Origin of the sequence: Bradyrhizobium sp. SPXBL-04 (assembly GCF_051853035.1) — a bacterium.
GTDB lineage: Bacteria > Pseudomonadota > Alphaproteobacteria > Rhizobiales > Xanthobacteraceae > Bradyrhizobium > Bradyrhizobium zhanjiangense.
In genome coordinates this window covers 1,472,763-1,529,318 of record NZ_CP182472.1, presented here as the reverse complement: position 1 = coordinate 1,529,318, position 56,556 = coordinate 1,472,763, and the positions used below count along the sequence as shown (strand labels likewise).

The following is a 56,556-nucleotide window of genomic DNA, read 5'->3' as shown; positions in this document are numbered from 1 at the left end:
AAGCCTGCGCTTGAGGGCACTGATGATGCCGCTGGTCATCGATTGATCGAGCCCGAAGGGATTGCCGATCGCGAAGGCGGATTGCCCGACTTTCAGGTCGCTCGAACTGCCGAGCGCCACCGGCGGAGGGAGTTCGCGCACGCTTCGGATTCGCAGGACCGCAAGATCGTAATTGGGGGCCGTGCCGATAAGGTCCACCTGGGCCACCTCTCCCGACGCAAAGCGCACGGCGATCTCGCCGCCATTGGCCACGACATGATTGTTCGTCACGAGGTGCCCCTCGCGGTCCCAGACGAATCCCGTGCCGGAAGCGCCGCCCTGGCCTTCCTCACCCATGAGAGGATTGGACGCCGATCTCGCCGCCACCTGGACAACCGAAGGAGACACGCGCTCGAAGATGTCGATCGTGGCCGTTTCGGCCTCGGACAGCGGCCCGCGCTGTTCGACGGCTCGCGCAGTGGGAGTGGTCCATGGCGCATGCTGGATTTTCGCAGCAGTAATTACGAGCAGCAGAGCGGCAAGAGCTGCCGCGGCAATTCCGTATCGACGATTCATGGCGATCACCGCGGTGTGTGCTGAAAGCAGTGTTCGGAATGCACATGCATGAGATGGCGGACCTCGCTCACGCAGCAACGTCGCAAGCGGCTGGAAGTTTCCTGATCAAGGCAGATAGGGAACGGCTTTGCTTTCGGCAGGGCGTCCGAGGACATATTGCCGCGTGACAATCGGCTATGCCAACTCCCGCAACGCCGCTTCCACGATCCTGCGCTGCTCGGCCGTCAGCGCGGCCTGCGGCGGGATGGGATCGCCGACGTCGTAGCCCTGGATCGAAAGACCGGCCTTGATGCAGGCGGCGAGGTTGAAGCGGGCGAAGGCCTCGTTGATCCGCCACAGCCGGCGCTGCAGCACCATCGCCTCGTCCCAGCGGCAAGCCTTGCAGAGGTCGTAGAGCGCGACGCTCTGGCGCGGGATAATGCAGGCAGGTCCCGCCATCCAGCCGAGCCCGCCGATCAGCATCACCGCGGCCGGAATGTGGGCGGAGGCTGAGAACACGCGCAAGCCATCGCCGCAGCGGTTCATGATCGAGAGCAGCCGTCCGGTGTTGGTCGAGGCGTCCTTGATGTAGCCGATGCGCGGATGCGCGGCGAGGCGCGCGATGACATCGAGGGTGAGATCGGAGCGCTGAAATTGCGGATTGGTGTAGATGACGACGGGGATGTCCACGGCATCGGCGATGGCGCGGAAATAGGATTCGACCTGCGCATCGGCGAGTGGGAAGTAGGCCTCCAAAATCGCCAGGATGCCGTCTGCACCGAGCTTCTGGCACGCTTTCGCCTGCGCCACCGCATCCGCCGTCGAGGTGGAGGCGACACCCGCGACAACAGGCACGCGGCGGTTGGCCGCCTCGATCGTGGTCTGCACGATCGCCATGCGCTGAGCGGCGTTGAGATAGGCGAACTCGCCGGTCGAACCGAGCGGCGTCAACCCGTGCACGCCGGCGCCGATCAGATCGTCGCAGAGCTTTGCGAGCACGTTCGTCCGCACCGCGCCGTCGACATCAACGGGTGAGACCAGATAAGGGAAGACGCCGTGGAATTCGGACATGTCGGGGGAAGCTCCGGAAGGCTGGCTGGCACCCGACGGGTATTACCAATGCCCGCCCCGGCGATCAAACCTTGAGCAAGCGCACGCGCGTACCCCAGGGATCGATCGCCTCCAGGCCGTCGGCGAGCGTGGTGACCTTCACGCCGCCCTTGCGCAGGCGCTCTTCCTGCGCGGCAAGCAGCTCCTGCTTTTCCATGACCAGCGAAAACCAGGCGAGCCCCGTGGCCTGATCGTCGCGTTGGCCGGCGCCCTGGCTTTGCCAGACGTTCATCCCGAGGTGGTGGTGGTAGCGGCCCGACGACAGGAACGCAGCGCCATTGCGGCGGCGGGTCGGGTCGAGGCCGACGGTGCCGTGATAGAAGCTCTCGGCCTGCGCGAGATCGCCGACGCGCAGATGCATGTGACCGATACGCATTCCGTCCGGCGCTCTGGCATAATCGGCCACGCGCGTGTTGGTCAGCGACAAGAGATCGGGGATGTTGAGCTCGTCGGTCGCCATCTTCACGCTGCCCTCACTCCATTGCCATTGCGAGGGATCGCGGTCGGCATAGACCTCGATGCCGTTGCCTTCTGGGTCGTCGAGATAGACGGATTCGCTGACGAGGTGATCGGCAAAGCCCGACAGCGGCACGCGATGCGCGGCCGCATGCACCAGCCAGCGCGCCAGATCCTTCCGCGTCGGCATCAGGAAGGCGGTGTGGTAGAGGCCGGCGGCGTTGCGCGGCTCGATGGCTGCTTCGGGACGGGCTTCCAGGACCAGCAGTGTGATGCCGGCCGTGCCGAGCTTCGCGCCAGCCGCCGAGCGCTCCATCACGGTGAGCCCGATCACATCGCGGTAATAGTCAGCGACCTTGTCGAGGTCCTTGACTCGGAGCGTCACCATGCCGACCCGCATCGGCGTGCGGCTGGCATAGGTCGGCCCGCCGCCCTGTGCATTCCCCTCGGCGCGCACCGCGGCTGCGGCCGCCATTGCGAGCGAGGTCGCGTCGGCAAGTTGAAGCAGGGTGCGGCGGGTGAGATCGAGGGTCATCAGTCAGGGCTCGCGGAAATGGTTGAGGCCGTACGGCGCAATGTCAGGCCGATTGCTACACGTTCCCGTGAGCGGCTCCCAATCACATGTTCGTCGGCCGGCGCTGCGGAGGCCCGGCCGTCCCATATGTCCTGGCCACCCGGCCAGTTTCGCAAATGCCTGTGACGTCCCAGATTGAGGACAGCTATAGGAGCCTGCCATGACCGACCCCACTCCTCTGTCTTCCCTGTCGTCCGCGCTCGCGGACGTGGTGGCGCGCACCGCGCCGTCCGTCCTCTCCGTGCATTCGCATCGCTCCCGCGCGACCGGCTTCGTCTGGAAGCCTGGTCTGATCGTCACCGCCGACGAGGCCCTGGCCGACGAGGGCTCGGTCGAGATCAGCCTTCCCGACGGCAGCCGAGTGGCCGCCACGGTCGCCGGCCGCGACCATACGACCGATATAGCGCTGCTGCGCATCGATGCCGCCATTGCCCCGGTCAAGCTGACCACAGCAGTCCCTGCGCTAGGAACGCTGTCGATCGTCGTCGCAACCAACCGCGATACGCCGAGTGCGGCGCTCGGGATGGTATCGGCGTCGGGCAAAAGTTGGCGCAGCCTGCGCGGCGGCGACATCGATGCGCGGATCGAGCTCGACGTCCGCCTGCGCGGTAGCCAGCAGGGTGGCCTTGCCCTCGATGCATCGGGTGACGCCTTCGGCATGGCCGTGCTCGGACCGCGGCGGGTGCTGGTGATACCGACGGCGACGATCGAGCGCGTCGCGCCCCAGCTCGAGGCGCGCGGCCGCATCGCGCGCGGTTATCTCGGTCTCGGGCTCCAGCCGGTGCGGCTCGACGACGGGATCGGCGCGATGGTGATGAATGTCGACAAAGCCGGGCCTTCGGCCGCGGCTGGCATCCGCCAGGGCGACGTGATCGTGGCGGTGAACGACCAGAAACTGTCCGGCGTGCGCGCGCTGTCGCGGACGCTGGGACCTTCGAGCGTCGGCACGGTGGTCGATATCGCGGCGCGCCGCGGTGGCGAACCGGTCAGCTTCAAGGTCACAATCGGCGAGAGGCCAGAGGCGTGAGCGAGGACAACGCGCCGGAGGTCGTGCTCGCCCTGGAGATCGACGACCCTGCCCTCGCCGATCGCCTGGCCAAGCTGCTCGGCAACGTCGCCGGACTTCGCCTCGCCGCGCCTGGCGAAGCCGCCGCGGCAACGGTTGTCGCCCGCGATCCGCGCATCATGCCCGGCGACATCGCGCTGACTCAGCGCGAGCTCGACGTGCTGGCGCTGATGGCCGAGGGATCCTCCAACAAGATGATCGCGCGCCAGCTCGGTATTTCCGTGCATACCGTGAAATTTCATGTCGGCTCGCTGCTCGACAAGCTGGATGCCACCGGCCGCACCGACGCGGTCGCGCATGCGGCTCGCCGCGGCGTGATCGAGCTCTGATGCCGTCCGATTCACGTCGCTGATGCCGCCTTGAAGCTGAGCCGGACGGTGAGGCCCGGCACATTGTCGTGCAGCGCGATCTCGGCGCCATGGAGGCGCGCGACCGCAGCGACGAGACTGAGGCCGAGGCCATTGCCCGGCGTATAGCGGCTCTGTTCGAGCCGATAAAAGCGCTTGAACACGTGATCGCGCTCCTCGGTGGGAATGCCCGGACCGTCGTCCGCAATCGCGATCACCGCGCAGCCATCGGCGCTGCGGCAGGTGACGGTCACCTGCCCGCCCTTGCGGCCGTGCTTGATCGCGTTGTCGACGAGATTGGCGATGGCATCGAACAAGAGGTCGCGGTCGCCGGTCACCGGCACCTCGCGGTCGCTGGCGAGGCTTAGCTTTGTAGCAACCTGCTCGGCCGCGGCATCGTAGAGCTCGACGACCTCACCGGCGATCTCGGCGAGGTCGAGCGCGCGGAAGGCGCCGGTGCGGGCGCGGGTCTCGATCTCCGAGATCCGCGTAATGGAGGCGAACATGCCGAGCACGGCGTCGAGATCGGCGATGGTGTCGCCGATCAGGGCCGCGTCCGCCTCGCTGTTGCGCGGGGCGTGATAGGCCTTCTCCAGCCGGCCACGCATGCGCGTCAGGGGAGTGCGCAGATCGTGGGCGACGTTGTCGCTGACCTGCTTGACCTCGCCCATCAGCGTCTCGATGCGGTCGAGCATCTGGTTGAGGTTTTCCGCGACGCGGTCCCATTCGTCGTTGCTGCCACGCAAGGGAATGCGCTGGTCGAGGCCGGCGAGCATGATGGCGCGGCTGGTGGCGTTGATCTGCTCGATCCGCCCGACCGTGCGCCGTGTCACCAGCACCGCCGCGAGCCCGGCGAGCACCAGAAGCAGCACGGCGACCGCGGCCATCGCGAGCTCGATCATGCCGGTGAAGCCGTCATGATCGCCGACGGTGCCGAGCCGGCTCTGCACATAGGCGAGCGTGCCGAAATAGACATAGGCCATGATGGCCGCGACGATCAGCCCGAACGCGCCGATCGCGATCAGCGCCAGACGGAAGGTCGAGGAGCGGAGCGTCTTAGCCAGGAGCACGGAGGCAATATCCGATGCCGCGGATGGTGTGGATCAGCGGATAGTCCTGGGCATCGTCGACCTTGCGGCGGACCCGTCCGACATAGACGTCGATGATGTTGGTGGAGGGATCGAAATGCAGGTCCCAGACGTGCTGGAGCAGCATCGCGCGGGAGACGACGCGGCCTTCGTTACGGACGAGATATTCGAGCAGTTGAAACTCGCGCGGCAGCAGCGGGATCTTGCGGCCGCGGCGGCTGGCACTGCGCGCGATCAGATCGATGGCGAGATCGCCGACCCGAATCAGCGTTTCCTTGGCAATGGTCTCGCTGCGGCGGCCGAGCGCCTCCAGCCGTGCGAGCAGCTCGACGAACGAGAACGGCTTGACGAGATAATCGTCGCCGCCGGCGCGCAGGCCACGCACGCGATCGTCCACCTCGCCGAGCGCGGAGATGATCAGGAACGGCGCGGCAATGCCGTCGTCGCGCAGCTGCCGCATCACGGTGATGCCGTCGATGTCGGGCAGCATGCGGTCGATCGTGATCACGGCATAATCGCGCGCGGCGCCATGGCTCAGGGCCTCGCGCCCGTTAGCTGCGAGATCGACCTCGTAACCGGAGGTCGTCAGTTCCTCGACGAGCTGGCCTGCGGTTTCCGGATCGTCCTCGACGACCAGGATGCGGCGGTGACCTCCGGTCATGACGAACTCCGCGCGACGATCGCCACCAGACTATCCCGTCCCGGGGCTGAGCGGAACCGCCCGGTGGCGACCGCGACAATGGTGCGGTACGGCGATGCTAGTACCAATCGTACCCGCACACATTGACCCAGTGCCAGCCATAGGGCGTCCATCTCCTGCGCCAGCAGCCGTCGTCGTAATAGTTGGCATAGACGAACGGCGCGCCGATGAAGGCGAAGCGGTGGAAGCGATGATGCCGGAAGAAGAAGGCATGCCGGCCAATGAAGGGCCTGCCGTGGAATGCCGTGCCGGCAAACCGCGGGCCGAAGGCGGCGCGGGTCGCGAGCGGCGCACCGGCAAAGCGCGGCCCGATCGCCGCGTGAGCGGCCATCGGGGAACCGGCGAAGCGGGCGCCACCGAAATGAGCTCCGCCCATGCCGCCCACTCGCATGCCCCCGCCCATACCGCCGACATGCATGCCACCGCCCATGCCGCCGGCGTGCATGCCGCCACCACCGAAATGCCCGCCGCCAAAGCCGCCATGGCCGCCACCGCCAAAACCGCCGCGCGCGAGCGCGGGCGCCGCGGCCGCCAGCGTCGCAGCCACTGCCGCTGCGACGAGCCCTGTGAGAAGCTTGTTCTTCATCGGAAGATCCTCCTTGCAGTGCAGCGCTAGTCCCGCTGCACGAGGAGGATCAGGAGAAGCGAATGCGCTGTAACCATCAACTTACAAATGCGCCAGATTCTGACGCGGGTGTCAGGGAGGCGGCGCTCTGTCACTCCCTCTCCCCGTTCTTACGGGGAGAGGGAGGGGTGAGGGGTGCTTCGGCAAATTCGATTTGAGTTATGAGCCGGATATCCGACGAGTCGGATGGATTCCCGTCTCGGCACCATAGTGCCCTGCCCCTCACCCGGATCGCTGACGCGATCCGACCTCTCCCCGCAAAGGGCGGGGAGAGGTTAGGAATCACACCCGCTTGCCGCCGCTCTTCTCGGCTGCACGCCGCAACGCCTCCGCAAGCGCGCCCCCGCCGGAGGATTCCTGCTTGCGCGGCGCCGACGAGGTCATGCGTGCGCTGTTGCGCGAATTGTTGTCGCGCTGCATGCCGGGCGCGTCCTTCTTGGCGCCGACCTCGTCATCCAGCCGCAGCGTCAGCGAGATGCGCTTGCGGGCGACCTCGAAGTCCAGCACCTTCACCTTGACGATGTCGCCGGGCTTCACCACCTCGCGCGGATCCTTGATGTAATTCTTCGACATCGCCGAGATGTGCACGAGGCCGTCCTGGTGCACGCCGATGTCGACGAAGGCGCCGAAGGCGGCGACGTTGGTCACGGTGCCCTCGAGGATCATGCCCTTCTTGAGATCCTTGATCTCCTCGACGCCTTCCTTGAACACCGCGGCCTTGAACGCCGGGCGCGGGTCGCGGCCGGGCTTTTCGAGCTCGCGCAGGATGTCGGTGACGGTCGGCAGGCCGAAGGTCTCGTCGACGAAATCCTTCGGCTTGAGCGTGCGCACGATCTCGCTGCTGCCGATCAGCGCCTTGATGTCGCTCTTGGTTGCCGCGAGAATCCGGCGCACCACCGGATAGGCTTCCGGATGCACGCCGGAGGCGTCGAGCGGATCCTCGCCGCCGAGGATGCGCAGGAAGCCCGCGCACTGCTCGAATGCCTTCGGCCCGAGCCGCGGCACGTCCTTGAGCGCCTTGCGCGATTTGAACGGGCCGTTGGCGTCGCGGTGCGCCACGATGCTCTGCGCAAGGCCTGCGCCGACGCCCGACACGCGCGCCAGCAGCGGCGCGGAGGCGGTGTTGACGTCGACCCCGACCGCGTTCACGCAGTCTTCAACCACGGCATCGAGCGATTTGGCGAGCTTGGCCTGGCCGAGGTCGTGCTGATACTGGCCGACGCCGATCGCCTTGGGCTCGATCTTGACCAGCTCGGCGAGCGGATCCTGGAGCCGCCGCGCGATCGAGACCGCGCCGCGCAGGGTGACGTCGAGGCCCGGCAATTCCTCCGAGGCGAAAGCCGAGGCCGAATAGACCGAGGCGCCGGCTTCCGAGACCACGATCTTGGTCATCTTCAGTTCGGGAAGGCCCTTGACGAGATCGGTCGCGAGCTTGTCGGTCTCGCGCGAGGCGGTGCCGTTGCCGATCGCGATCAGCTCGACGCGATGCTTCAGCGCAAGCCTGCCAAGGGTCGCCAGCGACTCGTTCCATTGCCGCTGCGGCTCGTGCGGATAGATCGCGGTGGTGTCGACCACCTTGCCGGTGGCGTCGATAACGGCGACCTTGACGCCGGTGCGATAGCCGGGATCGAGCCCCATGGTGACGCGGGTGCCGGCTGGCGCCGCCAGCAAGAGATCGCGCAAATTCGAGGCGAACACGCGCACGGCCTCGGTCTCGGCCGAGTTCCACAGCCGCATGCGCAGGTCGATGTTGAGATGGACCTGGATTTTTGTGCGCCAAGCCCAGCGCACGGTGTCGATCAGCCAGCGGTCGCCGAGGCGCTTGAGATCGGCAATGCCGAACCGCTTCATGATCTTCAGTTCGTAGGCACTGGGCACACCGGGCGGCGGCGCCTCGGCCTCGGCCTGAATTTGCAGGTCGAGGATCTCTTCCTTCTCGCCGCGGAACATCGCGAGGATGCGGTGCGAGGGCAGCTTCGTCAGCGGCTCGGAGAAATCGAAATAGTCGGCGAACTTCTCGCCCTCGGTCTTCTTGCCGTCGCGCACCTTGGAGGCCATGCGCGCATTGGTCCACATCTCCTCGCGCAGCGCGCCGATCAGGTCGGCGTCCTCGTCGAAGCGCTCGACCAGGATGGCGCGGGCGCCGTCGAGAGCGGCAGCGGCATCGGCAACGCCCTTCTCGGCGTTGATGAAGGCTTCGGCTACGACCTTGGGATCATTGCCAGGCTCCGCCACCAGTTGATTGGCGAGCGGCTCGAGGCCGGCTTCCTTGGCGATCTCGGCCTTGGTGCGGCGCTTCGGCTTGAACGGCAGATAGATGTCTTCGAGGCGTGCCTTGCTGTCGGCGGCGAGAATGCTGGCTTCGAGAGCCGCGTCGAGCTTGCCCTGCTCGCGGACCGATTCGAGGATGGCCTTGCGGCGGTCTTCGAGCTCACGCAGGTAAACCAGGCGCTCCTCCAGGGTGCGCAATTGCGCGTCGTCGAGCGCACCGGTCGCTTCCTTGCGGTAGCGGGCGATGAAGGGAACCGTGGCGCCGCCGTCGAGCAGCGTCACCGCCGCCTCGACCTGCTCGGCGCGAACCCCAAGCTCCTGCGCAATTTTCTGGTTGATATTTGCCACGCGAATCCCTCTATCCAAGCACGCGACGCAGGGGCGAACCACCGGCCACGGGACGCCGCTTATGAACCAACCGGGGTTGATTCATCAAGGTGTGGCGGATGGCCGTCGACAGAGGATTTTTTGTTGAACCGATGCGATCTCGCCACAATCGTTGGGAGGACGACGTGTTCGTGCTGTGCTCTCGTGTCCCGGACGCGCTGCAGCGCGCAAGCGATGCGGCGCTGAGCCGGGGCACGAGAGCGGAGTGCGGCGCCCGCTCTCTCCACGCCGTCATTGCGAGGAGCTCGCGACAAAATTGCAGAGCAATTTTGCGCTGATGCGACGAAGCAATCCAGAATCCCACCGCGGGGAGACTCTGGATTGCTTCGCGGAGCCTGTCATCGCGCCGCGCTTCGCGCGGACCCGGTGGCTCGCAATGACGGAGCGAGGGACATGCTCCATTGAGCCCGCGGGCTACGGTGTCCGGCGGCGGGCCGGTTGCAGCGATCGCGCGACTGTCGGATTGATACAGCCGGCAGCTCTGCGTCCCCGACCTCTCCGCCCCACGCAACCCTGCCCCTCGCGCCAGCTCGGTTGATTCACGCGGTTCCTTGCGAAAGGAAGGTGACGCCGCATCAAAGGGATTTGACTACATGACTTTGCCGATGAGCTGGAGTGAATGGGCGCAGCACGACGGCGTGGCGCTGGCCGCCCGCGTCCGCAACGGCGAGCTGACCGCGAAGGAACTGGCGCGGCAGGCCGCGGCGGGCGTCGCCAAGGTCAATCCGGCGCTGTCGGGCGTGGTCGAGCTGTTCGATGACGTGATCGCCGATCCCGCCAAGGACGGCGCCAACCTCTCCGGCCCGTTCGCCGGCCTGCCCTTCCTGATGAAGGATCTGGGACCGACCATGAAGGGCCGGCTGCAGGAGATGGGCTCGCTCCTGATGCGCGGCAATCGCGCGGCCGCCGACACCTTCCTGACCGGCAAATTCCGCCAGGCTGGCCTCAACCTGATCGGACGCACCACGACGCCGGAATTCGGCGTGTGCAGCTCGGCCGATAATCCCGCCGTCTATGTCACGCGCAATCCCTGGAATACCGACTACACCACCTGCGGCTCGTCGGCCGGCAGCGCCGCGATGGTCGCGGCCGGCGTAGTGCCCATCGCGCATGCAACCGACGGCGGCGGTTCGATCCGCATTCCCGCCGGCGTCAACGGCAATATCGGATTGAAAGTCTCGCGCGGCGTGTTCTCGCTCGCCCCGCACATGTCCGATCTCACTGGCCTCGTCTCGATCCAGGGCTGCCAGTCGCGCTCGGTGCGCGACACCGCCGCCTTCGTCGATCACGCAAGGGGACCGGCGCCCGGCGAGTTTATGCCGTTCTGGACCACGGCGCAGCCCTATTGCGAGATGATCAAGCGCGATCCGACCAAGCTCCGGATCGCGCTGTCGCACACCTGGGGCGACTACACCGCGACGCCGCACATCGCGGCTGAGCTGGAGAAGGCGGGCCGCTTCCTCGAAGGCCTCGGCCATCACGTCGACTACGCCCTGCCCGGACTCGACTTCCGCGGCGCGTTCGCGGCGCAGACTACCTGCTACATCTCCAACTTTGCGGTAGTGATCTCCAACATGCTGGCCGCGCGCGGGCTAACGACGCCGCCGGAAGATCTGATCGAGCCCATGAACATCCGCATCTGGGAAGCCGGGCGGCACACGAGCTTCGCCGAGCGCGCGAAGATGCAAGGCGTGTTCAACACGACCTCCCGCGGCTTCGGCGCCTTCTTCGAGCAGTGGGACGTGATCCTGACGCCGGTCACCGCGCTGCCGACGCCGAAGGTCGGCACCAAGGAATATCTCACGATCTCCGACAATCCCGATGTGCTCGACTGGTTCGGCAATCTCTGGCGCAATTTCGCCTTCACGCCGCTCGCCAATCTCTGCGGCATGCCGGCGATCTCGATGCCGATGGCGACCCACGAGCACGGCCTGCCGCTCGGCATCCAGGCGATAGCGAAGCAGGCCAATGACGGCCTCTTGCTGCAACTCGCCGCCCAGATCGAGCGCGCGCTCGACGGCAAGTGGAACGGCGGCAAGACCGCGAAGGTGCATGTGACCAAGGCGTGAGCTGCCGCCGCACGTTGCTCTAGCGCTTGTCCTCGCCAGAATTTCGCACAATGGCCTTGTCCACGCGCCAACGCGATACGCCCTGCTCGGCGAGCAAGCGCGCCGCCGGGCTTCGTGTCTCCGGAAAGAGGGCGACGAGCGCATTGGTGCCCGTCACGGCAGGATTGCCGACCTCCTGCGCATGCAGTGCGGCGCGGCGGTCGACGCGCCGGAACGCAACGGTTGGCGCCGCTGTTCCCGTCTCGATCACAGTGTGTGCGAGCTCCTTGTCGAGATAGTCTGTGAGGTTTTGCCTGAGCACGCCGAGATCGGCGTTGCAGGCCTGCAAGATAGGTGCGGCATCACCGTCTTCGGTCAACGCCAGCAACAGGTGCTCCAGCGTTGCGAACTGATGGCGGCGCTGATCGGCGAGGGCCGGCGCTCGGCGTCGCGTCGCAGCATAGGCCGCGCCAAATGGGCGAGACGACACGTCCAGCAACCCGTCGATCTTCTCCAGCCGCTTCACGGGATCGAGCAGGGCCAGCAGCTCGTACTTGTCCTTGATCGGCAGCTTCATGCGCATCGCCATCGTGTCCGCTATGCGGCCGACGTCGTGCGTCTGATCGAAGAACAACCAGATATCCGGCACCAGCAAGCCGTGGGTGGCTGCGTAATCCTCGAAACGCTGGATGGCCCGGCGGATCAGTTCGGGCGAATCGACGGGCGCCCCTTCGGGCAATTCGGATGCCTCGGACCGATTAACCGCTCGATTGCGCAGCGAAGCTGCGCAGCGCGACGCGGCGGAGGACACGCGTCAGGACCCTGATCGATCCGTCCTGGAGCCGTTCGAGTTCGACCAATTGAACCAGCACGCCGATCTCACAGAGGTCGGCAAATTGCGGCTCATCGACGGTCGCATCGCGCTGGATCGCGCAGACCATCTCGCGCTCGCCCTCGAACGCATGGTTGAGCGCGAGCACGGTGTTCTCGCGGCCGACGAACAACGGAAAGGTTGCGCCCGGAAACGGCACGAAATCGCGCAACGGGACCGCCGGATAGACCGCAGTCGAGCTGATGGGCCTTGCGATCGGCACGAGCGTGTCGCGACGCCCGGTCTGAAGCATTGCCGACAACGTATTCCAGTCTGCAACGCCCAGCATCCTCGACACCAGCTCGAGGCTTTCGCTGTGACTGATGGTGACGGCCTTGTGTGGTCAGGGATTCGCGCAGGGTCCGCGCCCTTGGCATCGCGAAAATCGCGCATCGGTTCGTCCTCTGCATGAGCGATCCAGATATATCAGGCGGTTGCATTGCTGACCCGGACGCTCGGGCAAAGGGGAGGCCAATGAAGGCTTGATACGTTCACCATTCCACAGAGGGTGCAACCGGCAGGTCGTATCAACCTGCACGGAAGGTGGCGCAAAGATAAATCGCTGTCAATTGCGATCTCAATTCTTCACCGCGGGGATCTCTTCCGTCGGTGGCTGCTGCTGCCCCTGCTTGTACATCGCCAGCGCCTTGTCGAGCGCTTCGCGCAGCGCCAGCGCTGCGGCCACGCTGCAACGCAGGTGCGCGGTCTGGACCACGTCGACCCTGACGGCGGCGCCGACCGGCATCAGCAGGTTTGCGGCGAGCTCGATCTGGATCGCGCCGTTGTGGTGGCCGAAGCAGGAGGCGCCGTCGAAATAGATGATCGGCGCCCGCTCCGAGCTGGAGGTCGAAATGGTGACGGGCCCCTGGGCGGTCGAGGGTGTTTCGGGGTCGGTCATGGGCGCTCCTTGCGGCTAGTCGAACGAACGAAGCACCCACCATCGTCGCTTCGGCCCGCCCTGTCGAGGCCAAACCGCCCACGGCAGACCGGCGGCGCCTATTCGGCGGTTTTGCGCGGCGCCCGGCGCTGGTCTAGAACGTCGTCATGTCCGCTCTACCTACCACGCTCCCCTTCGAGGAACTCGCCGAGGCCATCCAGGGCCGGCGTTCCGACTATGGCCATATCAGCGGCCTCCAGCTTGACCGCTTCGCGCCCGCCGAGGCCTGGTCCAGCCTGCCCTACCGTCCCGTCTTCGTCGGCGACACCGAGACCGGCGTTCTGCATGGCGGTGTCGTCACCGCGATGCTGGACGAGAGCTGCGGCATGGCAGTGCAGCTCGCGCTCGACGGTACGCGCGCGATCGCGACGCTCGACCTGCGTATCGACTATCAGAAGCCGGCGACGCCGTGCCTCGACATCAAGGCGCATTCGGTCTGCTATCGCACCACGCGCTCGATCGCCTTCGTTCGCTCTACCGCCTATCAGGAGTCCGAGGACGATCCGGTCGCGACCGCGACGGCCTGCTTCATGATCGGCGCCAATCGCACCAATATGCTCGCCGACCGCCGGATGGATGCGCGCAGCATCCCGACGCTGGAGGCGCCGGAGGATCCGGCTGGTCCGTTCGCAAATAGCCCGTTCGCGCGCTGCCTCGGCATTCGCGTCAACGACGACGGCACGCTGACGATGCCGTTCTCGCCGAAGATCATCGGCAATCCGATCCTGCCCGCGATCCATGGCGGCATGACCGGCGCCTTCCTGGAGACCACCGCGATCGTCGGGGTGGCGCGCGAGCTCGGCACTGCGGCGCCGCCCAAACCGATCGGCCTCACCGTCAACTATCTGCGCTCCGGCCGTGCGCTCGACACCTTTGCCAACGTCTCGATCGTGAAGCAGGGCCGCCGCATCGTGGCCTTTGAGGCGCGGGCCTGGCAGGACGATGCGAACAAGCCGATCGCCACGGCCTTCGGTCATTTCATGTTGCGGCCGACGCCTGGAAGTGACGAGGAATAGGCGTATTTTACTTGACGGGCGGGGCGCAGGACACAACGATAGCGCGTTCCCGGCGAGAGGTATTGATTTGCGGCACCCGCTCGACATCATCGCCATGTTCGCCGCACTCTGGCTGCTGGCATCGATGGTGCTCGACGCGTTGACGCCGAAGGAGCTGACGGCGGTGATGATCGCCATTGCGATCGGGCCCGCCATCGTCGTCACCGCTGTGTTCTACTACCTGCGCTGCCCGCGCACGGATTTTGCGGTGATGTTCGCGGCGCTCTGGCTGATCTCGGACATCGCGATCGCCTTCATCTCGCCGAAGGAGTTGCCGCATTTCCTGATCATGCTCGGCTTCGTGCCGGCGCTGCTGATCGGCATCGTGCTGCACTGGCAGCGCTTCCAGCGCCGCCACGAGCGGATGCCCGCGCCCTCGATGAAGCGGGGCTAGCGCGATTCCCACCTCTCCCTTCGGGAGAGGTGGAGAGCCATCTCAGGCATATTCAGCGCGGCAACAGATTCGTCTTCGCGAGGTCGAGCACCTCGTCGCCGCGGCCGTTCATCACGGCGCGCAGCACCCACAGACTAAAGCCCTTGATCTGCTCGGGCGTGATGGTCGGCGGCATCGACAGCTCCTGCTTGGCGGTGACGACGTCGAGCAGCGCCGGCCCGTTATGAGCCAGAACCTCCTTCATCGCGCCCGGGAGTTCGCCCGGGTCCTCGACGCGCTTCGCAAAGACGCCCATCGCACGCGCCATCGCCGCGAAATCAGGGTTCTCCAGATCGACATTGGTGTCGACGAAGCCCGCGGCCTTCATCTCCAGCGCGACGAAGCCGAGCACGCCGTTGTTGAACACGATCACCTTCACCGGCAGCTTCATCTGCGTCAGCGTGATCAGGTCGCCCATCAGCATGGTGAAGCCGCCGTCGCCCGACAGCGAGATCACCTGGCGGCCGGGCTGTGCAGCCTGCGCGCCGATCGCCTGCGGCATGGCGTTGGCCATCGAGCCGTGCACGAAGGAGCCGATCAGACGGCGGCGGCCGTTCATGTCGAGATAGCGCGCGGCCCACACCGTAGGCGTGCCGACGTCGGCGGTGAACACGGCATCGTCGGTCGCATGGTCGCTGATGACTTTTGCCAGATATTGCGGATGGATCGGCTTGGCTCCCGGCGTGCCCCTGGCGAGCTGGTCGAGCCCCTCGCGCGCCTTCTTATAGTGCGCGATGGCATCGTCGAGATGCTTGCGCTGCGTCTTTGTCTTGAGCAGCGGCAGCAGCTCCTCGATGGTGAGCTTGACGTCGCCGACGAGCCCGAGATCGATCTTGCAGCGCCGTCCCAGATTTTCCGGCCTGATGTCGATCTGTGCGATCTGGCAGTCGGTCGGGAAAAACTGCTTGTAGGGGAAATCTGTGCCGAGCATCACCAGCGCGTCGCAGGCGTGCATCGCCGCGTAACCAGAGGAGAAGCCGATGAAGCCGGTCATGCCGACGTCGTAGGGGTTGTCGTGTTCGACATGCTCCTTGCCGCCGAGCGCATGCACGATTGGGCTCTTTAGGGTCTCCGCAAGCTGCATCAGCGGCGCGTGCGCGCCGGCGCAGCCACGGCCGCAGAACAAGGTGATGCGTTCGGCACCATTCAGGCGATCCGCAAGCGCCTTCAGCTCATCGGCCTGCGGCACGACCTTCGGCGCTGCCAGCGCAAGCCCGCGCGTCGTCGACAGCGCGCGCTTCGGCGGGCTGCGGAAAGCGACATCGCCGGGCATGGCGACGACGGCGACACCGCGAAGGCCTACCGCCGCACGGATCGCATTCTCCAGCACGTAAGGAAGCTGGCTCGGATCGGAGACCAACTCGCAATAATGGCTGCACTCGCGGAACAGGTTTTGCGGATGCGTTTCCTGGAAATAGCCGCCGCCGATCTCGGCTGAGGGGATCTGCGCCGCGATTGCCAGCATAGGAACGCGGCTGCGATGCGCGTCGAACAGGCCGTTGATCAGATGCAGATTGCCGGGGCCGCAGGAGCCGGCACACACCGCAAGGCTGCCCGTCATCTCGGCTTCGCCGGCGGCGGCGAAAGCCGCAACCTCTTCGTGCCGGACATGGATCCATTCGATCGTGCCGCGACGGCGCAGCGCCTCGGTAAATGCGTTCAGGCTGTCGCCGACGATGCCGTAGATGCGCTTGACGCCGGCCTGTTCGAGCGTTGCCACGAACAGATCGGCCACATTATTGATCGCCATGTCGGTCTCCTGCTTCAGCCAATCACATGCACATGATGTGCAGGCATCGATTGCGATGCCGTGAGGCACAATAAGCTATGACACGATTGCGGCGTATCTGTTCCGGCTCAATCTTTCACAATCGCCCGATCGTAGGCTGTGATCGTCGCGTTCGCGCGCGCCGCGACATCGGCGGCCGACATGCCGGGCTTGTACAGGCTGGAGCCGAGCCCGAACGCCGTCACGCCGCCCTCGATGTACTCGGCAAAATTCTGATCGGAGACACCGCCGACGGCGGCGATCATCACGCCGGCCGGCAGCACGGCGCGGATCGCCGCAATGCCGGACGCGCCGAGCACGCTCGCCGGAAAGAACTTCAGGCTCGAGGCGCCGCAGCGCGCCGCCAGCAGTGCCTCGGTCGGCGAGAACACGCCCGGCATCGTCACCATGCCGTGCTGGTGCGCGCGCGCCAGCACCTCGGTGTCGACATTCGGCGAAACCATTAGCTTGCCACCAACGTCGTTGAGACGATCGACATCCTGAGCCGTCAGCACCGTGCCGGCGCCGATCAGCACGCCGGCCGGCGCGAGCTTCACGGCGGTGCCGATCGAGCGGAACGGATCGGGCGAGTTCAGCGGGATCTCGATCGCGGTCATGCCGGCCTCGATCAGCACGCCGACGATCGCCCCGGCTTCCTCAGGCTTGACGCCGCGCAGGATCGCGACCAGCGGACGCTTCATCGGCGGAAAGGGAACGCTCATCTCAAGAGTCCTTCTTCTAGTTCGTCCAGATCGCCGCAGCCGCCATCGACAGGCCGCGGCGGACGGCTTCATCGGCATCGATCGGCTGCACGGTGACCGACAGTGCGTCGAAAGCCAGCCGGTATAGCGTTGCAAGGCGACCCGATGCGAGCAACATGACGCCTGCTTTCGGCACGTTACCGGAGAGCCCTGCCGCCAGCTCGACGCCGATCAACGTGCCCGACAGCGTTTCGCGCGCTGCGGCCGGCGTGCCGCCGAACAAGAGCTGCCGCGACCGCGCGGTGAACAGAAGATTGGCGGCGAAGGCCGGCGCCTTGAACGCAGCAATCACCGCCGCCTTGAAGCTTGCGACATCCTCGGCGTCATCGGCGCCGGCGACCGCGAGCGACAGGATGGTCTCGCGCGACACCGCGCTGAAGAGCTCGCCGGTCATGAACGTCGAAAAGTGCTCGACAATGCCATCCTTCACGCGGACCCATTTCGAATGCGTGCCGGGCATGCAGACCAGGGCCTCGCCGGCGGCATCGAGGCCGAGCGCACCGAGCAATTGCGTCTCCTCGCCGCGCATGACGTCCGGCGCGTTTGCATCGCGCTGCGCGATGCCCGGCAGGATGCGGATATCGCGCGCCTCGCCCGGCACAAGCGCGGCTTGTTTCAGGATGGCAGCAAGTGGCGCCGGCGTGTCGACATAGCCGGCCTCGACCCAACCCGTTTTGGCGCCGGCCATGCCGCAGACGAGAACCGGCAGATGATCCGGAGCTTCGACCGCCGCAAGATGCGAATGCAGCACGGCGGGAAAACCGGTCTTGGCCGCAGCCAGCATGCCCTCGCCGCTGCGGCGCTCCGCCAGCACCTGGCCGGCACGGTCGATCAGCCAGAGCCGGAAGCTGCTGGTGCCCCAGTCCACTGCGACATAGGCGGGTTCGGTCATCTCAATTCTCGTCCTCGTCTCACGGCCAAGACGCCGTCTCGCGACAATGAGACAGCGCCTTGCAAATTCGTCCCGGGATATCGGCTATTGCCGCCGTAAACCAGCCTTTTCTCGCAGGTCTGCGGCGCCGCCCGCGCTGGCACACCGCTTGCTGAAGCGTTCCCACTCACGTCCGTGAACCGCGCAACAAGACGCGTCAACATCAGATGAGGAAACCATGGAGATCGGTTATTTCACGATGCCTTCGCATCCGCCGGAGTGCGGCCTGAAGGAAGGGAACGACTGGGACTTGCAGGTCATGCGCTGGCTCGACGAGCTCGGCTATCAGGAAGCCTGGGTCGGCGAGCACCACACCGCGCCCTGGGAACCCAACCCCACGCCGGACCTCCTGATCGCGCAGGCGCTGATGCAGACCAAGAAGCTTCGCATCGGACCCGGCGGCTTCCTCTTGCCCTATCACCACCCGGCCGAGCTCGCCAACCGCGTCGCGATGCTGGACCATCTCTCCGAGGGCCGGCTCAATTTCGGCGTCGCGGCAAGCGGCCTGCCGAGCGACTGGGCGATGTTCAACGTCGACGGCATGAGCGGGCAGAACCGAGACATGACTCGCGAAGCGCTGGAGATCATCCTGAAGCTGTGGACTGAACCTGCGCCCTTCACCCATAAGGGCAAGTTCTGGACGGTGACCAAGCCGGACACAATGTTCGACTTCCTCAAGCCCCACATCAAGCCGCTGCAGGCGCCGCATCCGCCGATCGGCGTCGCCGGGCTCTCCAAGAATTCGGACACCTTGAAGCTCGCCGGCGAGCGCGGCTTCATCCCGATGAGCCTCAACCTCAACCCGGCCTATGTCTCGAGCCATTGGGATTCGGTCGAGATCGGCGCCGCCAAGACCGGACGCAAACCGAACCGGCAGGACTGGCGGCTGGTGCGCGAGGTGTTCGTCGCCGACACCGATGAGGAGGCCTGGAAGCTCTCGACCGGCGACATGATGGGCCAGATGATGCACGAGTACTTCCTGCCGCTGCTCGGCCATTTCGGCTTCAAGGACTATCTCAAGCACGCGCCCGACGTGCCCGATAGCGACGTCACGGTCGAATATTGCGCCAAGCGGAACTGGATCGTCGGCTCGCCCGCGACTGTCGCCGAAAAGATCGAGAAGATCTACGACGAGGTCGGCGGCTTCGGCGTGCTGCTGGTGTTCGGCTTCGACTACAAGCACAAGGCGGAAGCCTGGCACCACTCGCTGTCACTGCTGAAGAACGAGGTGATGCCGCGCCTGGCGCATCTCGGCTCCGCGAAGAAGGCAGCTTGACCTGCAGCGGGTGCGGCGCGATCGTGCCGCACCCGCATCATTTCGGAGATTTCCGCGTGACGGTCGACGCCAAGGATTTCAAGCAGGCGATGCGCCAATGCGCCGGCGCGGTCGCGCTGGTGACTGTCGGCGCCGAGCACGGCAAGCGCACCGGACTGACCGTGACCTCGGCCTGCTCGCTCTCCGACAGTCCGCCCTCGCTGATCGTCTGCGTCAACCACAACGCCAGCGCGCATGGGCGCATCCGCGAGGAAGGCGCTTTTGCGATCAACTTCCTGCACGAGGATCACGCCCTGCTGGCGCTGACCTTCAGCGGCCAGAAAGGCGTCAACGGCGACGACCGCTTCGCTTTCGGACAATGGACGCGCGGCGAGACCGGCGCGCCGGTGCTGACAGACGCGGTCGCGGCATTCGATTGCGTGCTGGCCCACGAGTTCGAAACCAAGACGCATTCGATCTTCGTCGGCGAGGTGCGCGGCGTGTCGCACGCAGCGACGGCTACGCCGCTGGTCTATTTGCGAAGCAGCTTTCATACACCCCACGAAATCCGCGAGACAGTTACAGTCGGCGACCTCGATTCGCGGCATCTGAGCTGGACGGATTTTTCGTAAGGGCGCTGCCCTCTTCCCTTTTCCCCTTGTGGGAGAAGGTGGCGCGAAGCGCCGGATGAGGGGTATCTATCCGCGTATTGAAACGAGAATTGGACTCGTGGCGAGAGAGCCCTCACACATCTCGCCGCTGCGCGGCGAGCCACCCTCTCCCACAAGGGGAGAGGGGAAGAAAGAGCGCCGCATCGCAAACTGTTAGCTGCCTACTGCGCAGTCTCGATCTTCAGCTGCTTGATCTTGCGATACAGCGTGGCGCGGCTGAGCTTCAGCGCGCGTGCTGTCTCGGTCACGCGGCCGCCGTGCTTGCGTAACGCCTCGACGATCGTGGCGCGCTCGGCCGCTTCGAGATTCGGCTCCGTCCTTCCGAACGGCGGCAAATCGAGATCGGCATCGGTGATGACACCGTCTTCCGCCGTGCAGCCGGCGAGCCGCAGCACGTGGCGGAGCTGGCGCATGTTGCCGGGGAACGGATAGGCCACGAGATGTGACCAGGCCTCCTCCGCGAGGCGGCAGTTCGGCGCCTCCTCGCGCGCGATCTGGCGGATGACGTCGTCGCGGTCGGCGCGCTCGCGCAAGGCCGGCAATCGCACCTCCATGCCGCGCAGGCGGAAATAGAGATCGGCGCGGAAGCCTCCCTCCTCGGCCATGCGGCCGAGATCGCGATGCGTGGCGCTGATCAGGCGGATGTCGACGGCGACAGGCTTGAGCGCGCCGAGCGGCCAGACCTCGTGGTTTTCCAAAACGCGCAACAGCCGCGTCTGGAGCGCAATCGGCATATCGCCGATCTCGTCAAGGAACAGCGTGCCGCCATCGGCCTGCACGATCAGGCCCTTCGAGCCCTCGCGCCGCGCGCCGGTGAAGGCGCCGGCCTCGTAGCCGAACAGCTCGGCGTCGATCAGGCTTTCCGGCATCGCCGCGCAGTTCAGCGCGACATAGTTGTTGCGCGCGCGGTTGCTCGCGGCGTGAATGGCGCGCGCGAACACGTCCTTGCCGACGCCGGTCTCGCCATGCAGCAGCACCGGCAGATTGTGGTCGCCGATGCGCCTCAGCCGTTTCACGCTTCTGATCAGGCCGGGATCGCGGCCGGCGAGCCGATGCAACGCGTCGAAGCGATCGACGGGCCCATCGCGGGGCGGCGCAAGCGGGCGCGTGGAAGACCTTGCGCGCAGCGGCGGCGCGACACGGCCCCGGCCCAAGGCACGGCCGTCGGCACGGCGCAGCTCGACTACATCATCCGCGCCACGCGCGCCCTGACGGTCGACCTCGATGTAGCGCGACAGATCGATGCCGGATGCGATCAGACCGTCGGTCAGACCGAGCAGTGCGCGCGCCGTACGGCAGGCGCCGACGATGCGCCGATCGTCGTCATAGGCGATCAGCCCGCGACCGCCGTCGCCCGGCACGCGCGCGACCCAGGCCTGGCGGAAATGATCGCGGAAGATCGCATCCTCGATGCGGCGCGTCGCCTCCATCGTGACGGCGAGTGCAAGCTGATGCGCGGTGCGGCTGAGATCGCTGCGGCACGAGGTGATGTTCACTGCACCCGCGATGCGGCCGGTGGAATCGAACAGCGGCGCCACCGCACAGGAGAAGATGCCCCATTGCTCGCGAAAATGTTCGTCGCGATGCACCAGGATCGGTTTCTCTTCCGCGAGCGCGGTGCCGAGCCCGTTGGTACCCTCGAAGCTTTCCGAGAAATTCGAGCCGGTATAGACCCCCCAGTGCAGGAAGATGTCGGCATCGGCGGCGCCGGGCAGCCAGCTGAGCAGGGCTGTTGCGCTGGGGTCCGCCAGATTGACGCAATAGCCGGCCTCGCGCAGGACCCGCGCGAGGTCTTCGAGCTCCGGCGTCGCGAGCCGGATCAGCTGCTCCATCGGTTCGGCGGCATGCCGGATTTCGGCTTCGGTCAGCGTCTGGGGCGGTCCGCGGCGGGCGGGATCGAGCTTGTGATTGACCAGGCAGCGCCGCCAGGAATTGGCAATCCGCGAAGAGGCATCGACGTCGGCCACGTGATTGGCGACGGACAAGACACGGGCGACATGGTTCGAGGCCGAAAGGCTGGCCATCGCGGACGTCTCCACCCTGTATTATTGTGCAAAGTCTGGCACCGCAGGCGGGGAAGTCAATCGGGAACCGGGAACGCACGCGGCGCAGTCAAAATTGCTGCACCGCCCTCACCACGTATCGATGCACGGCCGTTTCTTGCCCGTTCGCGCCGGCGGCTGCGGCACCGAGCGCAAACCCGCCATGATCCAGCGCCGCGTCTCGGCGGGGTCGATGACGTTGTCGATCTCGAACGCCGAGGCGATCGAGACCGCCTTGCCGTTGGCGTAGAGTTCGGCGACCTTGTTGCGGTAGTAGGTCTCACGCTCCTCGGGATCGGCGATCGCCTCCATCTCCTTGCGGAAGCCGAGGCGGACATAACCCTCCAGCCCCATGCCACCGAACTCGCCGGTCGGCCAGGCCGCGGTGAAGAACGAGGCGTGGAAGCCGCCGCCGATCATCGACTGCGCCCCGAGCCCGTAGCCTTTGCGCAGCACGATGCCGAACAGCGGCACGGTGAGGCTCGCGCCCGTCACGAACATGCGTGAGACGTGACGCACGATCGCGGTCTTCTCCGCTTCCGGCCCGACCATGAAGCCAGGCGTGTCGCAGAGCGAGACGACGGGTAAGTCGAAGGCGTCGCAGAGCTGGAGAAAGCGCGCGGCCTTGTCGCCGGCGTCGGCATCGATCGCGCCACCGAGATGGCGCGGATTGTTGGCGATCAGGCCGAACGGCTTGCCTTCGATGCGGATCAGCGCGGTGATCATGCCGACGCCGTAGTCGCGGCGCAGCTCCAGCACGGAGTCCTTGTCGGCGACGAGATCGATCACGCTGCGGATGTCGTAGACGCGAAGACGGTTCTCAGGGATCGCGCGGCGGAGCAGGCGCTGGTCGGCAGCCTGCCACTCCGACACCGCGCCCTGGAAATAAGACAGATATTTTTGCGCGACGCGCGTCGCCTCTTCCTCGTCCTCGACCAGGATGTCGATGACGCCGTTCGGCGACTGGAACGAGACCGGACCGACCTCGGCCGGATGATAGACGCCGAGCCCGCCGCCCTCGATCATGGCGGGGCCGCCCATGCCGATCGAGGCGTTCTTGGTGGCGATGATGACGTCGCAGCAGCCGAGCATCGCGGCATTGCCGGCGAAGCAATAGCCGGAAACGACGCCGACGACAGGCACGAGGCCGGACAGCCTTGCGAACTGCACGAAGGACGGGCCGTCGAGGCCGGTCATGCCGAGCCGGTCCGTATCGCCGGGCCGGCCCCCGCCGCCCTCGGCGTAAAACACCAAGGGCACACGCCAGTCTTCCGCCAGCGTCAGCATTCGGTCGATCTTCTTGTGGTTCATGTGGCCTTGCGTGCCCGCGAGCACGGTGTAGTCGTAGGCCACGACGATGCAGCGCCCGCCTTCGGCGCCGAACTTTTCGGCGTTGACTGTCGCAACGCCCATGACGAGGCCGTCGGCCGGCGTGTTCTTGATGAGGTCGTCCAGCTTGCGCCGGCGGCGCTGCGCCGCGATCGCAAGACTGCCGTACTCCATGAACGAGCCTTCGTCGACGAGCTGCGCGACGTTCTCTCGCGCGGTGCGCTGGTTGGTGTTGCGGCGGCGCTCGACCGAGGCCGGGCGGTTCTCGTCGAGCGTATTGGCCTGGCGCGCGATCAGCTCGGCGAGATCAGGGCGAATGTGATCGAGATCGATATCGGCTTCCGCCGCCGCGCTGTCAGCTGCGACGTCGAGCGGCTCGAGATATAGGATCGGCTCGCCATGCAGCAGCGTGACGCCGTCGCCGGCAACGAGCTTCATGACGCGGCCGCCCTGTTCGGCCATGACCAGATGCTCCATCTTCATGGACTCGATCACGGCAAGCTGCTGGCCGGGGCGGACGATCTCGCCCTCCTCCACCTGGATTGTGACGATGGTTCCCTGCAAGGGCGCCGCGATCATCACCGCACCTTCAGGCACGACTTGCGCGACATGCGCCTCGGTGCCGTGAGCGCTGCTTCGCTCGGTTGCAGCAAAATAGAGCGGCTTGGCGGCGCCATCGGCGGCTTCGACGAGCTTTTCGATGTTGCGATCGATGAAATCGGTCGCGATGCGGTTGGTCCTGAAATCGGGATGCGCCAGCACGGCCTGGAGGAAGGCGATGTTGGTGACGACGCCGTCGATCCGGAACTCGCGCAGGACGCGCGAAGCTTTTGCGACCACGTCGTGCCAGGCCGCGCTCGGCGTGTGCACAATGACCTTGGCCAGCAGCGAGTCGAACGCCGCGCTGGTCTTATAGCCGGCATAGCCAAAGCTATCGACGCGGACGCCGGGTCCTGACGGCGGCTCGAACACGGCGAGCACACCACCGGTCGGATGCGTCGCCCCGGTTTCGTCCAGCGTCTCCATGTTGACACGAAGCTGCATGGCATGGCCGCGCGGCTTCGGAATATCCCCCTGCGCAAAGCCGATCAAGGCGAGTGTCGCACCCGCGGCGACCGCGAGCTGGGCGCGAACAAGGTCGAGGCCGAGCACCGCTTCCGTGACGGTGTGCTCGACCTGAAGCCGCGGATTGGCCTCGATGAAGGCAAAACTGTCGTCGGCGCTGCCATCGACCAGGAACTCAAACGTGCCGAGATTGTCGTAAGAGGCGGCCGCAGCGAGCTGCTTCGCCGCCTCGATGATGCGGCCGCGCAAGCCATCGCTCAGCGACGGGCTCGGCGCCACCTCGACCAGCTTCTGGTGCCGCCGCTGGATGGTGCATTCGCGCTCCCAAAGATGGGAGATCGCGCCATGGCGGTCGCCGATGATCTGCACCTCGACGTGGCGCGCCTGCCGGATCAGCCGCTCGGCATAGACGCCGTCGAAGCCGAACGCCGCCTTGGCCTCGGACTGGCAGCGCGCATAGGCTTCCGCGAGATCGGACGCGTTCTCCACCACGCGCATGCCGCGGCCGCCACCGCCAGCCATCGCCTTGATCACGACCGCCGCCTTGGCGCCGAGCGAGGTGAAGAACGCGGCGATCTCCTCCAGCGAGGACGGCCCGCTGGTGCCGGCGATGATGGGGACGCCGCAGCGCTTTGCCAGTTGCCGCGCGGCGACCTTGTCGCCGAACAATTCCAGCGCCGCAGGTTTCGGCCCGACGAAAACGATACCGGCATCGCTGCAAGCCTTGGCGAACGCGGCGTTCTCGCTGAGGAAGCCGTAGCCGGGATGCACGGCATCGCAGCCGGCGGCTTTGGCCGCCTTCACCACGGCGTCGATGTCGAGATAGGCCCGCGCACCGCGGCCGGGAATTTCGACCGCCTCGTCGGCAACACGCACATGCAGCGCCAGCGCATCGTCGGCGGGATGGATCGCAACCGTCGCGATGCCGGCGTCGGCCGCCGCGCGCGCGATGCGGATGGCGATCTCGCCGCGGTTGGCGATCAGGAGCTTCTTGAACGACATGCAACGCTCTCCATGCCCGCGAGGCCAGGCGCGGGTCGGCAGGTTCGATGATCCTGCTTCTTCACTTTAACCGCAGCCGTCAAGAGCGAGAAGACCGGTCGCGATGACCGCTCCCGCAGGCCGGAATTTCGATCCGCAACGCGCGCCGTGACGAGGCGAATAATCCACGTCACGGCAGACAGATCGGCGACGATCAGGCCGCCCGCACGCCCGCAACGAAGGCGCCGACCTCGTCTTCGAGCGATTGCAGCTTCTGCGTCAGCCGGCCGCTCGATTGCAGCACGAGGCCGGCAGCCTGGCCGGTTTCGGCCGTGGCATCGGTGACGCCGGAGATGTTCTGCGAGACCTGATCCGTGCCGGAGGCCGCCTCCTGCACGTTGCGCGCGATCGCCTGGGTCGCGGCGCCCTGCTCCTCGACCGCGGCGGCGATCGACGAGGAGATCTCGTTGACCTCCATGATGGTGGCACGGATGCTCTCGATGTTGCCGACGACCTCGTTGGTCTCGGCCTGGATCGCGGTGATCTGCGCACCGATCTCGTCGGTCGCCTTCGCGGTCTGGCTCGCCAGCGATTTCACTTCGCTCGCGACCACCGCAAAGCCCTTGCCGGCTTCGCCGGCCCGCGCCGCCTCGATGGTGGCGTTGAGCGCGAGCAAATTGGTCTGCGAGGCGATCTGGTTGATGAGATCGATGACCTCGCCGATCTTGTGCGCTGCCGCGGCCAGCCCCTGCACGGTGTCGTTGGTGCGCTGACCGTCGGCGGCGGCCTTGTCCGCCACGCTGGCCGCCTGCGCCACGCGCTGGCTGATTTCGGTGATCGAGGACGACAGCTCGCCGGCGGCGGAGGCGACCGTCTGCACGTTGCTCGAGGCCTGCTGGCAGGCGGTGGCGACGAAGCTTGCGCGGTCGGTCGCCTTGTTCGCGGTCTCCGACATGCCCTGCGCGGCCTGCTGCATCGCGCGCGCCTCGTTGAAGACGTCGCGGACGACGGCCTGAACGCTTGCCTCGAACTTGCCGGCAAGATCGGCCATCGCCCTGCGCTTCTCGTCGTCGGCCTTCTGCTTCAGCTCCTGCTGCTCGGCATGCATCCGGCTGACCGCCGACGCATTGTCCTTGAATACGGCGAGCGCCTTGGCGAGCCCGCCAACCTCGTCGCGGCGATCGGTGTAGGGCACGTCGAACGCGCTATCGCCGGCGGCGAGCCGCTCGGTCAGCGCGGTGATCCTGGCCAGCGGCCGGGTGACGCTTCGCCCGATCAGGAAGGAGGCGCCGAGAACCAGGACCAGCACAGCGAGGCATATATAGCCGAACGTCATCGCATTCTGGCGGAAGACAGCGTCGACGTCGTCGAGATAGATGCCTGTGCCGATGATCCAGCCCCAGGGCGCAAAGCCCTTCACATAGGAGATTTTCCCGACCGGCTGGTCGAAACCGGGCTTCGGCCAGAGGTAGCCGTAGAAGCCCGCGCCCTGCTTGTTGACGACGTCAACGAAGCCCATGAACAGCGCGTTGCCGGCGGGGTCCTTCATCCCGGAGAGGTCCTTGCCGTCGAGTTCGGGCTTGATCGGGTGCATGACCATTTTGGGGGCCATGTCGTTGATCCAGAAATACTCGACCTTGTCGTAGCGCAGGCTCTTGATTTCAGCCATTGCACCGGCCTGAGCCTGCGCGCGCGAGAGTTTTCCTTCGCTCTCGAGCTTCTGGTAGTGCGCCAGGATGCCGTAGCCGACGTCGACCATGTGCTGCGTCTTGGCCTGGCGGTCGGCGATCATCTGCGCGCGCAGGGTCGACAGCGCGATCGGCGCCAGCACGACCATGCCGAGGAGGCTGATGCCGACAATCAGGACCACCTTGAAACTGATGCGGGAGAAAATCATCGGTGCTCGCAAGAATTGGAAGGGCTGATATGTCTGTTTATCCCGTTCCCCTTAGCAAAGCTTTAAGCATTGGATTCCCCAGAGCCCCCTAGAACTGCGTGAGGATGGGGCGCCATTCATCCGGCGGCCACCTGCGGCCTCGATCCCCCGCCGTCGTGGACGTCGCTGGAGAGGGTTGGAATGCGTCGACGCTTCCCTGCATTGGAATAGTTCGAGACAAGGCCGGAGACAGGCTCTTTAGATCTAGAAGACCTCGATATCGCCCCTCCGAGCGTTGACTTGCAGAGGGCTCTGGCAGAACGATCGGCGCAGATCATCAACGCCCACCGTGGCGTGAGCGCAGCCGAAAGCCGGAGCCTCAATGCATCAATCGACATACACCGGGTCCCTCGACCTTCCCTCGCTGGGCGCGGCGGAGCGGCTCTTCATCTGGGGATTTCGGGCCAAGGCACGCAGCGGAGGCGCGGTCCCGACCGCAGCCGATATCAAGCAGGTGTACGACCATTTTCGCGTGGGCGATGCCGTACCCTCGCTGGAATCCATCATCGAGATCTTCGCGTGCACGGCGCATACGGCGATCGAAGTGCACTGCCCCACCTGTCCGCGCATGTCCGACAGCGAGCACGGAATCCTGCGGGCGATTGCCGCGGCCCAGCAGGAACGCATCGACGTCGCACGCGAACAGTTCGAATGCTGGCTGCCGCCGGTCGGGGCCGATTGGGCGCTGGCGCCGGTGTGCGGGCTTGCAACGATCTTCCGCATGGCGGGTCTCATTCTGCCCGACCGGCACGTCCGCTCATTCGAGCATGATCGGACGATGGCCATGAAAAGCTGGTTTGTGGGCAGTCCCACGCTGCACTGATGGGATCGTCGATGATGCAGGACGCGAGCGGCTCCGTGCCAGTCCCGGAGGCGGGCCAATCGCGGCTCTGTCCGCTCCAGGCCGTACTTTCGACGCCACGAAACCTCGAGAGCTACGATCAGTTTTCGCGCGTCGCGCTGTCGTTGTTCCGCTTCATCGGGGCAGCCTATGCGACCGGCGCATCCGATTGCTGGGAAGCAGCCTATCGCTTCGCCGACGAGACTCCTGATATTGCCGACAGCGCATTGCTGGTGGCGCGGGCTGCCGCGCTCGTCAGGATCCTGCGCAGCGACCGGCCATGCGAGCTGTGCTTCATGCCGCCGTCCTGCCGGCGGCTGTCGAAGGACGAGACGGAGCTGATGCGGTTGCTCGCCGTCGCCCGCCGCAAGCAACCGGGCGAGCTCGAGTCCATCGTTTGCCAGTTCGTCGGCTCCGGCAAGGAGGATGCCGCAACACGCGCGGTCAACGCGCTTGCGCTGTGCTGACACTTTGACGGGTTCTAGTCGCATCCGCAGCAGCCTTGCGGTATCAACATCGCCGTGGAGGGGCGGAGCTCGACGCCTTCCATGAAACCTCCAGACGATCCCAGCACCATCACCGCTGGGATCGTCGTTTCTCGCATGTCCACCCAAAGCGCGATGAGATTAGGATGAATCGTCATCGCGCTTTAGGTTGTTGTTTGAGCATGATCTTTCGGAAAACCGCTGCGCACTTTTCCGGGTCATGCTTTAGCCGCCCTTCTTGCCCAGCACGAGGTCGATCGTGTGGGCGGCGATCTTGCGCAATTGCGGCTCGTCGCCGAACGCGCGTTCGAGCACGGCGAGTCCACGCGTCATCGTGACGATGTGTAGGGCTGCGGTGGCGGGGTTGCCACTGAACTCGCCACGTTCGGCGCCGGCCAACAACGTGTCCTGGACCAGAGCAGTGATGCGCGAGACAAGGCTTGCAAAAGCCTGACGCGCCTCTTCATCCAGCCCTTCGCCTTCGGCCGCGCCGAGCTCCATCAAGCCACGCGTGGTCGGACATCCCCGCGGCGGAGAGCCCGAGCGGAAATTGCTGATGGTCAGGTCGAAGAACGCGGTGAGGCTTTTGCGCAATGAGCCCGCGCCGAGCGCCTTTTGCAGGGCGACGAGATAATCGCCCGAATAGCGCTCATAGGCCTGGAGGAACAGCGCCTCCTTGCTGCCGAACGCATTGTAGAGGCTGCCGCGCTGGACGCCGGCGTCACGCGCGATGTCCGACAGCGACGTGCCGCGCACACCCTTGCGCCAGAACTGGTCGAACGCGATGCGCAGGACGTCGTCGTGGTTGAACTCGCGCGGTCTCAAATGGCGATCCTCCTGGACTGCCCGGTCCTGAATGAACCGGCAATATTTGACACGTCGTCAACAATGTGTTTTTTGACACTATGTCAAAAACAGATCGAGGTCGATTGCCAGCTTCGTCCCTGGACCGGCCCGCAAGCAGGTGGTCGCGCCGGAAAGCAAAAAGGGAATCCCGATGCCTCTGCTCCACATCTCGATGCGCGCCGGCAAGCCGGAAGCCTACCGGCAGGCGATCCTCGACGGCCTCTACCGCGCCATGCGCGAGGCGCTGAACGTGCCCGAGGGCGACCAATTCATGACCATCAGTGAGCTCGAGCCCGCGAACTTCCGCTGCGGCAACGCCTACGGCGTCGAGCGCAGCGACGATGCCGTGCTGATCCAGATCACGGTGTTCGCCTCGCGCACCGCCGAGCAGAAGGCGGCACTGTATCGCCGGATCGCGGATGTGCTCGGCGAAAATCCCGGCATCCGCCCCGAGGACGTTTTCGTGAACGTGCTCGATGCGCCCAAAGAGAACTGGTCCGTCGGAAACGGAATCGCGCAGTTTGCGTGAGGCGGCTACAGCTTCAGCTCCCAACGCACGCCTCCATGATCCCATCAAGTTCAGCGCGCGAGAGCACCCCGAGCTCGGCGATGAAGACGATCCGCGTCCGCGGCACGCCCGGCGCCGGCGCATCGGCCGACGCCAGCGTGGCGCGGCCGGCGGCAAACTGAAACACCACGTGGCGGCCGGGCTGCTCGACGCTCTCGAACAGGCCCTTTGCGCGCGCGAGCTTTGGCGCAAGGCGGCTGATGGCCTGCTGCAAGCGGGGCAACGAGATGGGCTGGTCCGATGTCCAGCTCAGCGTCTCGAAGCGCTCTTCCGCCGGCCGTCGCGGCGCCACCTCGCGCGGGGCGGGCGCGCGATCGACATTCGCGGGAAACAGCAACGCGGACGGAAGCTCGCCGTGGGTCGCATCGACCACCACGGCAGGGACGCGCTGGGCGCGGATCGCCTCGCGCATCCGTAGCCCCGCGCCCTCGTTCGCCAGATCCAGCTTGCTCAGCGCCACGATATCGGCGACCCGCAGCTGCGACCGCTGGAGCGCATCCTCCAGGGCCGCCGGCGGCGCCGTCGCATCCAGCACGCAGAGCACGGTTTCGAGCGGCGCTTCGCGCAGGATCACCGGGTCCATGAGATTGCGCACGATGTCGGCGGGATCGGCGACGCCGCTGGTTTCGATGACGATGTAGTCGGGCTTGGGATCACGCCGCAGCAGCGTCGAGAGCGTGCGCAAGAGATCGCCTTCGAGCGAGCAGCAGATGCAGCCATTGGCGAGGCTGACCACGCCGTCGCTGGCGCCCGCGATCAGCTCCGCATCAATATTGATCGCGCCGAAATCGTTGACCACGGCGGCGATGCGTCGCCCCTCCGCATGCGCCAGCAGATGGTTCACGACCGTGGTCTTGCCGGCCCCCAGAAAGCCCGTCACCAGGAGGATGGGGACCGGCATGATCAGCTCCCGACGACGGGTCGGCGCACGGGGCGGCCGGGCCGCGCCGCCACGTCAAGCACGCCGTCACTGATCAGCACCTGGCCGCTGACGATCAGATGCCGCACGCCCTCGGAGGGACGGTTCATCGCCGTGAAGGTCGCGCGGTCCGAGAGTTTCTCGTAATCGAACACGACGATGTCGGCATCGGCGCCCCTATCGAGCCGGCCCTTGGCGCGCATCGCGGGCGTGCTCTGCGACAAAATCTCTGCGGGAATCAGCGCGCATTTGCGCACGCCTTCGAGCAGCGACACGGTCTTGCGCTCGCGCACCCATTCGCGGATGAACTTTGTGAAGCAGCCCGCCGAGCGCGGATGCGAGGTGGCATCATTCGGCAGCGGCCAGGCATCGCCGGTGTAGGTCGAGCCGTCGGGCAGCGTCCACGGCATCGCGTCGGACGCGATCGCACCGCCGGGATAGAGCACCGACATGTCGAGTAGGTCGCGGTGATGCGCGTTGTTCTCGGTGTCAAGGATGTGCCAGAGCACCAGCGAGGACGGCTCTTCGGCCTGCGCCTTGAGCAGCTCCTCGCGGTCGCGGAAGCGATGGCCGTCGGTCACCCGCTGCACCGAATCGTAGCCGGTGCCGTTGCGCTCGATGAATTCGGGATCGCTGAAGAAGGCGGCGGCCAGCACGGTCGAGCCCGTGCCGTAAGGATAAGCCTCGACCGTGATCGGCAGGCCCTGCGCCTGCGCCTTCTCGACCAGCACGCGGCAGCGCTCGATGTCGGTCTTGCTCGACGAATTGAAATGGCAGATGTGCATATGCGCGCCGGTGGCGCCGGCATAGCCGATCAGGCGGATATAGGCTTCCGCCGCGCTCTCAGGGTCGATGCGCGACATGAAGGCGACGTGGGTGAAGGTCGGCACGTCCTTTGCGGCGGCGAGCTGGCAGACCGCGGTGAGCTCCTGCACGCCGGCGCCCGGAGCGTAGGCGTTCAAAATGCCGATGCCGATGCCGCCTTCATTGAGGCCACGCGAAAGGCGCTCGAGGATGCCGGCGACCTCCGCATCGGTCGCGACGTTCTCGATCCAGCGGCGGTCGCGCATGGCATTGCCGAACGCTTCCAGCGAACTCTCCGCATTGGAGCCCGTCATCGCGCCGATGCGCGCAAACGCCCAGTTGGCGGCGGCGCCGTAGTTCAGCACCCGTCCCTTCCTGGCCTGGCGCTCATACCAGGATGCGACCGGCAGCACCCCGGCCTCGAGATCGAGCGTCGTCGTCACGCCGTCGAACGCCTGCATGCGGTCGGCCGGGAGCGACTGGCCATGCGCGTGCAGATCGATAAAGCCGGGCGCGACCACAAGGCCGGTGGCGTCGATCGCCCGCTCGGCGCCGCCGAGCGAGGAGCCGACTGCGGCGATCTTGCCGTCCACCACCGCCACATCGCCGATGGCGTCCATTCCGCTGGCGGGATCCACCACCCGGCCGCCAGAGATCACCAAGCCGCTCATATCAAAACTCCTCCGCGCTGATATCGCATCAAGGCAGATTCCGGGGGCAACGACCACCTCCACTGCGGCCGATGCATCATGCTCACACGGAAGATCATTTGGCAGGCAGACCGCAGACGCGCGTTCGCAGCCTCGCGGCATGTTTTGCCCGAGCTGTGCTCTTCTCTTCGCACCCTAAGAAAGGGCGCAGGGAAGGCCGGGCGCCGGCTGGCACCCATAAGACCCCTGCGCTGAACGAATGCACACGCAATGCACAGGGGAGACACAGGGCAGCCGAAACCAGGCCTTCCCTGCGCGATGGTTTGACGGCCTATGCCGCGCTCTCCCGGGAGCCGAGTTCCTTCTGGCCTCCCTCACCTCCGCGAAATGCACGGCAGCGCGCCGGTTGGCGCGATGACGCCTTCGCAAAGGCTTGACCGTAGCAACGACGGCCAGGACCACACGTCTATATTTTGGCATTCGGTGAAACACGCCGAAACTACAAAAACCCTTTTTCACTCGGACGACGGAATTAGTCGCAGCGGCGCTCCCTGCGCGTAACCATGCGGCCATCACGTTCGACCGTGACAGTCTCTGTGCGGCAGCGCTGTCTTGGGCCGACGGTAACGCCTCCTGGACCGACGCCAACTGTGGTGTCGCGGTCGTACCGGTCACGGTCCCTGTAATCACGGTCCCTGTAGTAGCGGTCCTCGCGGTCCCGTCCGATCTGAACATCAACGCCTTGGGCCATCTTGAAGCCTTGGGCGTTGGCCGGAACGGCAAGCGGAGTAGTTGTCAGCGCGGCTGCGGATGCCGCCAAGGCAAGAGCGATCTTCAACATGTGGAAGTCCCTCATTGTGGTTGGACCGGTGTAACGGGAGCCAACACTGACCGTTCCACGCCGTAAGGGTTGGCGGCTCGCATGGACGTGAGAACCGCCCGGTCGCCGTCATTAAGTCGCCGCTCTTCGGCGACCGGAAGATTTCCTCGTGGCCCGTGGCAATCCTTGATGACTATCCGCGACGGCGGCGGCCAACGTCCGGTTGAGGAACTTTCTATTTTCTCGGGCGATGTGGCGCTCGGGTGACAGACACTTCGGCGAACAATGATAGGTTGCATCCGCTGATTTGGCGGCTCGCCCATACACCAAAGCGCCGCAGCCGGTGGTAGCACCGATCTACGACTGGAGTGGCTTCTACATCGGCATCAATGGTGGTGGCGGCTCCGCCCATAAGTGCTGGGATCTGATCAATGTCGGTGGCGTGCCCATTGCTCCGCCCGTTTCCTTGGGGTGCCACGATGCAACCGGTGGCACGGTCGGCGGTCAGATCGGCTACCGCTGGCAGACGGCGGGCTGGGTGTTCGGGGTGGAGGCGCAGGGCAACTGGGCTGATTTCAAGGGGTCCAACGCCAACCTCGCCGCCCCGGACATCCAGAATGAAACCAAGATCGATGCGTTCGGCCTGTTCACAGGTCAAGTTGGCTATGCCTGGAATAACGTGCTGCTCTATGTGAAAGGCGGTGCAGCGGTCGTCAGCGACAAATACAGAGCTTTCGATATTCCGACCGGGCTGACTATCGTCAGCGGAAGCGAAACCCGCTGGGGTGGTGCGGTGGGGGCCGGCCTCGAATTTAGCTTCGCCCCGAACTGGTCCGTCGGCGTTGAATACGACCACCTGTTTATGGGCGATAGAGACGTGAACTTCGTGGACGCTGCGGGCGCTGTTGCTGCAACCGCCCGTATTGGTCAGGACGTCGACATCGGTTTGGTCCGTGTGAACTACCGCTGGGGCGGCCCGGTCGTCGCGAAATACTGACTTGCGTTACAAACACAAGCCATCGGTCGCCCATGCCGACGCTAGCCGGAGACATGCGGCCCGGTTCTCGCTGAGAACGATGACCGGCCGCTGTTGCCCGGCATGCGGACCGAGTTCAAGGGCGATCGGGGTACCAAGTCCAAGCCAATCCCCGGACCACACTTGGTCTACGGGTTCTTAACCACAAATGCCAATGCCGTGGTCGCGCAAAGCCATTCCGGTCATACTGACCACCGACGAGGAGCGCGATGTTTGGATGCGCGCGCCATGGGACGAGGCGAAGGCATTGCAGCGCCCATTGCCGGACGATGCGCTCGGGATCGTATTGCGGGGGCCGGACAAGGAAGATCGCACGACGGCGTAGATGGGTTAGCCCTGACACTGGAAGAACTGGCAAAGATAGCTCGGAAGCTTTCGCCGATTGCATTATCGATGGATGACCAATCCCGAGCTTGCGCTGCGTTGGCAGCATAGAGGCCCGCCGCTACGTCGAGGACCTATACCACTCACTCCTCCGCCATAGAGTGGAGGAAGCCGAGCACTGGCCTCCCGATGTTACGGCGAATGGTCAAAATCGTGTCGCTGCTCCTTGCGGGCTGATCGAGGTGGCCGCCTCTGCTGACCTGATCGGCCAAGCCAGCATCATCGATGGCGACGCGATAGAACTCTACGGCACCCGCATCCGCCTTTGGGGCATCGACGCGCTAGAGAGCAGCCAGCGTAGCCGGGGGTCATGATTGCCGCACGCAAGCGCCGCGCCCTTGCGCCGCCTACCAAGCCCCGAGAGCCATCAAAAAGATAATGGTGAGGGACGAGCCGCAAAGCGACTATGACAGTATAACATTCGGGCGTGTTCATTGTTGCCTCCCGAGCCATCGCCGCTCGATACTTATTGCGGCATCGAGAAACTGATTTCGTGCTGCGTGTCTGTCCTGCCAAGACTGCCCTGATCAGCACGATCATAATCGGCTTCTAGGCTTTCAGGATTTTGTCCCGCAATCAGAAGCTGTTTCCGCATTTCAGCGAGGCGGGCGCGGCAGTATTCGCGGTAGAGCAAGTCGAATATGGCGGGCATGGAGGCCCCCACCGTTTGAGTATCGCTATGAGATATTCCACACGGATTTTCGGATAATCTAAGCCCCAGCGATGCTGTCCGATGTGAGCCCATCCACAGGCTGCGCCAATCTCAAAGAAAATGATCGGCTGACGTGCTTGTCGGTGCAAAACGGAACAGGGCTAGTTACCTAAAATCGAGTATAGCAGGCTTCTGTTTCAGCAAAACTTCGTCAAACAACTCAAGATCGCTGCTGCGCGAATAAAAATCCAACTACAGCGCGAAATGATTTACCACTGGATGCAAGCACCGTTGGCTGCAACGCCGCCCGTTAGCCACCGGACCGAAGCAAGAATGGATCGACCGAGGCAGCTAGTCGGTCTGCCACTTGCATGTTCGGCGTGGACTGCTTTTCGGTAGGCAGCGAGCGGAGAGAACTGGCGGCCAGCCCGGTACAAGCGACAAGAGCAGCTATTGCTACCGCAGCGAGATATTCGGTTCTCATCGTGTCCCTCCCTTCATAGCCAGGAATTAACCGGGCGCTCTTAGAAATGGTTCCGGGTGCTGTTCGTTTCCTCGATCCCAAAGGAACGAAAGCCCCTGTCAATGCTTTGGCAGAACACGAGGCCGTCGCTCGCCGGTCCTAACACGGCGCAGATCGCGGGATAGCCAAAGGTCGCGGCCACCGACCCGCAATGCTCAATGCAAGCGCTCGCGTAGATAGCCAAAAGCGGCGGTCTCCGGTTCCACCAGTAGAGGGCAGCCGTGCTCGCAGGCGGAGAAGCTGCGAAAAAGGGGTAGGCACGGAGGTCCGTTGTGCCCCGCCGCATCGACATAGACCATAAACACAGCCGAGCAATTGCTAAAGAAATCGGCGAGAAATTGCGCGCGACGCTAAAGCCTGAGCCGGACCAACCGGAGAGGTTCAAAGCGCAGATCGAACGGCTGCGGAAATTGGATGAGCGCTCACCGTCAATCGTCCCGGTACCGAGCATGGGAACAAATCTCGCCGTTGAACCGTCTGCGAGGTTCCAAACAATTCGATAAGGAACACCTCCGGTGCACTGCTTTGGGCTTTGAAAAAATACGGAATGCCGAGCCATGCCACGTTACTTTTTCGATTTGCGCGACGAAAACGAACTGATCCCCGATGAGGAGGGATTGGAACTTTCTGGCTTCCCCGCCGTACAAGCGGAGGCGGCGAAGTCACTTGCCGATATGGCGAGAGATGCGGTGCACACCTCCCGCCTTCCGGCCCCCGGCAAGCGCCACATGGCGATCGAGGTTCGGGATGGCTCCAGTCCTGTGTTGCAGGTGAAGTTCACCCTTGAGGTCGAGCCGCTATAGCAGTGAGGCCGCGTAAACGGGCTTTATCGGAGAATTCAAGGATGTGTAGGCTACGCGCCCTCAAGCGTGATCAGCATATCGAGATCACTCGTGCTCTCTTTGCGTAATTTTATGAGTGGCTGATACTCTGGCGAGTTGTACCACGCGTCGAGCGATTGCTTGTCGGGGAACTCGATGATGACCACGCGGTCTGGCTCCCAGTGACCGCCTTCGGGGAATTGATGCGCGCCGCCCTTGGTCAGATACTGCCCGCCATATTTTTCGATCATCGGCCCGACCTTGACCCGGTACTCCTCGAATACGGCGGGCTCGGTGATGAGGTGCTCAGCGATCACGTAAGCCTTCGGCATGGCCGCTCTCCGGCATCGTCTCCGGCCAGAAGCGTATCACGGATCGGGGTTCTATCCCAAAGTGGAGAGCCGCGATCTCCGGCGGATGCGGACCATTCAGAACATCCCGATCAAAATAAAAAGGCCGATCTCGACCATGAAGGTAACGGCCATGATTGCGACCGTGAGAAACACATCACCTACCGGGAGAGGGGTCATGGCGCGCCTCGCACGTTGCGAAGCCCCGAAGCCCAATAGCCAACCCCCCGATGTCGGGAATGTTTCGGTTCCAAGCGGTCTTAGGCCGAGATGCGCCTAGCGCATTTCGAGTTCGCTGATCGCCTGCGCTGAAATCAGTGCAGGATCTTTGATCCCTGTTTGGGCGATCTTGATGATTGTCTTCGCCACCAATTCCGTGAGCGGATCGTCGCGATCCTTAACGCAGAGGGCACGTAACGTTTGTTCGTAAGCCTTTGTAATACAGGCAATCTCTTTCGGTGCCATACCGTGGGTTTGCAAATGTAGGTAGATAGCCATGTCTGCCCTCCAGCACGCCTCCGACGTCGCATAATACCATGGAACCGGAGCTTATCGACGCCCGCCGGACGTCGAGCCGAGCGGCGCGATCAAAGCACGTTCTCAGTAATTCTACTGATAATAGAACAAATCTAGCACCCTACTTGCGCGGGTCCTGTGAGCGTCAAAAAAGAGGCGCGGGGACGCGCGACCGCCCCCCTCGCGGATATTTCGCCCGGGCGATTTTGCAGTTTGATTACGTGGGAGCGCCGCCTGTGCGCTGTCGGCGGGGGCCTATCGAGGGACGCGCAGGCTTGCGTAAAGCCCGGTAAACGGCTCCTACCCCATTTACCGGGGCAAACAACAAGTGGCGGTCGCTTCGGTACGAGAAATCTCGACGACCTCGCCGATCAGCTCGCGAGGTGACTGCACACTCATGAGGTCGGGTCAGTGGACCGTAGCGGACTTGATGTGCTCAGCCTGAGTTCTTCGTATTTTGACCCTGAACGGACGTTGGGTCGCAGCGTGTGCCCTCGTCAGAGTGCGACTGTTTCCTCGACAACATGTTTCAGCGGCGTCCCCTCAGCGGACAGGGTCATTCGAAGTTTGAGCTCGCCACCTTTCACCACCCCGCTACGCACTAGGTTCTCGATTTCACGCTGCGATGTAACTCCGACATGCTTCAGAAACTTACGGATAGCCATATTGAAGCGGTCTTCATCGAACTCGGCGGTCATGGCTTTTCTCCCTGATCGGCTGGACAAAGTCTAACACATTGGCGATCCCGTGTTTACAGCCCCCAAGTCCCGGACTAGGGATCAATGATCGCGACGTTCATCGGCGGCTTGCTTCTGGGCATCGTGCCGAGTTCAAGGTTTGACGACACGAGTAAGCCGCCTCGCTTCGCGGCGTCGCTCGTCAGAATGTCGCCTGTTGCCCGAAGCGGAAGTTGCGGAATGTCTGCTCTTGCGCCGCTGTTGGACCTTAGGCGGACACAGCACGCTCTTGCGAGGCGCTGCACTCGACAGATGCGCGGCGGACAGGAGCCTATCCACCGCGCCGAACGCGCCGCGTGCCGTGCTCGACGCGACCGGCGGCGCATCGCGGAAACCTAGCCCTCATCCTTGCTCGGGGATCAGTGTCACCCCGAGCAGCGCCTCGGGAGCGAGATCCAGGCGGAGTGAGATCGGCCCGCCGTCGGTGGCTTGCTGCCAACATAGCTCGGCTTCCTCGCGCTCGATGCTCAGACGATCGGCGAGGATTTCCGCCTCCGCATGGCGGCGCTGATCGGCGTCCAAGGCATTGGCGTCGTCGGCCGTCGTGTCGATCTCGGCGTCCAGCCTGCGGATCAACTCGTCCTGATGCAGCCACGCGAGCAACGCGAGCGTGTCCGGAATTTCGGAAAACGCGATCGCCTCAGGCGCAACGTTGAGAACCCGAGCCGGGATGCTTCGCGTCGCGAACGCGACCGGCTCGCCGTGATCGACAAGGTGATGCGCGAGCGGCCGACCGGCTTCCGCCATCGACGCAATCTGTGCCCGCATGCGCTCTCGCGCGAGCGCGCTCGGCCACGGCGCGGCACGGACCCGATCGAGATCGGCTTGCAGTTCCCGCCCACGACGCCGAAGGCGCTCGACGGCATCGGCGATGCTCTCGCCCTTTTTCAGTTGCGGCGGCTCGACCGGATACATCGCGATCTTCATGCTGGCGGACGCGGTCTTGATCCAAGTCTCCGCCGCGTTGACTAGAGCCGCGAGGACACGCCGCCGCGCGCCGTGCTGCTCCTCCAACCGCTTGAGCCGCGCAAGCTCGGCGTCCTGCTTCGTCAGCGCCGCCCGTTCGACGATGACGAGCGGATCGTCGTCACCCAAGTTGTGGCCGGGCTCGGTGAGGCCCTTGCCCACGCCGCGCGCCGCGCGCAGTTGGGAGATGCGATTGCGGCGGTGCTGGACCTCCGTATGCATTTCTTGCCACCGCTCGAAAGCGGTGCGCGCGAGGATAGCCGCCTCGTCCTGTTCTTGCCGCAGCCTATGAAAAAAACTCGGGCAAGAGGCGCTGAGGCTTGGCGATCTCCGCCCCCCAACCGCTGACGCCGGCTCATCATCTCGACCAGTTCTCCTGCGGCAAGCCATCCCTTGACCGATGGCTCAAAACGCGGGCGCTATCCAACCAGGAGAAAGGCTTTACCGCCGTCATGGTGGTCCACGAGATGAATCGGGTGGTCGGCTACTACGGCCTAGCGCCGACGGCAATCATCCCCTCGTCTCTGCCGCGGTCGATACGGACGGGGCAGCCGCCCGACCACGTGCCCTGCCTGCTGCTGGGACAGCTTGCGACCGATGAGAATTGGATCGGCAAGGGAATTGGCACCGGCTTGGTCAAGCATGCGCTCCAGCGATGCATCACGGCCGCAGGCCTGATTGCAGGACGCGCGCTGATCGTCAACGCGGTCGATGCCGACGCTGCTGCGTTCTGGACACGGCGAGGATTCGTTGCCTCAAAGGACGATGTGCTCGTTCTCTTCAGATCCATCGCCGACATTGCGGCATCGCTTCGCTAGAAGAGCCAAGAGGCCATCGCGCCGAGAACGGGGAAGTGCGGGTCAGTCAGCAGCGCAGAGACAGAACTCGTTCGGACACCATGTCTACGCAACCGCGACGCTACTCCGCCGTCTTCTTGCCCCCATTGTCATTCAGGGAGCTAGGCGGGGCGGCGTTACGGTGGGCAAAGTTCCCAAAGGTTCCGTGTGATCGTCCGACGTCTTCTGCAACGCGACTCCGGTCGTTCTGTTTCGCGCCGCGCTCTCCTCGGCGGACTTGTATCGGCAGGGAGTGCCCTCGCGCTCGGCGGATGCGCCGGCTTGGGTGCGACCGGCGCGCGCTTCGACGCGTCGTCTCTTTCCGTTGACCCCACATTGCTTGTCACCACCACGCGCAAGCCCGTGAACGGCGGTCGCGCGAAACCTTGGTTCGGGCCGGAGCGCGCGACGAGCATGACGGTCGCGCGGGCGAAGTTGGTGGCCCCGGACGAGAGCCGACTTTCTCTCGCCTCGGTTGGACTTGACGATTGGCGTCTTGATCGGATCGAACCGGTGTCGGCCGACGCCGGCGATCTCGCTGCGCAGGCCGGCGCAGGGGACGTGCTGATCTATGTGCACGGCTTCAAGCAGACATTCGAGACGGCGGTGCTGGATGCCGCCCATCTCTCCGATGGGATCAAGTTCCGCGGCCGGACCATGGTGTTCTCCTGGCCCTCCAAGGCCGGACTGTTCGACTATGCCTATGACCGCGACAGCGCGATGTGGTCCCGCGACGCTTTCGAACGCGTGCTTTCCGCGCTCGTATCGAATCCAACCGGCGGCCGCGTGCACATCGTTGCGCACAGCATGGGAACCATGCTGACGCTCGAAAGCCTGCGTCAGCTCTATGCCCGATATGGCGACACCGTCACGAGCAAGATCGGCGCGGTGGTGTTTGCCTCGCCTGATATCGACATGGACGTGTTCTCGTCGTCGATCCAGCGCATCGGTCCGCTGACCGGCAAGATCACCGTGATTGCCTCGACCAACGATCGCGCGCTGGCGCTGTCGGGACGGATCGCAGGCGGAATGACCAGGGTCGGCGCCGCCGAGAAGGCTGCCATCGCGCGGCTCGGCGTGCGCGTGGTCGATGCCTCCCAGGAAGGCTGGGGCATCATCAATCACGATCTGTTTCTGTCGAATGCGGAAGTGCAGCGGGTGATCCGCCGCTCGATCGACGGCACGACCGCTTAAGAGAGCGCCTGCGCCGAGCGAAGCGAAAGTTTGCTCCTGCGCATGCATGTTGCGGCTTCAAGCGCCAAAACGGCCGGTCGCGGCAATGATTGAACTCTCTGAGCGCGCCGCTCCCGGGCGCAGGGTCAACGTCACGCTGAATTTCATAACAGTGATAGGCAAAGTCGTAAGCAAGTGTTGGCGCACCCCCGCCGGAAAGAGTCACAAGGTCTGGGGCTACTCGGATTTGGACGACATCGCCAGGGGATGCTGACGGACGCGCTGTATCGAGGGCTCGCCGGACTTGGGCCATGCGGCACTCGCGCCGCCGGATACGATTGTCGGCCGGATGTTGACCGCCAATGCCATGGGTTCACCCGGCGGGCGGAACAATCAATCGGGAATCAGCGGAAGGTTGGCTTCGAGAAATGGCGCGCCACTCAGAACAAAATGCGAACTCCTACATAATTGAAATTGCTGTATAATCCAGACGTAACCGACGGACGGTCAAGGGCGCCGGCTCCTGATTGAAGACGACCTGAGACCGCTTGTTCAGCTAAAGGGGAGGAGTGAAGGGAGGTTCGCATCATGGTTGCCAAGGATTTGAAATTCGCGACCGAAGCGCGTGAACGGATGCTGCGGGGCATTGATACGCTGGCGAATGCCGTCAAGGTCACGCTCGGTCCCAAGGGGCGCAATGTGGTGATCGAAAGATCGTTCGGCGCGCCGCGTATCACCAAGGACGGTATCACCGTCGCCAAGGAGATCGAGCTTGAGGACAGGTTCGAGAACATGGGCGCCCAGATGGTGCGCGAGGTGGCGTCCAGGACCAGCGATGTCGCGGGCGACGGCACCACGACCGCAACCGTGCTCGCAGAAGCCATTGTCAAGGAAGGCGCCAAGTCAGTCGCCGCAGGCATGAATCCGATGGACCTCAAGCGCGGCATCGATCTTGCGGTGGACGCGATCGTGCATGACCTGAAGTCTCATGCCAGGAAGGTGACGGCTAACGAGGAGATCGCTCAGGTCGCCACCATCTCGGCGAATGGCGACGCCGAGATAGGCAAGTTCCTCGCCGACGCCATGAAGAAGGTCGGCAATGAGGGCGTCATTACGGTGGAAGAGGCAAAGAGCCTCAGCACCGAGCTCGAAATCGTCGAAGGCATGCAGTTCGACCGCGGCTACATCTCGCCCTATTTCGCCACCAATGCCGAAAAGATGCGCGTCGAGCTTGAGGACGTCTATCTGCTGATCCACGAGAAGAAGCTGTCTGTACTGCAGACCCTGCTTCCGCTCCTGGAGGCGGTGGCGCAATCGGGCAAGCCGCTTCTGATCGTCGCGGAGGATGTCGAAGGCGAAGCACTCGCAACGCTCCTGGTCAACAAGCTGCGTGGCGGCTTGAAGGTCGCCGCGGTGAAGGCGCCGGGTTTTGGCGATCGCCGCAAGGCGATGCTGGAAGACATTGCGATCCTGACCGGCGGCACCGCGATCTCCGAAGATATCGGCATCAAGCTCGAGAATGTCACGCTCGACATGCTCGGGCGCGCCAAGAAGGTCGTGGTCGATAAGGAGAGCACGACCATCGTCGACGGCGCCGGCGCGAAAAAGGACATTGAAGCGCGCACGACGCAGATCAAGGTGCAGATCGAGGAGACCACCTCTGACTACGACCGCGAGAAACTCCAGGAGCGTTTGGCGAAGCTTGCCGGCGGGGTCGCGGTGATCCGCGTCGGCGGCGCAACCGAGGTCGAGGTCAAGGAGCGCAAGGACCGCGTCGACGACGCGCATCATGCAACGCGCGCAGCGGTCGAGGAAGGCATTCTTCCCGGCGGCGGCGTCGCCCTGCTGCGAGCGCAGAAGGCGCTCAAGGGCATGAGGACGGCCAATGCGGATCAGAAGGCAGGCGTCGAGATCGTGCGTCGCGCGCTTCGGATGCCAGCATGCCAGATCGCGGAGAACGCGGGTGAAGAGGGCTCGCTGGTCGTCAACAAGGTGCTTGAGAACGACAACTACAATTGGGGGTTCAATGCTGCGACCGGCGAATATCAGGACATGGTGAAGGCCGGCGTGATCGACCCCGCCAAGGTCGTGCGTACCGCGTTGCAGGATGCCTCCTCCATCGCCGCGCTCCTGATCACGACGGAAGCGCTGGTCGCCGAAAAGCCGAAGAAGGCCGAGACGCATGCGCCGGGCATGCCGCCAATGGATTTCTGACGGCAACCAGCCGCTCCCTTCCGGGCGCGATCAAGCGTGCATCAGGCTTGCTCTTGCAATACTGCGGCACCGAGTTCGTCGAAACGAAACAACTGAAAGATCCGCTGGCCATTGAAATCGAGGACCCTCAAGTCGTCTGTTTCGTGCAAATCGCTCTCGACCGCGTGGAAATGTCCGCCATAGCGCTCCTTCGCGAGATCAAGCGGCACATCGAAGGCGACAAACTTGCCGATTCCCTTGGCTTTGAGCCTGCCCAGGAACTTCGGATCGTGCAGCGTTCCGTGGGACGTGAGGACCAGCAACGGACCACTGGCCGTCAGCAGCAGAAAGGACCTCATCGATCAACTCCTTGGTCGTTGGTTTCATCAGCACCTATGCCGCGAACAAGGCCGCGGCAACCGTCGTGCTGGTGCGTATCGATGGATACATAAGAGCGAGCTGGCTCGACTGCACGGTTGCGATTGTTCAGAGAAGGGGGCGGCATCGTCTTCGGCACACTCAATCTGCGACCCGACCGCACCTGCGCTTCGGCGAACCGGACGGCAGCAGCCTATCGACAGTGTCGTCGAGAGCTGTACGCCGCGTGTCCTCATCCCAAGAGGGCGCCTTGTTTTCGAAGGCACGTCGGCGATGACCACCAGGCCTTTACCGGGCCTTTCGCGCTATCAGCCAGTCGAAGTTATTGCGGGGGGCATCAGGCTGGCTGCGGTACCGCAACCTGGTCTTGCCAGCAGAACAAAGGCAATGGCGCGCCACTCAGAATAAAACTGCGAACTCCTATGTGATTGAAATACCGACGTAATCCTGCCGCGCGAATTCTCCTCGGGGAAGGGCCGTCGATGGCGCAGTTAATATCCGTGCCAGGATTCGCCGCGCGGTAATACGTTTCACTCCTGCCTTCTGCGCCGCGCCAACTGCGGCTTTGAGGACCGCTGCATTGCAATAAGCGTCACCTCACTGTGCGAGGAGAGAAGAAGCAAGCCTCGCCAAGTCGACTGAAAGGATTTAAACTTGCAATCAGTTCATAACGCCCCGGCGTGGCGTTTAGCCTGAATTGCGCTTCCGCCACGGTATGGGGGAGTGCGGGATGATTGAATTTCTTCAACATGCATTGTTGAGACGGCCTCGCGCTACGAGCGCCGCCAGCGCTCGTCGGCGCGAGAGAACCACGCGCCCCTGTAATTTGGAGGCTACGTGATAACTTCGGAGGCAGCGTATGTCACAAAGTACAGCGGAAGTGTCGGAAGCCGAGATAGCGGTCCACTGGCAGGAAGAAAACTATGTCAACCCGCCAGAGAGATTCGTCGCGCAGGCCAACCTGACAGACAAAACGGTCTTTGATCGGTTCAGTCTCGACAACGTCCCGGACTGCTTCAAGGAGTACGCCGATCTCCTTCATTGGTACCGCCCCTGGGACATCACGCTTGACACGAGCAATCCGCCGTTCTGGCGATGGTTCGTCGGGGGCACGATCAACGCCAGTTACAACTGCATCGATCGCCATCTCCCCAAACATAAGAACAAGACCGCGATCCACTTCGTTCCCGAGCCGGAGCACGAAGCCATCCAGCACGTGACCTATCAGGAGCTCTATGTGCGCGTGAACGAGGTCGCCGCATTGTTGCGAGATGGCTGCGGTCTCAAGAAGGGTGACCGAGTCACACTGCACATGCCCATGGTGCCGGAGCTTCCGATTACGATGCTCGCATGCGCGAGGCTCGGGGTCATTCACTCTCAGGTCTTTAGTGGCTTCAGCGGGAAAGCCACGGCAGATCGCATCGTCGATTCCGAAAGCCGTGTGCTGATCACGATGGACGCCTATTGCCGTGGCGGCCAGCTCCTCGATCACAAGGAGAAAGCCGACGTCGCTGTCAGCGAGGCGGAAAAGGAAGGCGTCAAGGTCGAGAAGGTGCTCGTGTGGCAGAGATACCCGGGCCGATATTCAAGCGCGACGCCATTGGTCAAGGGCCGCGATTTCGTCATGAACGAGATGTTGTCGGCCTATCGGCGGCGTCGGGTCGACCCTGTGGAAATACCTGCGGAAGATCCTCTGTTCCTGATGTACACGAGCGGCACCACCGGGAGGCCGAAGGGATGTCAGCACTCCACCGGTGGATACCTATCCTACGTCGCAGGAACATCGAGATACATTCAAGACATTCATCCGGAGGATGTCTATTGGTGCATGGCCGACATTGGCTGGATCACGGGTCATTCCTACATCGTCTATGGGCCGCTGGCGCTTGCCGCATCGTCGGTGGTGTACGAGGGGCTTCCTACCTATCCCGACGCGGGGCGCCCTTGGCGCATCGCCGAAGAGCTCGACGTCAATATCTTCCACACCTCGCCGACAGCGATACGCGCGCTTCGGCGCGCCGGGCCAGACGAGCCGCTGAAGTACAATCACCACTTCAAACATATGACCACTGTGGGCGAGCCCATCGAACCTGCAGTATGGAAATGGTACTATGAGGTGGTCGGCAAGGGCGAGGCGGCTATTGTTGACACCTGGTGGCAAACGGAGAACGGCGGCTTCCTGTGCAGTACGGTACCGGCTCTCTACCCGATGAAGCCGGGAAGCGCGGGGCCGGGCGTGCCCGGCATTCACCCGATCATCTATGACGAGGGAGGCGCCGAGATTCCACCGCGCTCTGGCCGTGCCGGAAACATCTGCATCCAGAACCCCTGGCCGGGCTCATTTCAGACGATCTGGAAAGACCCCGATCGCTTCGTCCAACAATACTACGCGCGCTACTGCAAGGACCGATCGAGCCGCGACTGGCGCGATTGGCCGTACATGGCCGGCGATGGCGCTCTGCAGGCGGCCGATGGCTACTATCGCATCCTGGGTCGAATCGACGATGTCATCAACGTGGCCGGGCATAGGCTTGGGACCAAGGAGATCGAGTCCGCCAGCCTGCTTGTTGACGAGATCGCCGAGGCGGCCGTGGTTCCTGCCAGGGACGAAATCAAAGGCAAAGTCCCTGATCTCTACGTGTCACTGAAGCCTGGGCTTGCCCCCAGCGAAGACATCCGCAAGCGAGTGGAAGACTCCGTGGTTCGTGAGATAGGGGCAATCGCTCGTCCGCGCCGCGTCGTGATGGTGCCCGATATGCCAAAGACCCGTTCCGGAAAGATCATGCGCCGTGTGCTTGCGGCGATTTCGAACAACGAGGATGCCGGCGACATCTCGACGCTGGCTAATCCCGAGATCGTCGATGAAATTCGAAAGATGGAATCCTAGTCCGCGGTTTTCGCGGCTTGTCCCGCGAAACGCGTCTTACAAAACACGGAGGAGCCATGGGAACCAACGAAGTAGAGGACGAAATAGTGGAATGCATCCGGCCATTGCTGGCGAGGTTCTCCGAGGATGAAAAGGTCGTGCGTCGGCTGGTGGCGACGAACGGAACCTTCGACGCGCTTTGCCACCAATATCGCCGCGTCATTGATCTCCTTAAAGCTTACGAGGCGAAAGCTGATCAAGAGGCGGAAATTGAGTGGCTCAAGAGGCGCCGGGCTGGTCTGGAAGAAGAACTGCTGACGCGCATTGAGGGATATCAGCCGCAGTAGCGCCGATCCTGCGAGGCGTGGAGCGCGCAGCAGTTGCGGACCGAGAGCTGAGTGTCCGGCGGACGACCGGGCCGCTGGCGCGCTTCAGCGCAAGCCAATTGCGGCGCGACGGGACCTGATTGCGGTTGGCTTTGGCGCTCCCTAGGGGAATCGAACCCCTGTTTCAGCCTTGAGAGAATTGCATCGCGCACGTTGGCGAACACTGGCGAACGCTAATAAACACAGTATTTTCAATTGCTTAGTTCGTTCACGTTCGGTACTATGTGTCTCAATTCTCGACCGTCTTTTGAAGAAAACTTGAAGAAATGGAGCACGTCCGTTGGCACGCGCAGCGCGACACTCGTCACTTGAAACGCGAACAGCTCGCGCGCGTTTGCCGGTGCGCCGAACACCCTACTTCGCGAAGATCGCAAAAGGGCTGCGGCTTGGCTACTACCGTGGGGCGGTTGCGGGATCATGGGTCGCAAGCCTTTATCGCGGCGCGAAAGGCTATGACACCAAGGCAATCGGCGCGGCCGACGACACCACTGACGCCGACGGCGCAACCGTCTTTGACTACTGGCAAGCGCAAGTCCAAGCGCGGAGCTGGGCCGAGCAGCAGCGTCTCATCGCGGCCGGTGTCGTTCATACCGGTCCTTACAAGGTTGCAGATGCCGTCAAGGATTATCTGGCCGAGATCGCCGCCGAAAAGAAACCGGCGGCCGTTCAGGGGGCCAAATACGTCTTCGATGCTTGGATCTTGCCTGACCTCGGCTCTCTCGAAATCGACAAGCTGACCACGGAGCGGCTGGTTCGTTGGCGCAACAGGGTGGCAACCGAACCAAAACGAGTGAGGACAAAGCGGACCGCTACTGAACCGGCTACGCGCGAAACTCCTGACGATGATGATGCGCGACGCGCGCGAAAGGCAACTGCCAACCGCATTCTCACGATGTTAAAGGCGGCGCTCAATCGAGCCTTCTTCGCAGATCGCGTCTCATCCGACAGCGCTTGGCGAAAGGTAAAGCCATTCAAGCGGGTCGATGAAGCGGTGGTCCGCTATCTAAACGTCGCCGAAATCCGCCGGCTCGTGAGTGCCTGTCCGGAGGACTTTCGAAAGCTGATCGAAGCGGCCTTGTACACGGGCTGTCGATACGCAGAGCTGACGCGTTTAAAGTACGAAGACTACAACGACGACAGCGGCACATTGTCGGTTCGTCTGAGCAAGGGCAAGAACCGACACGTCGTATTGACGGAAGAGGGAAAATCTGCCTTCCGGCAATGGACACAGGTCCTCCAATCCGGCGAGCGGATCTTCCTGAGAAGTGACGGTAGGGTCTGGGGAACCTCGCACCAGCAGCGGCCGCTCGATGAGGCTAGCCAACGAGCGGCAATCTCACCACCGGTAAATTTTCATATCTTGCGGCATACTCACGCGTCTTATCTTGCCATGGCTGGCGTGCCAATGGCTGTCATCGCTCGACAACTCGGTCATGCTGATACGAGGATGACGGAAAAGCATTACGCTCACCTTGCCCCCAGCTACGTAGCGCAGACCATTCGGGAGAATTTCCCGGTTCTTGAACTTGGGAGCTCAAGACAAGCGGTCCCACTCCACAAGCGAAGCGCCTAACTCAAGCCTGGCGAACATCGAGGATGCTGTCGCGTTTGGTCACCTGCGACCCCTGCGTCCCGAACGTAAGTAGCGGCCGAAAAGATCAACAAAAACAATGAAAGTTGCTCGCGATTGACCACCTTTATCGCCGTTTGTTCCCAGTCGTTTCGGTGGTCAGATCCCGATCTCCTCTCACGCGACCATCTCGCCCTGTCGACCGGTCGGGGGTTCGAGTCACAGCGGGGGTATGTCGACGCCCGAGCATCGCAATTTCCTTGGCACGAGCCACGCCGGCCCGCTGTGCGAGCCGGACTTCGACTTCCTGAGCCAATTTGCTCCGGGCGTTCCAATCATTCTGTATCGGCACGCATGACCCAATCAGTGAGCGTCGAACAGGCAATGCTGGTCGCGAAGTCTGCCTAGCCGCCAGGAGCCCCCAGTCGGCTGCTGGAGCCTGCGACGGGCGTGAAGGCAGGCGGCGTTGGGCTGCTGCTTGGCGCCGGGGCGGCGCGGCAGACTCCGATTGAAGCGGAAAGATTCATATACTCTTCGTATCCTTGGAGCTATCGCCGGCAAACCAGCATTCCTGTGACCTTCAACCGCGCGACTTTTGCGGGCGCTTCATAGTCAGAAGGTTCGTCACATCATGCAGATCATCTGCCGATGCGACGGCAATCGTTAGCCATTTTCCGTCGATGTATGTTTTCGCGTCATCGTAGAGTTTGATCAATTGCGGGTGCCAAACATAGCGCCGCTCCTCAAACATTTCTCGCTCTGCTCTACCCATGACCACCACAGCTGAAACTCGTCGGAATTCCGGCACCAGGTGGCAGAACGCCTTGGTCTTCTTGTAACGCAGGGACCAACCGCGGTTCTTTCCACCGTAGAGCCAATCCGGCGCGAAAACTTCTGGGTAGGATTCATCGATCCAGGTCCGCAGCTTGGCCCAGTATTCGAAGCCATCTGCTCCAATCCATTCGCGAACGGTGCTTTCATCGGGCGATGCTGATTTGTCGGTGATCCTGTCGCCGATTTGCGGAAGCGTACTAATCATCGGAAGACCTCGTGTTGATAGTCCGGCGGAGGGCCGGAGGTTAAACGGGCGTTTGTCAAGGCTAGCAATGGGCCCTCAGAATGCCGCAGGTGCGACTTTGTCCAGAGCACGGAGAGCATTGCGATGCAGTCGGCGCGATCCTCGAGAGCACGGCTGATCAAGCAGCTACGTCTCGAAGCTCTCGCACGACTGTCAAATCGATAGCGTCAATTACCATCTCGCTCGCTAGCGGAGCTTGGCCCTCTTCAATAAATGCGGTGGCCTGCAGCGGAAGGAATTGCAGCGTCTTCAGCCCAATAGAGTTCAGTGCCAGCGTCAGATAGGGCGTGAGAAAATCAGGCTGATTTGCTCGGTCTCCGGTGAACACGCCGCCGGAAGCGACGCCGATAAAAACCGGACGATCCGGAAGCATTCCCACCTTCCCGGCGGGCGTTGACTCCATCGTGCGGCCGACGCGCAGGACCTGGTCGATCCACGCTTTGAGAACCGAAGGGATTGTGAAGTTGTGCATTGGCGTTCCAATGACAATCACATCAGCCGCCTCGACCTCCCGAATGAGCGTTTCGGCAAGGTCCAAAGCGCCCTTCAGCGGTGCCGCCAGTGTGGCCGGCGATGACAGCGTATCCGCGTAGTCAGCCGTGGCATGAGGCAGAGGATCGGCTCCAAGATCACGCCGCCTGATGCTCGCATCCGGCGCAACCTGAAGAAGCTTCCTGACGATCGCCGCCGAAAGCTCACGGCTATGCGATTTCGAGCGAGGACTGCTGTCAATATGGAGGATATTCATGCGAGGGATCCAAATGGCTAGGAAGGTCTTGCATCAACCGCCTCCATATCTCCTTGGAGGCGGTTGATACCGCTGGCGGGTTCAGATCGAGCCGGCCGGTGCAACTGCGGGGAAGTCCTTGTCGGGATTGAACACGTTGTTGAAGAAGTTCGTCAGCGAGTACATGGCTGCAAGCGCGACGATCTCCATGATATTCGCATCCGTGTAGCCAGCATCGCGGACGGCTTGCAGATCGGCGTCCGTGACATGGCCTCGGCTCTCGATGATCTTGCGTGCAAACTGGACGGCGGCATCCCGCTTCGGGTCGGTGGCGTGACCCTTTCGGGCGAGGATGATGTCGTCGGCCGGCAGCTTGGCCATGCGCTCGGCCGTGAAGCTGTGCACCGTCAGGCAGTAGTTACAGCCGTTCACCTCGGAGACCGCAAGGCCAATGCTGTCGCGCGTCTTGACGTCGAGCGCCTTGCTCAACGAGCCGAGCAGAGCGGCCCATGCATTGAACGCGATTGGGCTTTGCGCGAAGGTCGCCAGCATGTTTGGAGCGAACCCGATGTTCTTGGTGAACATATCGAGGGTTGGTTTCGAAGCAGCCGGAACATGTTCCGGCTTCAGAGCAGCAGCTCTGGCCATGGTATTTCTCCTTTTGATGATTGATTTGAGGGTTGGTTATGCGAAGTGCAGCACGTCGGCGACGGGCAGACGCGGCTTCTGCGGCCAGTTGCCGGGCCGCTCCGGCCCGACGGTCAACAGCATGACCGGGATTTCGTGTTCGGCCAGGCCGAACTCTTTGTGCACGGCTTCTGCATCGAAGCCGATCATCGGCGTCGAACCCAGGCCTAGCGAGCGGGCTGCATAGATGATGGCTGCGGCGCCGAAGGTAGCGGACCGTACAGCCTCGTCGCGCTGGCGCTGCGGATGATTGTCGTAAAGACCGCGGGCGGGCGCCTCCCATTCCGGGACCATTTGTACCGGCATGATTCCCGCTTCCACGACTGGCGCCAGGCGGTCAGGGACGGTGCTGGCATCGGCCAACTGGCCGACCATGATGAAGGTGACGGCTGCTTCGGTGATTGCGGGCTGATTCCAGGCAATTGGAAGCAGCCGTGCCTTTGCTTCGGGTGAGCGCACGGCGATGAAGCGCCAGTTCTGCAGATGGAAGGATGTCGGCGCTGACGTGCCGATCCGCACGAGGTCGCGGATCTGATCGTCGCTGAGGACGGCCGTCGAGTCGTAATACTTCGCAGCACTGCGGCTCAGAATAGTTTCGATCACGGCGTTTGTCGGCAACGGCCGCGCCCGCGAACGGGAGGTTTCCCGATCGGCGGCGACAGCGGTTGTAGTGGTGTTGTTCATTGGGGTGCTCCGTTATCAAGTGATGACGGAGCCCAATTTACCGTCTGGAATGATCGTTTCGAGCCTCTATTTGCTCAATTTGGTGCTCAAAAGGATCATTCTGGCGGCGACCAGACTCATCGCCATTGTGCGCCAGTCGGCGCCATTCGCCTGGTGTCATCCCCATCCTCTCCGCAAATACACGCCGGAAGGCCGAAACCGATTGATACCCGACCGTCTCAGCCACAGCTTCCGTGCTGATCCTTGGCCTCTTGAGCTCGTTGGCCGCCATGCTCATGCGAAGATCGGTCAACAGGTCAAGGGCGGAGCGGCCCAACTTGTCCTGAAATTGGCGCATGAATGTTGCGCGTGACATGCCGCATAGATCGGCGAGGTCGGGAAGCTTCCAGGGTCGCGCCGGATCAGCGAACATCGCCGCAATGGCCGGCGCCAATCTCGGATGGCCAGCAAGGGCCAACAAGCCTTCGGTGGATTTTCCGGATTCGCTCGCGGCGCGGAGAACTAGAGTGAACAAGATCGAAGAAAGCGCGTTCAGAATGGCGCGTCCTCCCGCTCTATCCTCAGCGGACTCCATTCGCATTAAGCTGACCAGTCCGGAAAGTTGACTCGATGCCGACGCGATGTCCTCTTCCCCGTGGTTTTTCAGAGCCCGCACGACCAGATTTGCTGGCAGGTAGTTGCGGACTAATCGATCATGGGGTGGCACGACAAAAAATCGTCCGCACAGCAGATCGAGTTGCTCACCCCGTCCATTGTTCTCGCTCAACATCCATCCTGCGGAGCCCCTGCTTTCGTGCGTGTTGATTGGCGTTTTGCCGCTGCCGTCGTGCAGCATATGCGCCGAACCGTGAGGGAGCAGCACGATATCCCCGCTCCCAAGCTCCTGCACCGTTCTTGAATCCGGGTCCTCGAAAATCGCCCGGCCCTTGACTATGACATGGTAGGGGATCTCGTTCGCCGCCGCCCTAGGCCAGATAACACGCCATGGCGCGCCGTAGGCGCAGCGAACCTCGAGTTGGCCGGTAACGGTGATGATTTGCAGGAGATGACTCAACCAGTCGACTTGAGACATAAGACCTCGAGAACCTGAATTGCCACGCAGCATATCGTATTGCGCCGAGCGCGCTTCTGATTACTACGGCCCGGAGATCAGCTCGTAATTTTCAACGATATGTGTCCCTGATCTCTTGCTGCCTCCCAAGGCGGATCAGCAAAGACATGAGAGGGAGAAAGAAGCCGTGAAATTAAAGTGGTTTCAATTGGCGAGAGGATGGACAGAATACCCCTGGCCATTCGCCGCAAGGACCCGGTCGGCAATCATGGAAAACTCGTTATTTGCCGGTGACGAAACCAAGGCCCTCCATGAACCGGCATCCGCAGCGCTGGAACGTCGTGGCCGCAAAGTGCACGGTTGCCTGCGATCGAGCACAACTGAAGCGTGAGCGGCACCAATCGCTACAGCTGCTCGTCGCCACATTGCCGTGGACGGCGCAACAATTCAGTGCTCTTCGGTCTTGAGCCCGCCGACATGCTTTTGGGTGTAGAGCTCGAGGCCGATGCGGCCGATTAGATCGAGCTGGGTTTCGAGGAAGTCGATGTGATGTTCCTCATCGCTCATCAGCTCCTCGAAGAGGTCGCGCGTGACGTAGTCCTTTACGCTGTGGCAATAGGTCGCCGCTTCCTCATAGAGGGCACGCGCGCTCATCTCCGCGGCGAGATCGCACTCGATAATCTCCTTGACGTTCTGGCCGATGCGCAGGGGATCGAGCACCTGCATGTTTGGGAAACCATCGAAGAAGATGATGCGGTCGGTGAGCTTGTCAGCGTGCTCCATCTCCTCGATGGACTCCTTGCGCCAGACCTTAGCCATCTCTAGGAGACCCCAATTATTCAGGAAGCGGTAGTGCAGCCAGTACTGATTAATTGCCGTGAGCTCGTGACGCAGTGCTTTGTTGAGATACTCGATGACTTTCGGGTCGCCCTGCATGATGAACTCCAAGACTTGAGGCCCGTTCTTGACCCTCGCAAGTCTAGAACGATTCTGACGAAGAACAAGCAGACAGGCGTTCTCTGGGCGTGAAACCGAGAGGCGCCTGTCCAGCAAACCAAGGGAACCTAAGGCTATTTTCGACGCGAGTTTGGGCTCATTCATCCTTGGTCCCACACCGCGTTTCGGGTGTTGTTGAAGGCCCCCTCGATCCCCTTCGCTGAATCCATCTGCGCAAGAAGAGCCGTCATCAGCTGACTATGTGGTTCAGCCAGATCTTCGACGACCTGGCCAGGCGCTGCTGAGCTCAGGATGAGCGCGTTCTCACTCGTTTTAATAAGGGCAATCCAATCGACGACCGCGTCGACAGCTCCGGAGTCATCGATCGCAATCGCGTCAACCTGTCCGGAGAGCAGGATCTCTCTGCCTTCGTTGGTCTGGCTTCCGAACAACGGGGTAGCTCGGGGACGAAGCGCGGCCGTAGCGTCGCAACGTCAGCTAAGCGACTTGCCTTGATCTAAGAACGGGATTGAGGACTGTCGCCGCACAATTCTCCCCGCTATGGAAACCATAAGTACTGGCTATTGGAAACTTTCGAGCCGCGCTGCGACCTTGACAGCCACTCAGTCGAATAACGACCAGGACAACCGTTTCAGCCAACACGAGCAGGAGACCCCTGATGTCCGGATCCAATCCGCTGGCTTCCAAACCCGAAGACATTCTCACGTCGCTGCTCGAGCGTTTCACTCCGACAAGGTCAGCGCGATGATGCCAGTGTATGACCCAAAGCCCGTTCTCATCACGAGTGACGGACGAACTACTGCCACCGAAATCGCCGCCCGACTCGAGTGCGATCTCAAGCACGGTTTGCCGCTCAAGGCCAGCGCGCGTCAAGTGTACGTTGCCGGCGATTTCGCCCTGATCGTGCTGAATCGGTCAATTGATGGCAAAGGTCCAAGTCGCAAATACGTTGGAGGCTCAGCGAGCGGCGTCGTACGCCGCGCGGATCGACGATGGCAGTACCTGATCGACAATAACCAAAGGACGGCTGTGGCAGCTCTCAGCGATGGAGCCACTCGTCAGCTTGGCACCAATATCACCGCCACCTAGTGAAGCAAATCAACCGGTGAACTCGGACCTGCGCCGGAATTCTTTGGAAGACGACCGATTCGCTACTCGATGCAAAACTTGCCACCAGTGATCAGCCAGTCTTACCGGAGCGGAATGCTCCCGTTGGCATTTTTATCAGCGGTAGTTTCCTTGGTGGTCTCATTCGCCGCTGCGGCCGCTCCGATCCCCCTTTACAACACCTACCGAACAGAAGACGGGTTCACTAACGCCGGTATTTCGATGGCCGTCGTCGCGTACGCCGTCGGCACCATAACCGCACTGTTGGTACTTGGACGGCTGTCCAATTATCTGGGCCGCCGGGTCACTGCGATCACTAGCCTCGGTCTTCTCCTGCTGGGATGTCTGCTGTTGCTCAATGTGCACGACATCGACACTCTGCTGGCCGGTCGGCTCCTCGTGGGCCTCGGCACAGGGTTGGCTGGCAGCAGTCTGACCTCCTACATCGTCGATGCGGCGCCCAGCAGACCGGAATGGTTGGCGTCCGTTGTCACCAGCCAAGGACCGATGCTCGGCGTCGCTATCGGCGCCATAGCATCCGGTGCGCTTGTTGAGTTCGGCCCCTGGCCGCGCGAACTCATCTATCTCGTCTGCATTTGCTTCCTATTACTGTCTGTTGCACTCGTCGCAATCAGTCCGGAAACAGCAACTCCAACTCCGGGCGCTTGGCGATCGCTGTTACCCCAGGTCAGCGTACCGGCGCGGGTCAGGCATCTGCTCCCTGTCGCGGCGGCGGTGTTTCTGGCCACTTGGGCCAGCGGGGGCTTCTACCAAGCGTTCATGCCTGCGCTTGTACAAGATGAACTCCACACCCGCAGCCCGTTGATCCTCGGGCTAGTGTTCGCTGCCTATATGACCCCCAGCGTTCTCGGCGCTCCCATTGGTGGCTGGTTCACATCCGCGGTAGCCCAACGCGTCGGTATGATCACCTTCGTGGCCGGAATGATCGGCATCAGCACTGCAATCTTAGCCGGCACACTGGTGTTGTTCATCACCGCGACCATGGTTGCCGGTGCCGGCCAGGGCATCGCCATCAGCGCCGCCACACGCGGCTTGCTGCACGGCAGCACACTCGCCGAACGGGCACCAATCTTCAGCGCAATCTACCTTCTCTGCTACAGCGGCGCCGCCTTCCCGAGCCTCATCTCCGGGCAACTTTCCAACCTGTTCTCGCTTCCGCAGATCACGCTCGGATACGGCGGACTTGCCGCTGTGGCCACCCTATTTACCCTTCTCGGTGCGCGCAATCCGCACACCGACAGAACCGGGAAGAGCACGTCCGACGGCTCGACCGCTAGCGGTTCACCAGTACAGGGAACAGTGTCATGAGAATCGTCCTGTCCTGGGCGCCGCTTTATCCAGATTGAAGCGCAGATTATCGCCGCAACATACCCAGCAATGAGACGAACGACGGAGGAGATCATTCCCATGAAAGCGATCGTTGTGACGGACCAGGCTGCTGGAACGGCCGGGATGAAGCTGGTGGAGCGACCGGAGCCGCAGGCAGCGATAAATGACGTCGTCGTTCAGGTTCATGCGTCTGGATTCACCTCGGGCGAGCTGACGTGGCCTTCGACCTGGACCGATCGCCTCGACCGTGACCGGTCGCCGACGATTCCGGGCCAGGAGCTGGCAGGTATTGTCACCGCTCTCGGCTATGGCACGACCGGACTGTCGGTAGGACAACGGGTGTTCGGTCTCTCG

At 63.3% G+C, this 56,556-nt stretch carries 54 protein-coding genes and 1 pseudogene (2 of these 55 running past the window's edge); 22 read left to right on the top strand and 33 right to left on the bottom strand.

Annotation, left to right across the window (positions count from 1 at the left end):
- The 3 genes from ACNJX8_RS07210 to ACNJX8_RS07200 all read right to left on the bottom strand — a co-directional run.
- Positions 1–555: the 5' portion of a S1C family serine protease gene (locus ACNJX8_RS07210; RefSeq protein ID WP_439361825.1), read on the bottom strand. It extends 531 nt beyond the left edge of the window; only the first 555 of its 1,086 coding nucleotides appear in the window; its start codon is at positions 553–555; its stop codon lies beyond the left edge, outside the window.
- A gap of 174 nt (positions 556–729) precedes the next feature.
- Positions 730–1,605, bottom strand: a complete 876-nt coding sequence (locus ACNJX8_RS07205; protein ID WP_439360058.1) for a dihydrodipicolinate synthase family protein — start codon at positions 1,603–1,605, stop codon at positions 730–732.
- Between the two features lie 64 nt (positions 1,606–1,669).
- Complete coding sequence (locus tag ACNJX8_RS07200; protein ID WP_439360057.1) at positions 1,670–2,635, bottom strand: VOC family protein; 966 nt, start codon at positions 2,633–2,635, stop codon at positions 1,670–1,672.
- Between the two features lie 199 nt (positions 2,636–2,834).
- On the opposite strand from ACNJX8_RS07200, the gene ACNJX8_RS07195 reads away from it, so the two are divergent.
- The gene (locus ACNJX8_RS07195) at positions 2,835–3,701 is read left to right on the top strand and encodes a S1C family serine protease (protein ID WP_128946794.1); all 867 of its coding nucleotides are present in this window, start codon (positions 2,835–2,837) and stop codon (positions 3,699–3,701) included.
- Positions 3,698–4,069, top strand: coding sequence for a response regulator transcription factor (locus ACNJX8_RS07190; protein WP_130220512.1), 372 nt, complete (start codon positions 3,698–3,700; stop codon positions 4,067–4,069). The genes ACNJX8_RS07195 and ACNJX8_RS07190 overlap by 4 nt, the downstream gene beginning before the upstream one ends.
- Positions 4,070–4,080: 11 nt before the next feature.
- On the opposite strand, the gene ACNJX8_RS07185 is transcribed toward ACNJX8_RS07190, so the two are convergent.
- The 4 genes from ACNJX8_RS07185 to ACNJX8_RS07170 all read right to left on the bottom strand — a co-directional run bounded on the left by ACNJX8_RS07185 (position 4,081) and on the right by ACNJX8_RS07170 (position 9,119).
- On the bottom strand, positions 4,081–5,157 hold the full coding sequence (locus ACNJX8_RS07185) for a sensor histidine kinase (RefSeq protein WP_439360056.1): 1,077 nt from the start codon (positions 5,155–5,157) through the stop codon (positions 4,081–4,083).
- A complete protein-coding gene (locus ACNJX8_RS07180) occupies positions 5,144–5,836 on the bottom strand; it encodes a response regulator transcription factor (RefSeq protein WP_091881121.1) in 693 nt (230 codons plus the stop codon). Before ACNJX8_RS07180 ends, ACNJX8_RS07185 begins: the two co-directional genes overlap by 14 nt.
- A 97-nt stretch (positions 5,837–5,933) precedes the next feature.
- A complete protein-coding gene (locus ACNJX8_RS07175; RefSeq protein ID WP_439360055.1) occupies positions 5,934–6,461 on the bottom strand; it encodes a hypothetical protein in 528 nt (175 codons plus the stop codon).
- Between the two features lie 321 nt (positions 6,462–6,782).
- Positions 6,783–9,119: a Tex family protein gene (locus ACNJX8_RS07170; protein WP_439360054.1), complete on the bottom strand. Its 2,337-nt coding sequence runs from the start codon at positions 9,117–9,119 to the stop codon at positions 6,783–6,785.
- 632 nt (positions 9,120–9,751) lie between these two features.
- On the opposite strand from ACNJX8_RS07170, the gene ACNJX8_RS07165 reads away from it, so the two are divergent.
- Positions 9,752–11,227, top strand: a complete 1,476-nt coding sequence (locus tag ACNJX8_RS07165) for an amidase (RefSeq protein WP_439360053.1) — start codon at positions 9,752–9,754, stop codon at positions 11,225–11,227.
- A gap of 19 nt (positions 11,228–11,246) precedes the next feature.
- Here the strand turns inward: ACNJX8_RS07165 and ACNJX8_RS07160 are convergent, their stop codons facing one another.
- From ACNJX8_RS07160 to ACNJX8_RS07150, 3 genes are all read right to left on the bottom strand, one after another.
- Complete coding sequence (locus ACNJX8_RS07160) at positions 11,247–11,945, bottom strand: Clp protease N-terminal domain-containing protein (protein WP_439360052.1); 699 nt, start codon at positions 11,943–11,945, stop codon at positions 11,247–11,249.
- A gap of 19 nt (positions 11,946–11,964) precedes the next feature.
- On the bottom strand, positions 11,965–12,366 hold the full coding sequence (locus tag ACNJX8_RS07155; RefSeq protein ID WP_439360051.1) for an LON peptidase substrate-binding domain-containing protein: 402 nt from the start codon (positions 12,364–12,366) through the stop codon (positions 11,965–11,967).
- 288 nt (positions 12,367–12,654) lie between these two features.
- A complete protein-coding gene (locus ACNJX8_RS07150; RefSeq protein WP_164934991.1) occupies positions 12,655–12,975 on the bottom strand; it encodes a hypothetical protein in 321 nt (106 codons plus the stop codon).
- Positions 12,976–13,121: 146 nt separating this feature from the next.
- On the opposite strand from ACNJX8_RS07150, the gene ACNJX8_RS07145 reads away from it, so the two are divergent.
- Entirely contained in the window at positions 13,122–14,030 is a 909-nt protein-coding gene (locus ACNJX8_RS07145) for a PaaI family thioesterase (RefSeq protein WP_439360050.1), read from the top strand.
- Positions 14,031–14,097: 67 nt separating this feature from the next.
- The gene (locus ACNJX8_RS07140) at positions 14,098–14,463 is read left to right on the top strand and encodes a hypothetical protein (RefSeq protein ID WP_164934992.1); all 366 of its coding nucleotides are present in this window, start codon (positions 14,098–14,100) and stop codon (positions 14,461–14,463) included.
- 52 nt (positions 14,464–14,515) lie between these two features.
- Here ACNJX8_RS07140 and poxB read toward each other — a convergent pair whose 3' ends face one another.
- The 3 genes from poxB to ACNJX8_RS07125 form a co-directional block, all read right to left on the bottom strand.
- A complete protein-coding gene (gene poxB, locus ACNJX8_RS07135) occupies positions 14,516–16,252 on the bottom strand; it encodes a ubiquinone-dependent pyruvate dehydrogenase (protein WP_439360049.1) in 1,737 nt (578 codons plus the stop codon).
- A gap of 107 nt (positions 16,253–16,359) precedes the next feature.
- Positions 16,360–16,992: a 2-dehydro-3-deoxy-6-phosphogalactonate aldolase gene (locus ACNJX8_RS07130; RefSeq protein ID WP_439360048.1), complete on the bottom strand. Its 633-nt coding sequence runs from the start codon at positions 16,990–16,992 to the stop codon at positions 16,360–16,362.
- A gap of 16 nt (positions 16,993–17,008) precedes the next feature.
- On the bottom strand, positions 17,009–17,923 hold the full coding sequence (locus ACNJX8_RS07125; protein ID WP_439360047.1) for a 2-dehydro-3-deoxygalactonokinase: 915 nt from the start codon (positions 17,921–17,923) through the stop codon (positions 17,009–17,011).
- Between the two features lie 217 nt (positions 17,924–18,140).
- Between ACNJX8_RS07125 and ACNJX8_RS07120 the strand changes: the two genes are divergently transcribed.
- Together ACNJX8_RS07120 and ACNJX8_RS07115 are read left to right on the top strand one after the other, a co-directional pair.
- On the top strand, positions 18,141–19,238 hold the full coding sequence (locus ACNJX8_RS07120; protein ID WP_439360046.1) for an LLM class flavin-dependent oxidoreductase: 1,098 nt from the start codon (positions 18,141–18,143) through the stop codon (positions 19,236–19,238).
- Between the two features lie 56 nt (positions 19,239–19,294).
- On the top strand, positions 19,295–19,849 hold the full coding sequence (locus tag ACNJX8_RS07115; protein WP_439360045.1) for a flavin reductase family protein: 555 nt from the start codon (positions 19,295–19,297) through the stop codon (positions 19,847–19,849).
- A 200-nt stretch (positions 19,850–20,049) separates the two neighbouring features.
- On the opposite strand, the gene ACNJX8_RS07110 is transcribed toward ACNJX8_RS07115, so the two are convergent.
- From ACNJX8_RS07110 to ACNJX8_RS07100, 3 genes are all read right to left on the bottom strand, one after another.
- Positions 20,050–21,912 (bottom strand): sigma-54-dependent Fis family transcriptional regulator, encoded by a 1,863-nt coding sequence (locus ACNJX8_RS07110; protein ID WP_439360044.1) that lies wholly within the window; start codon positions 21,910–21,912, stop codon positions 20,050–20,052.
- Positions 21,913–22,020: 108 nt separating this feature from the next.
- Entirely contained in the window at positions 22,021–25,326 is a 3,306-nt protein-coding gene (locus ACNJX8_RS07105) for a carboxyl transferase domain-containing protein (RefSeq protein WP_439360043.1), read from the bottom strand.
- 193 nt (positions 25,327–25,519) lie between these two features.
- Complete coding sequence (locus ACNJX8_RS07100; RefSeq protein ID WP_439360042.1) at positions 25,520–27,202, bottom strand: methyl-accepting chemotaxis protein; 1,683 nt, start codon at positions 27,200–27,202, stop codon at positions 25,520–25,522.
- A 361-nt stretch (positions 27,203–27,563) separates the two neighbouring features.
- Here ACNJX8_RS07100 and ACNJX8_RS07095 point away from each other — a divergent pair, with 361 nt between their 5' ends.
- Positions 27,564–28,064 (top strand): hypothetical protein, encoded by a 501-nt coding sequence (locus tag ACNJX8_RS07095; RefSeq protein ID WP_439360041.1) that lies wholly within the window; start codon positions 27,564–27,566, stop codon positions 28,062–28,064.
- A gap of 11 nt (positions 28,065–28,075) precedes the next feature.
- Entirely contained in the window at positions 28,076–28,549 is a 474-nt protein-coding gene (locus ACNJX8_RS07090; RefSeq protein ID WP_439360040.1) for a hypothetical protein, read from the top strand.
- Positions 28,550–28,792: 243 nt separating this feature from the next.
- On the opposite strand, the gene ACNJX8_RS07085 is transcribed toward ACNJX8_RS07090, so the two are convergent.
- On the bottom strand, positions 28,793–29,392 hold the full coding sequence (locus tag ACNJX8_RS07085; protein WP_128946808.1) for a TetR/AcrR family transcriptional regulator: 600 nt from the start codon (positions 29,390–29,392) through the stop codon (positions 28,793–28,795).
- Between the two features lie 172 nt (positions 29,393–29,564).
- Between ACNJX8_RS07085 and ACNJX8_RS07080 the strand changes: the two genes are divergently transcribed.
- Positions 29,565–29,942, top strand: a complete 378-nt coding sequence (locus ACNJX8_RS07080) for a tautomerase family protein (RefSeq protein ID WP_128931599.1) — start codon at positions 29,565–29,567, stop codon at positions 29,940–29,942.
- 13 nt (positions 29,943–29,955) lie between these two features.
- Here the strand turns inward: ACNJX8_RS07080 and ACNJX8_RS07075 are convergent, their stop codons facing one another.
- The 3 genes from ACNJX8_RS07075 to ACNJX8_RS07065 form a co-directional block, all read right to left on the bottom strand.
- A complete protein-coding gene (locus ACNJX8_RS07075; RefSeq protein WP_439360039.1) occupies positions 29,956–30,882 on the bottom strand; it encodes a CobW family GTP-binding protein in 927 nt (308 codons plus the stop codon).
- A gap of 2 nt (positions 30,883–30,884) precedes the next feature.
- Positions 30,885–32,375, bottom strand: coding sequence for an amidohydrolase family protein (locus tag ACNJX8_RS07070; protein WP_439360038.1), 1,491 nt, complete (start codon positions 32,373–32,375; stop codon positions 30,885–30,887).
- Positions 32,376–32,886: 511 nt separating this feature from the next.
- A complete protein-coding gene (locus ACNJX8_RS07065; protein ID WP_164939691.1) occupies positions 32,887–33,195 on the bottom strand; it encodes a hypothetical protein in 309 nt (102 codons plus the stop codon).
- Positions 33,196–33,517: 322 nt separating this feature from the next.
- Here ACNJX8_RS07065 and ACNJX8_RS07060 point away from each other — a divergent pair, with 322 nt between their 5' ends.
- Positions 33,518–34,171: an outer membrane protein gene (locus ACNJX8_RS07060; RefSeq protein ID WP_439360037.1), complete on the top strand. Its 654-nt coding sequence runs from the start codon at positions 33,518–33,520 to the stop codon at positions 34,169–34,171.
- A gap of 69 nt (positions 34,172–34,240) precedes the next feature.
- A pseudogene (locus tag ACNJX8_RS07055) lies at positions 34,241–34,535 on the top strand (SOS response-associated peptidase); the annotation flags it as partial.
- Between the two features lie 525 nt (positions 34,536–35,060).
- Here ACNJX8_RS07055 and ACNJX8_RS07050 read toward each other — a convergent pair.
- The gene (locus ACNJX8_RS07050) at positions 35,061–35,246 is read right to left on the bottom strand and encodes a hypothetical protein (protein WP_164934995.1); all 186 of its coding nucleotides are present in this window, start codon (positions 35,244–35,246) and stop codon (positions 35,061–35,063) included.
- Positions 35,247–36,326: 1,080 nt separating this feature from the next.
- Here ACNJX8_RS07050 and ACNJX8_RS07045 point away from each other — a divergent pair.
- Positions 36,327–36,572 carry a DUF6894 family protein gene (locus ACNJX8_RS07045; protein WP_128941534.1) on the top strand — a complete coding sequence of 82 codons (246 nt, stop codon included), beginning with the start codon at positions 36,327–36,329 and terminating at the stop codon, positions 36,570–36,572.
- Positions 36,573–36,622: 50 nt separating this feature from the next.
- Here ACNJX8_RS07045 and ACNJX8_RS07040 read toward each other — a convergent pair whose 3' ends face one another.
- The 4 genes from ACNJX8_RS07040 to ACNJX8_RS07025 all read right to left on the bottom strand — a co-directional run bounded on the left by ACNJX8_RS07040 (position 36,623) and on the right by ACNJX8_RS07025 (position 39,381).
- The gene (locus ACNJX8_RS07040) at positions 36,623–36,922 is read right to left on the bottom strand and encodes a DUF1330 domain-containing protein (RefSeq protein ID WP_128946815.1); all 300 of its coding nucleotides are present in this window, start codon (positions 36,920–36,922) and stop codon (positions 36,623–36,625) included.
- A gap of 294 nt (positions 36,923–37,216) precedes the next feature.
- Positions 37,217–37,438 (bottom strand): hypothetical protein, encoded by a 222-nt coding sequence (locus ACNJX8_RS07035; protein ID WP_128946816.1) that lies wholly within the window; start codon positions 37,436–37,438, stop codon positions 37,217–37,219.
- Positions 37,439–37,953: 515 nt separating this feature from the next.
- Positions 37,954–38,154, bottom strand: coding sequence for a DUF6494 family protein (locus ACNJX8_RS07030; protein WP_439360036.1), 201 nt, complete (start codon positions 38,152–38,154; stop codon positions 37,954–37,956).
- Between the two features lie 381 nt (positions 38,155–38,535).
- Entirely contained in the window at positions 38,536–39,381 is an 846-nt protein-coding gene (locus ACNJX8_RS07025) for a hypothetical protein (RefSeq protein ID WP_439360035.1), read from the bottom strand.
- Between the two features lie 98 nt (positions 39,382–39,479).
- Here ACNJX8_RS07025 and ACNJX8_RS07020 point away from each other — a divergent pair, with 98 nt between their 5' ends.
- The 3 genes from ACNJX8_RS07020 (at position 39,480) to groL (ending at position 43,382) form a co-directional block, all read left to right on the top strand.
- Positions 39,480–39,977, top strand: a complete 498-nt coding sequence (locus tag ACNJX8_RS07020; protein WP_439360034.1) for a GNAT family N-acetyltransferase — start codon at positions 39,480–39,482, stop codon at positions 39,975–39,977.
- Positions 39,978–40,163: 186 nt separating this feature from the next.
- Positions 40,164–41,189 (top strand): alpha/beta hydrolase, encoded by a 1,026-nt coding sequence (locus tag ACNJX8_RS07015; RefSeq protein ID WP_439360033.1) that lies wholly within the window; start codon positions 40,164–40,166, stop codon positions 41,187–41,189.
- A gap of 567 nt (positions 41,190–41,756) precedes the next feature.
- Complete coding sequence (gene groL, locus ACNJX8_RS07010) at positions 41,757–43,382, top strand: chaperonin GroEL (protein ID WP_128931586.1); 1,626 nt, start codon at positions 41,757–41,759, stop codon at positions 43,380–43,382.
- A 41-nt stretch (positions 43,383–43,423) separates the two neighbouring features.
- Here groL and ACNJX8_RS07005 read toward each other — a convergent pair whose 3' ends face one another.
- Positions 43,424–43,720, bottom strand: a complete 297-nt coding sequence (locus tag ACNJX8_RS07005) for a hypothetical protein (RefSeq protein ID WP_027575249.1) — start codon at positions 43,718–43,720, stop codon at positions 43,424–43,426.
- Positions 43,721–44,598: 878 nt separating this feature from the next.
- Here ACNJX8_RS07005 and acs point away from each other — a divergent pair.
- The 3 genes from acs (at position 44,599) to ACNJX8_RS06990 (ending at position 48,564) form a co-directional block, all read left to right on the top strand.
- Positions 44,599–46,626, top strand: coding sequence for an acetate--CoA ligase (acs, locus tag ACNJX8_RS07000; RefSeq protein ID WP_128931585.1), 2,028 nt, complete (start codon positions 44,599–44,601; stop codon positions 46,624–46,626).
- Between the two features lie 56 nt (positions 46,627–46,682).
- Positions 46,683–46,952: a hypothetical protein gene (locus ACNJX8_RS06995; protein WP_128931584.1), complete on the top strand. Its 270-nt coding sequence runs from the start codon at positions 46,683–46,685 to the stop codon at positions 46,950–46,952.
- Between the two features lie 319 nt (positions 46,953–47,271).
- Positions 47,272–48,564, top strand: coding sequence for a tyrosine-type recombinase/integrase (locus ACNJX8_RS06990; RefSeq protein ID WP_271587727.1), 1,293 nt, complete (start codon positions 47,272–47,274; stop codon positions 48,562–48,564).
- 577 nt (positions 48,565–49,141) lie between these two features.
- Here ACNJX8_RS06990 and ACNJX8_RS06985 read toward each other — a convergent pair.
- The 7 genes from ACNJX8_RS06985 to ACNJX8_RS06955 form a co-directional block, all read right to left on the bottom strand.
- Positions 49,142–49,600: a DUF3788 domain-containing protein gene (locus ACNJX8_RS06985; RefSeq protein ID WP_439360032.1), complete on the bottom strand. Its 459-nt coding sequence runs from the start codon at positions 49,598–49,600 to the stop codon at positions 49,142–49,144.
- Between the two features lie 157 nt (positions 49,601–49,757).
- On the bottom strand, positions 49,758–50,387 hold the full coding sequence (locus tag ACNJX8_RS06980) for an FMN-dependent NADH-azoreductase (RefSeq protein ID WP_439360031.1): 630 nt from the start codon (positions 50,385–50,387) through the stop codon (positions 49,758–49,760).
- An 81-nt stretch (positions 50,388–50,468) separates the two neighbouring features.
- Positions 50,469–51,014, bottom strand: a complete 546-nt coding sequence (locus ACNJX8_RS06975; RefSeq protein WP_439360030.1) for a carboxymuconolactone decarboxylase family protein — start codon at positions 51,012–51,014, stop codon at positions 50,469–50,471.
- A gap of 36 nt (positions 51,015–51,050) precedes the next feature.
- Positions 51,051–51,737: a nitroreductase family protein gene (locus ACNJX8_RS06970; protein ID WP_439360029.1), complete on the bottom strand. Its 687-nt coding sequence runs from the start codon at positions 51,735–51,737 to the stop codon at positions 51,051–51,053.
- 37 nt (positions 51,738–51,774) lie between these two features.
- The gene (locus ACNJX8_RS06965) at positions 51,775–52,809 is read right to left on the bottom strand and encodes an AraC family transcriptional regulator (protein ID WP_439360028.1); all 1,035 of its coding nucleotides are present in this window, start codon (positions 52,807–52,809) and stop codon (positions 51,775–51,777) included.
- A gap of 426 nt (positions 52,810–53,235) precedes the next feature.
- Positions 53,236–53,724 (bottom strand): bacterioferritin, encoded by a 489-nt coding sequence (gene bfr, locus ACNJX8_RS06960; protein WP_439360027.1) that lies wholly within the window; start codon positions 53,722–53,724, stop codon positions 53,236–53,238.
- A gap of 161 nt (positions 53,725–53,885) precedes the next feature.
- Positions 53,886–54,176 (bottom strand): hypothetical protein, encoded by a 291-nt coding sequence (locus ACNJX8_RS06955; protein ID WP_439360026.1) that lies wholly within the window; start codon positions 54,174–54,176, stop codon positions 53,886–53,888.
- 160 nt (positions 54,177–54,336) lie between these two features.
- On the opposite strand from ACNJX8_RS06955, the gene ACNJX8_RS06950 reads away from it, so the two are divergent.
- The 3 genes from ACNJX8_RS06950 to ACNJX8_RS06940 form a co-directional block, all read left to right on the top strand.
- Positions 54,337–54,834 (top strand): hypothetical protein, encoded by a 498-nt coding sequence (locus ACNJX8_RS06950; protein ID WP_439360025.1) that lies wholly within the window; start codon positions 54,337–54,339, stop codon positions 54,832–54,834.
- Positions 54,835–54,948: 114 nt separating this feature from the next.
- On the top strand, positions 54,949–56,181 hold the full coding sequence (locus ACNJX8_RS06945; protein WP_439360024.1) for an MFS transporter: 1,233 nt from the start codon (positions 54,949–54,951) through the stop codon (positions 56,179–56,181).
- Positions 56,182–56,280: 99 nt separating this feature from the next.
- Positions 56,281–56,556, top strand: the 5' portion of a protein-coding gene (locus ACNJX8_RS06940) for an NADP-dependent oxidoreductase (RefSeq protein ID WP_271587719.1). It continues 642 nt past the right edge of the window; only the first 276 of its 918 coding nucleotides appear in the window; the start codon lies at positions 56,281–56,283; its stop codon lies beyond the right edge, outside the window.

Excerpts from the sequence above, each read along its gene's own strand:
- ACNJX8_RS07070 (WP_439360038.1), bottom strand. The coding sequence starts at position 32,375 with ATGAGCGGCTTGGTGATCTCTGGCGGCCGGGTGGTGGATCCCGCCAGC.
- acs (WP_128931585.1), top strand. The coding sequence starts at position 44,599 with ATGTCACAAAGTACAGCGGAAGTGTCGGAAGCCGAGATAGCGGTCCAC.
- ACNJX8_RS07040 (WP_128946815.1), bottom strand. The coding sequence starts at position 36,922 with ATGCCGAAGGCTTACGTGATCGCTGAGCACCTCATCACCGAGCCCGCC.
- ACNJX8_RS06965 (WP_439360028.1), bottom strand. The coding sequence starts at position 52,809 with ATGTCTCAAGTCGACTGGTTGAGTCATCTCCTGCAAATCATCACCGTT.
- ACNJX8_RS07045 (WP_128941534.1), top strand. The coding sequence starts at position 36,327 with ATGCCACGTTACTTTTTCGATTTGCGCGACGAAAACGAACTGATCCCC.
- ACNJX8_RS07130 (WP_439360048.1), bottom strand. The coding sequence starts at position 16,992 with ATGAGCGTTCCCTTTCCGCCGATGAAGCGTCCGCTGGTCGCGATCCTG.
- ACNJX8_RS07065 (WP_164939691.1), bottom strand. The coding sequence starts at position 33,195 with ATGTTGAAGATCGCTCTTGCCTTGGCGGCATCCGCAGCCGCGCTGACA.
- ACNJX8_RS06980 (WP_439360031.1), bottom strand. The coding sequence starts at position 50,387 with ATGAATATCCTCCATATTGACAGCAGTCCTCGCTCGAAATCGCATAGC.
- ACNJX8_RS06975 (WP_439360030.1), bottom strand. The coding sequence starts at position 51,014 with ATGGCCAGAGCTGCTGCTCTGAAGCCGGAACATGTTCCGGCTGCTTCG.
- ACNJX8_RS07195 (WP_128946794.1), top strand. The coding sequence starts at position 2,835 with ATGACCGACCCCACTCCTCTGTCTTCCCTGTCGTCCGCGCTCGCGGAC.
- ACNJX8_RS07100 (WP_439360042.1), bottom strand. The coding sequence starts at position 27,202 with ATGATTTTCTCCCGCATCAGTTTCAAGGTGGTCCTGATTGTCGGCATC.
- ACNJX8_RS07090 (WP_439360040.1), top strand. The coding sequence starts at position 28,076 with ATGATGCAGGACGCGAGCGGCTCCGTGCCAGTCCCGGAGGCGGGCCAA.
- ACNJX8_RS07200 (WP_439360057.1), bottom strand. The coding sequence starts at position 2,635 with ATGACCCTCGATCTCACCCGCCGCACCCTGCTTCAACTTGCCGACGCG.
- ACNJX8_RS07025 (WP_439360035.1), bottom strand. The coding sequence starts at position 39,381 with ATGCATACGGAGGTCCAGCACCGCCGCAATCGCATCTCCCAACTGCGC.
- ACNJX8_RS06945 (WP_439360024.1), top strand. The coding sequence starts at position 54,949 with ATGCTCCCGTTGGCATTTTTATCAGCGGTAGTTTCCTTGGTGGTCTCA.
- ACNJX8_RS07120 (WP_439360046.1), top strand. The coding sequence starts at position 18,141 with ATGGAGATCGGTTATTTCACGATGCCTTCGCATCCGCCGGAGTGCGGC.
- ACNJX8_RS07175 (WP_439360055.1), bottom strand. The coding sequence starts at position 6,461 with ATGAAGAACAAGCTTCTCACAGGGCTCGTCGCAGCGGCAGTGGCTGCG.
- ACNJX8_RS07125 (WP_439360047.1), bottom strand. The coding sequence starts at position 17,923 with ATGACCGAACCCGCCTATGTCGCAGTGGACTGGGGCACCAGCAGCTTC.
- ACNJX8_RS07155 (WP_439360051.1), bottom strand. The coding sequence starts at position 12,366 with ATGCTGGGCGTTGCAGACTGGAATACGTTGTCGGCAATGCTTCAGACC.
- ACNJX8_RS07035 (WP_128946816.1), bottom strand. The coding sequence starts at position 37,438 with ATGGCTATCTACCTACATTTGCAAACCCACGGTATGGCACCGAAAGAG.
- ACNJX8_RS07030 (WP_439360036.1), bottom strand. The coding sequence starts at position 38,154 with ATGACCGCCGAGTTCGATGAAGACCGCTTCAATATGGCTATCCGTAAG.
- ACNJX8_RS07105 (WP_439360043.1), bottom strand. The coding sequence starts at position 25,326 with ATGTCGTTCAAGAAGCTCCTGATCGCCAACCGCGGCGAGATCGCCATC.
- ACNJX8_RS06970 (WP_439360029.1), bottom strand. The coding sequence starts at position 51,737 with ATGAACAACACCACTACAACCGCTGTCGCCGCCGATCGGGAAACCTCC.
- ACNJX8_RS07205 (WP_439360058.1), bottom strand. The coding sequence starts at position 1,605 with ATGTCCGAATTCCACGGCGTCTTCCCTTATCTGGTCTCACCCGTTGAT.
- bfr (WP_439360027.1), bottom strand. The coding sequence starts at position 53,724 with ATGCAGGGCGACCCGAAAGTCATCGAGTATCTCAACAAAGCACTGCGT.
- ACNJX8_RS07145 (WP_439360050.1), top strand. The coding sequence starts at position 13,122 with ATGTCCGCTCTACCTACCACGCTCCCCTTCGAGGAACTCGCCGAGGCC.
- ACNJX8_RS07080 (WP_128931599.1), top strand. The coding sequence starts at position 29,565 with ATGCCTCTGCTCCACATCTCGATGCGCGCCGGCAAGCCGGAAGCCTAC.
- ACNJX8_RS07165 (WP_439360053.1), top strand. The coding sequence starts at position 9,752 with ATGACTTTGCCGATGAGCTGGAGTGAATGGGCGCAGCACGACGGCGTG.
- ACNJX8_RS07180 (WP_091881121.1), bottom strand. The coding sequence starts at position 5,836 with ATGACCGGAGGTCACCGCCGCATCCTGGTCGTCGAGGACGATCCGGAA.
- ACNJX8_RS07005 (WP_027575249.1), bottom strand. The coding sequence starts at position 43,720 with ATGAGGTCCTTTCTGCTGCTGACGGCCAGTGGTCCGTTGCTGGTCCTC.
- ACNJX8_RS07150 (WP_164934991.1), bottom strand. The coding sequence starts at position 12,975 with ATGACCGACCCCGAAACACCCTCGACCGCCCAGGGGCCCGTCACCATT.
- ACNJX8_RS07095 (WP_439360041.1), top strand. The coding sequence starts at position 27,564 with ATGCATCAATCGACATACACCGGGTCCCTCGACCTTCCCTCGCTGGGC.
- ACNJX8_RS06985 (WP_439360032.1), bottom strand. The coding sequence starts at position 49,600 with ATGATTAGTACGCTTCCGCAAATCGGCGACAGGATCACCGACAAATCA.
- ACNJX8_RS07110 (WP_439360044.1), bottom strand. The coding sequence starts at position 21,912 with ATGGCCAGCCTTTCGGCCTCGAACCATGTCGCCCGTGTCTTGTCCGTC.
- ACNJX8_RS07050 (WP_164934995.1), bottom strand. The coding sequence starts at position 35,246 with ATGCCCGCCATATTCGACTTGCTCTACCGCGAATACTGCCGCGCCCGC.
- ACNJX8_RS07075 (WP_439360039.1), bottom strand. The coding sequence starts at position 30,882 with ATGCCGGTCCCCATCCTCCTGGTGACGGGCTTTCTGGGGGCCGGCAAG.
- poxB (WP_439360049.1), bottom strand. The coding sequence starts at position 16,252 with ATGGCGATCAATAATGTGGCCGATCTGTTCGTGGCAACGCTCGAACAG.
- ACNJX8_RS06995 (WP_128931584.1), top strand. The coding sequence starts at position 46,683 with ATGGGAACCAACGAAGTAGAGGACGAAATAGTGGAATGCATCCGGCCA.
- groL (WP_128931586.1), top strand. The coding sequence starts at position 41,757 with ATGGTTGCCAAGGATTTGAAATTCGCGACCGAAGCGCGTGAACGGATG.